The 56,456-nt window shown below is 71.0% G+C and carries 52 protein-coding genes and 1 tRNA gene (2 of these 53 cut by a window edge); 17 read left to right on the forward strand and 36 right to left on the reverse strand.

The annotated features are described in order from the left end of the window. Positions 1-92: the end of an acyl-CoA carboxylase subunit epsilon gene (locus tag ACZ5L9_RS01365; RefSeq protein ID WP_464532759.1), read on the forward strand. Its footprint begins 205 nt before the window's first position; the window shows 92 of its 297 coding nt (coding positions 206-297); its start codon lies off the left edge, out of view; it ends in the stop codon at positions 90-92. Between the two features lie 129 nt (positions 93-221). Here the strand turns inward: ACZ5L9_RS01365 and ACZ5L9_RS01370 are convergent, their stop codons facing one another. After that, a complete protein-coding gene (locus tag ACZ5L9_RS01370; RefSeq protein ID WP_464532762.1) occupies positions 222-1,397 on the reverse strand; it encodes an epoxide hydrolase family protein in 1,176 nt (391 codons plus the stop codon). 83 nt (positions 1,398-1,480) lie between these two features. On the opposite strand from ACZ5L9_RS01370, the gene ACZ5L9_RS01375 reads away from it, so the two are divergent. Genes ACZ5L9_RS01375 through ACZ5L9_RS01385 form a run of 3 tightly spaced genes read left to right on the forward strand, consistent with a single transcriptional unit; the run spans position 1,481 to position 5,265 of the window. Next, positions 1,481-2,458, forward strand: coding sequence for a helix-turn-helix transcriptional regulator (locus ACZ5L9_RS01375; RefSeq protein WP_464532765.1), 978 nt, complete (start codon positions 1,481-1,483; stop codon positions 2,456-2,458). Positions 2,459-2,487: 29 nt separating this feature from the next. Next, complete coding sequence (locus ACZ5L9_RS01380) at positions 2,488-4,158, forward strand: DUF885 domain-containing protein (RefSeq protein WP_464532767.1); 1,671 nt, start codon at positions 2,488-2,490, stop codon at positions 4,156-4,158. A gap of 9 nt (positions 4,159-4,167) precedes the next feature. Further along, positions 4,168-5,265: a DNA glycosylase AlkZ-like family protein gene (locus tag ACZ5L9_RS01385; RefSeq protein ID WP_464532769.1), complete on the forward strand. Its 1,098-nt coding sequence runs from the start codon at positions 4,168-4,170 to the stop codon at positions 5,263-5,265. A gap of 4 nt (positions 5,266-5,269) precedes the next feature. Here the strand turns inward: ACZ5L9_RS01385 and metG are convergent, their stop codons facing one another. Continuing rightward, positions 5,270-7,090 (reverse strand): methionine--tRNA ligase, encoded by a 1,821-nt coding sequence (gene metG, locus ACZ5L9_RS01390; RefSeq protein WP_464532772.1) that lies wholly within the window; start codon positions 7,088-7,090, stop codon positions 5,270-5,272. A 181-nt stretch (positions 7,091-7,271) separates the two neighbouring features. Here metG and ACZ5L9_RS01395 point away from each other — a divergent pair, with 181 nt between their 5' ends. Then, entirely contained in the window at positions 7,272-8,150 is an 879-nt protein-coding gene (locus ACZ5L9_RS01395; RefSeq protein WP_464532775.1) for a hypothetical protein, read from the forward strand. Between the two features lie 71 nt (positions 8,151-8,221). Here ACZ5L9_RS01395 and ACZ5L9_RS01400 read toward each other — a convergent pair whose 3' ends face one another. From ACZ5L9_RS01400 to ACZ5L9_RS01410, 3 genes are read right to left on the reverse strand one after another with little or no spacing between them, the layout of a single operon-like run. Further along, positions 8,222-8,770 (reverse strand): TIGR03086 family metal-binding protein, encoded by a 549-nt coding sequence (locus ACZ5L9_RS01400; protein ID WP_464532778.1) that lies wholly within the window; start codon positions 8,768-8,770, stop codon positions 8,222-8,224. After that, positions 8,770-9,375 carry a DsbA family oxidoreductase gene (locus ACZ5L9_RS01405; RefSeq protein WP_464532781.1) on the reverse strand — a complete coding sequence of 202 codons (606 nt, stop codon included), beginning with the start codon at positions 9,373-9,375 and terminating at the stop codon, positions 8,770-8,772. Before ACZ5L9_RS01405 ends, ACZ5L9_RS01400 begins: the two co-directional genes overlap by 1 nt. Before the next feature lie 44 nt (positions 9,376-9,419). Beyond that, a complete protein-coding gene (locus ACZ5L9_RS01410; RefSeq protein WP_464532784.1) occupies positions 9,420-11,135 on the reverse strand; it encodes a CHAP domain-containing protein in 1,716 nt (571 codons plus the stop codon). Between the two features lie 148 nt (positions 11,136-11,283). On the opposite strand from ACZ5L9_RS01410, the gene pepN reads away from it, so the two are divergent. Both pepN and ACZ5L9_RS01420 read left to right on the forward strand, forming a co-directional pair. Beyond that, complete coding sequence (gene pepN, locus ACZ5L9_RS01415) at positions 11,284-13,830, forward strand: aminopeptidase N (protein ID WP_464532788.1); 2,547 nt, start codon at positions 11,284-11,286, stop codon at positions 13,828-13,830. Between the two features lie 171 nt (positions 13,831-14,001). Beyond that, complete coding sequence (locus ACZ5L9_RS01420) at positions 14,002-15,132, forward strand: hypothetical protein (RefSeq protein WP_464532790.1); 1,131 nt, start codon at positions 14,002-14,004, stop codon at positions 15,130-15,132. 87 nt (positions 15,133-15,219) lie between these two features. Here ACZ5L9_RS01420 and ACZ5L9_RS01425 read toward each other — a convergent pair whose 3' ends face one another. After that, positions 15,220-15,504 carry a hypothetical protein gene (locus ACZ5L9_RS01425; RefSeq protein ID WP_464532793.1) on the reverse strand — a complete coding sequence of 95 codons (285 nt, stop codon included), beginning with the start codon at positions 15,502-15,504 and terminating at the stop codon, positions 15,220-15,222. 44 nt (positions 15,505-15,548) lie between these two features. On the opposite strand from ACZ5L9_RS01425, the gene ACZ5L9_RS01430 reads away from it, so the two are divergent. Continuing rightward, positions 15,549-16,427 carry a mechanosensitive ion channel family protein gene (locus tag ACZ5L9_RS01430; RefSeq protein WP_464532795.1) on the forward strand — a complete coding sequence of 293 codons (879 nt, stop codon included), beginning with the start codon at positions 15,549-15,551 and terminating at the stop codon, positions 16,425-16,427. A 99-nt stretch (positions 16,428-16,526) separates the two neighbouring features. Here ACZ5L9_RS01430 and ACZ5L9_RS01435 read toward each other — a convergent pair whose 3' ends face one another. Continuing rightward, positions 16,527-16,952 (reverse strand): OsmC family protein, encoded by a 426-nt coding sequence (locus tag ACZ5L9_RS01435; RefSeq protein ID WP_464532796.1) that lies wholly within the window; start codon positions 16,950-16,952, stop codon positions 16,527-16,529. Between the two features lie 58 nt (positions 16,953-17,010). Here ACZ5L9_RS01435 and ACZ5L9_RS01440 point away from each other — a divergent pair, with 58 nt between their 5' ends. From ACZ5L9_RS01440 to ACZ5L9_RS01450, 3 genes are all read left to right on the forward strand, one after another. Beyond that, positions 17,011-17,376: a globin gene (locus ACZ5L9_RS01440; RefSeq protein WP_464532799.1), complete on the forward strand. Its 366-nt coding sequence runs from the start codon at positions 17,011-17,013 to the stop codon at positions 17,374-17,376. Between the two features lie 152 nt (positions 17,377-17,528). Further along, positions 17,529-18,311 carry a hypothetical protein gene (locus ACZ5L9_RS01445; protein ID WP_464532802.1) on the forward strand — a complete coding sequence of 261 codons (783 nt, stop codon included), beginning with the start codon at positions 17,529-17,531 and terminating at the stop codon, positions 18,309-18,311. Next, positions 18,308-18,955 carry an RNA polymerase sigma factor gene (locus ACZ5L9_RS01450; RefSeq protein ID WP_464532804.1) on the forward strand — a complete coding sequence of 216 codons (648 nt, stop codon included), beginning with the start codon at positions 18,308-18,310 and terminating at the stop codon, positions 18,953-18,955. The genes ACZ5L9_RS01445 and ACZ5L9_RS01450 overlap by 4 nt, the downstream gene beginning before the upstream one ends. On the opposite strand, the gene ACZ5L9_RS01455 is transcribed toward ACZ5L9_RS01450, so the two are convergent. From ACZ5L9_RS01455 to ACZ5L9_RS01490, 8 genes are all read right to left on the reverse strand, one after another. Further along, entirely contained in the window at positions 18,888-20,792 is a 1,905-nt protein-coding gene (locus ACZ5L9_RS01455; protein ID WP_464532807.1) for an APC family permease, read from the reverse strand. The genes ACZ5L9_RS01450 and ACZ5L9_RS01455 overlap by 68 nt on opposite strands. 92 nt (positions 20,793-20,884) lie before the next feature. Beyond that, positions 20,885-21,565, reverse strand: a complete 681-nt coding sequence (locus ACZ5L9_RS01460; RefSeq protein ID WP_464532810.1) for a response regulator transcription factor — start codon at positions 21,563-21,565, stop codon at positions 20,885-20,887. Continuing rightward, positions 21,565-24,078: an ATP-binding protein gene (locus tag ACZ5L9_RS01465; protein ID WP_464532812.1), complete on the reverse strand. Its 2,514-nt coding sequence runs from the start codon at positions 24,076-24,078 to the stop codon at positions 21,565-21,567. Before ACZ5L9_RS01465 ends, ACZ5L9_RS01460 begins: the two co-directional genes overlap by 1 nt. Positions 24,079-24,083: 5 nt before the next feature. Then, complete coding sequence (kdpC, locus tag ACZ5L9_RS01470; protein ID WP_464532815.1) at positions 24,084-24,695, reverse strand: potassium-transporting ATPase subunit KdpC; 612 nt, start codon at positions 24,693-24,695, stop codon at positions 24,084-24,086. 2 nt (positions 24,696-24,697) lie between these two features. Continuing rightward, positions 24,698-26,740, reverse strand: coding sequence for a potassium-transporting ATPase subunit KdpB (kdpB, locus tag ACZ5L9_RS01475; RefSeq protein WP_464532819.1), 2,043 nt, complete (start codon positions 26,738-26,740; stop codon positions 24,698-24,700). Further along, positions 26,737-28,401, reverse strand: coding sequence for a potassium-transporting ATPase subunit KdpA (gene kdpA / locus ACZ5L9_RS01480; protein ID WP_464532821.1), 1,665 nt, complete (start codon positions 28,399-28,401; stop codon positions 26,737-26,739). The genes kdpB and kdpA overlap by 4 nt, the downstream gene beginning before the upstream one ends. Continuing rightward, positions 28,398-28,550 carry a hypothetical protein gene (locus ACZ5L9_RS01485; RefSeq protein WP_464532823.1) on the reverse strand — a complete coding sequence of 51 codons (153 nt, stop codon included), beginning with the start codon at positions 28,548-28,550 and terminating at the stop codon, positions 28,398-28,400. The genes kdpA and ACZ5L9_RS01485 overlap by 4 nt, the downstream gene beginning before the upstream one ends. Positions 28,551-28,642: 92 nt before the next feature. Further along, positions 28,643-29,551, reverse strand: a complete 909-nt coding sequence (locus ACZ5L9_RS01490) for an acyl-CoA thioesterase (protein WP_464532825.1) — start codon at positions 29,549-29,551, stop codon at positions 28,643-28,645. 143 nt (positions 29,552-29,694) lie between these two features. Here ACZ5L9_RS01490 and ACZ5L9_RS01495 point away from each other — a divergent pair, with 143 nt between their 5' ends. From ACZ5L9_RS01495 to ACZ5L9_RS01505, 3 genes are all read left to right on the forward strand, one after another. Next, positions 29,695-30,906: an acetyl-CoA C-acetyltransferase gene (locus ACZ5L9_RS01495; RefSeq protein ID WP_464532828.1), complete on the forward strand. Its 1,212-nt coding sequence runs from the start codon at positions 29,695-29,697 to the stop codon at positions 30,904-30,906. Between the two features lie 67 nt (positions 30,907-30,973). Beyond that, entirely contained in the window at positions 30,974-31,453 is a 480-nt protein-coding gene (locus ACZ5L9_RS01500) for a MarR family winged helix-turn-helix transcriptional regulator (protein WP_464532831.1), read from the forward strand. Between the two features lie 109 nt (positions 31,454-31,562). Beyond that, complete coding sequence (locus tag ACZ5L9_RS01505) at positions 31,563-32,834, forward strand: ScyD/ScyE family protein (RefSeq protein WP_464532834.1); 1,272 nt, start codon at positions 31,563-31,565, stop codon at positions 32,832-32,834. 151 nt (positions 32,835-32,985) lie between these two features. Here the strand turns inward: ACZ5L9_RS01505 and ettA are convergent, their stop codons facing one another. From ettA to ACZ5L9_RS01555, 10 genes are all read right to left on the reverse strand, one after another. Continuing rightward, a complete protein-coding gene (gene ettA, locus ACZ5L9_RS01510) occupies positions 32,986-34,668 on the reverse strand; it encodes an energy-dependent translational throttle protein EttA (RefSeq protein ID WP_464532837.1) in 1,683 nt (560 codons plus the stop codon). A 47-nt stretch (positions 34,669-34,715) separates the two neighbouring features. Next, the gene (locus ACZ5L9_RS01515) at positions 34,716-35,273 is read right to left on the reverse strand and encodes a single-stranded DNA-binding protein (protein WP_464532840.1); all 558 of its coding nucleotides are present in this window, start codon (positions 35,271-35,273) and stop codon (positions 34,716-34,718) included. A gap of 174 nt (positions 35,274-35,447) precedes the next feature. Next, positions 35,448-36,404 carry an ABC transporter substrate-binding protein gene (locus ACZ5L9_RS01520; protein ID WP_464532842.1) on the reverse strand — a complete coding sequence of 319 codons (957 nt, stop codon included), beginning with the start codon at positions 36,402-36,404 and terminating at the stop codon, positions 35,448-35,450. Positions 36,405-36,420: 16 nt separating this feature from the next. After that, the gene (locus tag ACZ5L9_RS01525) at positions 36,421-37,074 is read right to left on the reverse strand and encodes an ABC transporter permease (protein WP_464532845.1); all 654 of its coding nucleotides are present in this window, start codon (positions 37,072-37,074) and stop codon (positions 36,421-36,423) included. Further along, positions 37,071-37,715: an ABC transporter permease gene (locus ACZ5L9_RS01530; protein WP_464532848.1), complete on the reverse strand. Its 645-nt coding sequence runs from the start codon at positions 37,713-37,715 to the stop codon at positions 37,071-37,073. Before ACZ5L9_RS01530 ends, ACZ5L9_RS01525 begins: the two co-directional genes overlap by 4 nt. Next, entirely contained in the window at positions 37,712-38,521 is an 810-nt protein-coding gene (locus ACZ5L9_RS01535; RefSeq protein WP_464532851.1) for an ABC transporter ATP-binding protein, read from the reverse strand. Before ACZ5L9_RS01535 ends, ACZ5L9_RS01530 begins: the two co-directional genes overlap by 4 nt. Positions 38,522-38,528: 7 nt before the next feature. Beyond that, positions 38,529-39,500 carry a rhodanese-like domain-containing protein gene (locus ACZ5L9_RS01540; protein ID WP_464532853.1) on the reverse strand — a complete coding sequence of 324 codons (972 nt, stop codon included), beginning with the start codon at positions 39,498-39,500 and terminating at the stop codon, positions 38,529-38,531. Between the two features lie 68 nt (positions 39,501-39,568). Beyond that, positions 39,569-41,209 (reverse strand): YfjP family GTPase, encoded by a 1,641-nt coding sequence (locus ACZ5L9_RS01545; RefSeq protein WP_464532855.1) that lies wholly within the window; start codon positions 41,207-41,209, stop codon positions 39,569-39,571. A gap of 107 nt (positions 41,210-41,316) precedes the next feature. Further along, entirely contained in the window at positions 41,317-43,047 is a 1,731-nt protein-coding gene (locus ACZ5L9_RS01550) for an ABC transporter (protein ID WP_464532857.1), read from the reverse strand. Next, entirely contained in the window at positions 43,044-44,165 is a 1,122-nt protein-coding gene (locus ACZ5L9_RS01555) for a PrsW family intramembrane metalloprotease (RefSeq protein WP_464532860.1), read from the reverse strand. The genes ACZ5L9_RS01550 and ACZ5L9_RS01555 overlap by 4 nt, the downstream gene beginning before the upstream one ends. Positions 44,166-44,303: 138 nt before the next feature. On the opposite strand from ACZ5L9_RS01555, the gene ACZ5L9_RS01560 reads away from it, so the two are divergent. Further along, positions 44,304-45,746 (forward strand): aminopeptidase P family protein, encoded by a 1,443-nt coding sequence (locus ACZ5L9_RS01560; protein ID WP_464532863.1) that lies wholly within the window; start codon positions 44,304-44,306, stop codon positions 45,744-45,746. A gap of 60 nt (positions 45,747-45,806) precedes the next feature. Here ACZ5L9_RS01560 and ACZ5L9_RS01565 read toward each other — a convergent pair whose 3' ends face one another. Both ACZ5L9_RS01565 and ACZ5L9_RS01570 read right to left on the reverse strand, forming a co-directional pair. Then, positions 45,807-46,730 (reverse strand): zinc ribbon domain-containing protein, encoded by a 924-nt coding sequence (locus ACZ5L9_RS01565; RefSeq protein ID WP_464532865.1) that lies wholly within the window; start codon positions 46,728-46,730, stop codon positions 45,807-45,809. Positions 46,731-46,775: 45 nt separating this feature from the next. Next, positions 46,776-47,630, reverse strand: coding sequence for an EAL domain-containing protein (locus tag ACZ5L9_RS01570; protein WP_464532868.1), 855 nt, complete (start codon positions 47,628-47,630; stop codon positions 46,776-46,778). 75 nt (positions 47,631-47,705) lie between these two features. Here ACZ5L9_RS01570 and ACZ5L9_RS01575 point away from each other — a divergent pair. Both ACZ5L9_RS01575 and ACZ5L9_RS01580 read left to right on the forward strand, forming a co-directional pair. After that, positions 47,706-47,781 (forward strand) — tRNA-Arg (locus ACZ5L9_RS01575). Between the two features lie 112 nt (positions 47,782-47,893). Further along, positions 47,894-49,024: a CDP-glycerol glycerophosphotransferase family protein gene (locus ACZ5L9_RS01580; RefSeq protein WP_464532870.1), complete on the forward strand. Its 1,131-nt coding sequence runs from the start codon at positions 47,894-47,896 to the stop codon at positions 49,022-49,024. A gap of 77 nt (positions 49,025-49,101) precedes the next feature. On the opposite strand, the gene ACZ5L9_RS01585 is transcribed toward ACZ5L9_RS01580, so the two are convergent. The 9 genes from ACZ5L9_RS01585 to ACZ5L9_RS01625 all read right to left on the reverse strand — a co-directional run. After that, the gene (locus ACZ5L9_RS01585) at positions 49,102-49,653 is read right to left on the reverse strand and encodes a cysteine hydrolase family protein (RefSeq protein WP_464532872.1); all 552 of its coding nucleotides are present in this window, start codon (positions 49,651-49,653) and stop codon (positions 49,102-49,104) included. Next, on the reverse strand, positions 49,653-50,213 hold the full coding sequence (locus ACZ5L9_RS01590; protein ID WP_464532874.1) for an isochorismatase family protein: 561 nt from the start codon (positions 50,211-50,213) through the stop codon (positions 49,653-49,655). Before ACZ5L9_RS01590 ends, ACZ5L9_RS01585 begins: the two co-directional genes overlap by 1 nt. Before the next feature lie 11 nt (positions 50,214-50,224). Further along, the gene (locus ACZ5L9_RS01595; RefSeq protein WP_464532876.1) at positions 50,225-51,928 is read right to left on the reverse strand and encodes an MFS transporter; all 1,704 of its coding nucleotides are present in this window, start codon (positions 51,926-51,928) and stop codon (positions 50,225-50,227) included. Further along, on the reverse strand, positions 51,925-52,368 hold the full coding sequence (locus ACZ5L9_RS01600) for a MarR family winged helix-turn-helix transcriptional regulator (RefSeq protein WP_464532878.1): 444 nt from the start codon (positions 52,366-52,368) through the stop codon (positions 51,925-51,927). Before ACZ5L9_RS01600 ends, ACZ5L9_RS01595 begins: the two co-directional genes overlap by 4 nt. An 84-nt stretch (positions 52,369-52,452) precedes the next feature. Next, a complete protein-coding gene (locus ACZ5L9_RS01605) occupies positions 52,453-53,262 on the reverse strand; it encodes an FAD:protein FMN transferase (RefSeq protein ID WP_464532880.1) in 810 nt (269 codons plus the stop codon). After that, on the reverse strand, positions 53,262-53,801 hold the full coding sequence (locus tag ACZ5L9_RS01610) for an FMN-binding protein (protein WP_464532883.1): 540 nt from the start codon (positions 53,799-53,801) through the stop codon (positions 53,262-53,264). Before ACZ5L9_RS01610 ends, ACZ5L9_RS01605 begins: the two co-directional genes overlap by 1 nt. After that, positions 53,795-55,204 (reverse strand): ferredoxin reductase family protein, encoded by a 1,410-nt coding sequence (locus tag ACZ5L9_RS01615; RefSeq protein ID WP_464532885.1) that lies wholly within the window; start codon positions 55,202-55,204, stop codon positions 53,795-53,797. Before ACZ5L9_RS01615 ends, ACZ5L9_RS01610 begins: the two co-directional genes overlap by 7 nt. An 85-nt stretch (positions 55,205-55,289) precedes the next feature. Beyond that, complete coding sequence (locus tag ACZ5L9_RS01620) at positions 55,290-56,309, reverse strand: adenosine deaminase (RefSeq protein WP_464532890.1); 1,020 nt, start codon at positions 56,307-56,309, stop codon at positions 55,290-55,292. Then, on the reverse strand, positions 56,306-56,456 hold the 3' portion of the coding sequence (locus ACZ5L9_RS01625) for a transcriptional regulator (RefSeq protein WP_464532893.1). 122 nt of this gene lie beyond the right edge of the window; 151 of the gene's 273 nt are visible here — the last part of the coding sequence; its start codon lies off the right edge, out of view; its stop codon occupies positions 56,306-56,308. Before ACZ5L9_RS01625 ends, ACZ5L9_RS01620 begins: the two co-directional genes overlap by 4 nt.

A 56,456-nucleotide genomic window follows, 5' to 3' on the forward strand; every position in this document is an offset into this window, starting at 1 on the left:
CCCAGTGGGCGCATCCGGGTCGCGGCATGCGCGGCACGTTCGTGGCCGGTTCGGCTCATGGCGGCTGGCGCGCGAGCGCACTCCCCCGCTGACTCGGCCCTCCGACACGCTCGACGCGGCCCTCCGACACGCTCGACTCGGCCCTCCGGCATCGCCGGAGGGCCGCGTCGTTGGTGCGCGAGGGCCGAGTCGGCCGTGCGCGAGGGCCGAGTCGGCCGTGGTCAGCCGAAGAAGCGCCGCAGGTCGCCGACGATCTCGTCCGGGACCTCCAGCGCGGCGTAGTGTCCGCCCCGCTCGAACTCCGACCAGTGCACGATGTTCGCGTTGTCCCGCTCGGCGAAGGCCCGGATGGTCTGGAAGTCGTCGGCGAAGACCGCCACGCCCAGGCGACCGGTGCTGACCACCGGCTCGGCGCCGGCACGCTGCTCCTCGTAGTGGTAGCGCACCGCGCTGGCCATCGTGTTGGTCAGCCAGTAGAGCGTGACCTGCTCGAGCACCTGCTCGGCGGTCACCAGCGAGGTGCCGTTGCCGAAGCTCTCGAAGAGCTCGCTGTACGCCAGCCACCCGACCGGCGAGTCCGAGACCGCGGCGGCGATCGTCTGCGGGCGGCTGCCGTTCATCGCGTTGTAGCCGCCGACCGACTGGAACCACTGCATGTGCGCCAGAGCGGCGTACTCCTTCGCGCCGAACCCGTCCATCTCCCCGGGCGCACCGGTCGGGAAGGAGAAGAGCTGCAGCACGTGCGCGCCGAGGAAGCCCTCGGGATCGAGCACGGCGAGCTCGCGACCGATCATGGCGCCGCCGTCGCTGCCGTGGATGCCGTACGAGTCGTAGCCGAGGCGACGCATCAGGGCGTCGTACGTCCGCGCCACCCGCGCCATCGTCCAGGCACCGTCGGCGACCGGGGTGGAGAAGCCGAAGCCCGGCATCGACGGGATCACCACGTCGAACGCGTCCTCGGCCCGTCCGCCGTGCGCCACCGGGTCGGTGAGCGGGCCGATCAGCGGCAGGAGCTCCAGGAACGAGCCGGGGTAGGCGTGGGCCAACAGCAGCGGCGTCGCGCCCGGCTCGCTGGAGCGGACGTGCACGAAGTGCACCCGCTGACCGTCGACGTCGGTGGTGAACTGCGGGAACGCGTTGGCCCGGGTCTCGACCGCGCGCCAGTCGAAGGACTGCCAGCGCTCGACCATGTCGCGCAGGTAGGCGGTCGGGGTGCCGTACGCCCACGCGTCGCCGGGGGCGGCCGGGGCGAAGCGGGTGCGGGCCAGGCGGTCGCGCAGGTCGTCGAGGTCGGCCTGCGGGATGTCGATGGTGAAGGGAGCGATCGCGCTGCCCTGGCTGGTCTGGGTCTGGCTGGTCTGGGTCTGGCTGGTCTGGGTCGGGGTCTGGGTGCTCATCGGGTCCTCCGGTGCGGTGGTTTCGCTGTCAGAACCACCGTAGGAACAGATCAGGAAAGTTACGTTCCGCTATTCTCGGCCACATGCGAGAGACTTCGGCTCGGCTGCTGCAGCTGCTCGGGCTGCTCCAGGCACAGCCCGACTGGAGCGGGGCCGACCTCGCCACCCGCCTGCGGGTCACCGATCGGACCGTGCGCAACGACATCGCGCGGCTGCGTGAGCTCGGCTACCCGGTCGACGCCGTCCGCGGCCCCGGTGGGCGCTACCGGCTCGGCGTCGGCGCCAAGATGCCCCCGCTCCTGCTCGACGACGAAGAGGCGGTCGCCGTCGCCGTCGGACTTCAGGCCGCGACCGGCGTCAGCGGATTCGAGGAGAGCGGCGCTCGCGCGCTGGCCAAGCTGCAGCTGGTCCTGCCCGACCGGCTGCGGCGCCGGCTCGAGTCCCTGCGGGCCGCCACCAGCAGCGGCCCGAACACCGACGGCCGCTTCCCCGACCGGCCGGTCGACCCGCGGCTCCTCGCCGAGCTGGCCGACGCGATCCGCGACCATCAGGGCCTGCGCGCCTACTACCGCGACGAGCCGGTCGAGCTCGAGCCCTATCGGCTGGTGGCCTGGCAGCGGCGGTGGTACCTCGTGGCCCATCAGCCCGACACGGGGACCTGGGGCCCCTACCGGGTCGACTGGCTGCAGCTGCGCACCCCCGGCGGGCGGCGGTTCGCGCCGCGTGAGCCGCCCGAGGACATGACCGAGCTCGTGGTGCGCGAGGTCGCTCGTACGGGCTGGGCGGTGCATGCCCGGCTCGTGATCCAGGCCCCGGCCGAGGAGGTGCTCGCCCGGATCAACCCGGCCGTCGGCACCGTCGAGCCGGTGGACGTGACACGCAGCGTGCTCGTCACCGGCGGCGACAGCCTGGAGACGGTGGCCATCTGGATCAGCATGCTCGGCCTCGACTTCCAGGTCGAGTCGCCCGCCGAGCTCCGTGAGCACCTGGGGGTGCTGGCCGAGCGTTACGGACGAGCCGCCGGCGGCGCTCCGTCGCCGGGGTCTCGATACGCTCGCTAGCGCTCGCTACTCGACCAACGGAGGCCTGCATGACCCGCGACGTGGACGCCCGGACCGACCAGTACGTCGAGGACTACGCGCGGCTCGACCCGATCACCGCGACGATGGCCGGCATCCCCGGGTACGAGGGCCGGCTGCCGGACCTGTCGCCGGACGGCTTCGAGGCGCTCGAGGAGCTCAACCGGACCGCGGTGCGGGAGGTCGGCGCGCTGACCGCCTCCGATGCACGCGAGGGCGTGGCCCGCGACGCCTTCCTCGAGCGGGTCGGCCTGATGGTCGCGCGCGCCGAGGCCGGCATCGACCGCAGCGAGGTCTCGGTCATCTCCAGCGCCGCGCACGGCCTCCGCGAGGTCTTCGACGTCATGCCCACCGGAACCATCGACGACTGGACGGCCATCGGCGACCGGCTCGCCGCCGTGCCGGCGGCACTCGCGGGCTATCGCGCCACCCTCGCCGCCGAGGCCGGGGCCGGGCGCGTCTCCGCCCGTCGCCAGTACGCCGAGGTCGCCGCCCAGATCCGCGGCTGGACGGGCCAGGAGGGCCGAGCCGGCGACTACTTCGCCAACCTCGTCACCGCCGCACCGGACGACCTCCGCGGCTCCCTCGCCGACGCGGCCGCCCAGGCGTCGGCGGCCTATGCCGAGCTCGGCCGGTTCGTCGAGTCCGACCTGCTTCCCCGCGGACGCGAGCGTGACGGCGTCGGCCGTGAGCACTACGCACTGGCCTCGCGCTACTTCCTGGGCGCGGAGATCGACCTCGAGGAGACCTACGCCTGGGGCTGGCAGGAGCTGGCCCGGATCGAGGCGGACATGGCCACCACCGCCACGCGGATCGTGCCGGGCGGCTCGGTCGACGATGCCGTGGCCGCGCTCGACGCCGACCCGGCCCGCGACCTGGGCAGCCGCGAGGCGTTCCGGGCCTGGATGCAGCAGCGCGCCGACCAGATCGTCGCGAGCTTCGACGGCGTCCACTTCGACATCGCCGAGCAGATCAGGCGGATCGACTGCAAGGTGGCGCCGATCAACGACGGCGGCGCCTGGTACATCCCGCCGACCGAGGACTTCTCCCGTCCCGGCACGATGTGGTTCTCCTTCACCGACGACCACCGCGTCTACTCCACCTGGCGGGAGACCACGACCGTCTTCCACGAGGGTGTGCCGGGCCACCACCTCCAGTGCGCGCAGGCGGTGCACCGCGCCGACCTGCTCAACCGCTGGCAGCGACTGCTCTGCTGGGTCAGCGGTCACGGCGAGGGGTGGGCGCTCTACGCCGAGCGGCTGATGGACGAGCTGGGCTACTTCGCCGACCCCGGCGACCGGCTCGGCTTCCTCGACATGCAGGGCTTCCGCGCGGCACGCGTGATCGTCGACATCGGCGTCCACCTCGGCCTGGAGGTGCCGGCCGACAACCCGTTCGGCTGGCGGGCCGGCGCGGTGTGGGACGCCGACCTCGTCCACGAGTTCATGCGCGCCCACTCCCGGATGGACGAGGGCTCGCTGCGCTTCGAGGTGAACCGCTACCTCGGCTGGCCGGGCCAGGCGCCGTCGTACAAGGTCGGCGAGCGGATCTGGCTCGAGGCGCGTGCCGAGGCGCAGACCCGGCTCGGCCCGGCCTTCGACCTCAAGGCCTTCCACACCGCCGCGCTCGACCTCGGGTCGCTGGGCCTGGACCCGCTCAGGGCCGCGCTCGGCAGGCTCTGACGGGTTCCGATGCACGCCTCGCCGATCAAGCTGAGTCGCCAGGACGCGCGGCGGATCGCGGTCCGGGCGCAGCTGCTCGACGGCGAACGCCCGGTCTCACTGGTCGGCGTGGTCGACCAGCTCACCGCCATCCAGATCGACCCGACGACCGCCATCGTGCGCAGCGCCGACCTGGTCGCCTGGTCGCGGCTGGGGGCCGCGTACGAACCCTCCGACCTGGTCTTCGCCCTGGAGACCGAGCGCTCGCTCGTCGAGCACGTGACGTTCATCCGGACCATGGACGACATCGGGATCCATCTGGCCGTGGCGGACGAGTGGGTCAACCCGGGCACCACGGACTGGGTCACGGCGAACCCGCGGTTCCGCGAGCGCCTGCTCGCACAGCTGCGGGACGAGGGGCCGGTCGCGGCGACCGCACTCCCCAACGACCCCGAGGTGTCGTACGCCTCGACAGGCTGGAACGACGACAAGAACGCCGGTCGCATGCTCGAGGTCCTCTGCCTGCGCGGGGAGGTCGCGGTGGCCGGTCGACAGGGCCGGACCCGGCTCTGGGACCTGGCCGAACGCGTGTATCCCCTCGACCTGTACCGGCCCGAGCCGGCCGAGGCGCGACGGATCCGGGACGAGCGCCGGCTCGCGTCCCTCGGCATCGCGCGCGTCAAGCCGCTGCGCTCTCCGGCCGAGCCGTCGCCGATCGGCGAGATCGGGCTGGCCGCGGTGGTCGAGGGCGTACCTGGCGAGTGGCGGGTCGACCCGGACGCGCACGCCGCGCTCGAGGCGCCGTTCCAGGGCCGAGCGGCGCTGCTCTCGCCCTTCGACCGCCTGGTCTACGACCGTGACCGGGCCCTCGACCTGTTCGCCTTCGAGTACGTGCTGGAGATGTACAAGCCAGCCGCTCAGCGTCGTTGGGGCTACTTCGCGCTGCCCATCCTCGTCGGTGATCGGCTGGTCGGGAAGCTCGACGCCAAGGCGGATCGCAAGGCCGGCGTGCTCCGCGTCAACGCCGTCCACGAGGACTTCCCGTGGACGGCGTCGATCGGCGACGCTGTCGAGGCGGAGATCGACGGGCTGGCCGCGTGGCTCGGTCTCGAGCTCGGCCGGTCCTGAGCGGTCAGCCGAGGCGGGCGAGCTCCTCGTCGATCACCGCGGTGTCGAGCTTGGTGAAGATCGGCGTGGGCTTGGCGACCGGGGTGCCGACCTTGATCGGGTGACGCTCCCAGGTGGGGGCGCCGGCGTAGTCGCCGGTGATGATCGGGTAGGAGCGCTCGGCCACGTCGAGGTCGGTGACCTCCTCGATGCGGGGCAGCGGCGCGATCTCGCCGGAACCGCCGAGCGCCTGGTCGACGGCGTTGGCCGAGAACGGCAGGAACGGCGCCAGGATCAGGTTGAGGTCGGCGACGCACTGGGCGGCCACATGGAGGATCGTCGCCGCGCGCTCGCGCGCCGCGGTGTCGTCGGCGACCTTGACCAGCTTCCAGGGCTCGAGGTCCGCGAGGTACTTGTTGACCTCGCCGACGGTCCGCATCGCCTCGCTAATCGCGGCCTTCTGGCGGTGCGTGGCGATGAGGTCGCCGACCGTGTCGAAAGCGGTCTCGACGGCGGCCAGGACGGCCTGGTCCTCGGGCTGGAGGTCACCAGCGACCGGGATCTCGCCGAAGTTGGCGGCGATGAGGTTGGCGGTGCGGTTCACCAGGTTGCCCCAGCCCGCGACCAGCTCGTCGTTCGTACGGCGGACGAACTCGGCCCAGGTGAAGTCCGAGTCGTTGGTCTCCGGCCCGGCGACCGCGACGTAGTAGCGGAACGCGTCGGCCTGGTAGCGGGTGAGCAGGTCGCGGACGTAGATCACGATCTTCTTGGAGGAGGAGAACTTCTTGCCCTCCATCGTGAGGTACTCCGAGGAGACCACCTCGGTGGGCAGGTTCATCACGCCGTACGTGCGCGGCGTGCCGCCCTTGGCGCCCTTGCCCGCATACGCGAGCAGCTCGGCCGGCCAGATCTGGCTGTGGAAGGTGATGTTGTCCTTGCCCATGAAGTAGTAGCTCAGGGCTTCGGGATCGTTCCACCAGTCGCGCCAGGCCTCGGCGTTGCCGGAGCGGCGGGCCCACTCGATGGAGGCGGACAGGTAGCCGATCACCGCGTCGAACCAGACGTAGAGCTTCTTGGTGGGGTTCTCCCGCCAGCCGTCGAGCGGGACGGCGATACCCCAGTCGATGTCGCGCGTCATCGCGCGCGGGCGGATCTCCTTGAGGATGTTCTGCGAGAAGCGGATGACGTTGGGGCGCCACAGACCGGTCGCCTCGCGCTCGTCGAGCCACTCCTTCAGCGCGTCGGCCAGCGCCGGCAGGTCGAGGAAGAAGTGCTGGGTCTCGATGAACTGCGGCGTCTCGCCGTTGATCTTGGAGACCGGGTTGATCAGGTCCTGCGGGTCGAGCTGGTTGCCGCAGTTGTCGCACTGGTCGCCGCGTGCGCCGTCGGCTCCGCAGATCGGGCAGGTGCCCTCGATGTAGCGGTCCGGCAGGGTGCGGCCGGTCGACGGGGAGATGGCGCCGTGCGAGGTCTGCTCGACGAAGTAGCCGTTCTCGTACACGCCGAGGAACAGCTCCTGGACGACGGCGTGGTGGTTGGCCGTGGTCGTGCGCGTGTAGAGGTCGTAGGAGAGACCCAGCGAGACCAGGTCCTCGGCGATGAGCCGGTGGTTGTGGTCGACCAGCTCCTGCGCGGTCATCCCGGCCTCGTCGGCGGCGATCAGGATCGGCGTGCCGTGCTCGTCGGACCCGGAGACCATGAGGACGTCGTGGCCCGCCATCCGCATGTAGCGGCTGAAGACGTCGGACGGAACGCCGAAGCCGGCGACGTGACCGATGTGGCGCGGACCATTGGCGTAGGGCCAGGCGACGGCGCTCAGCACCTTGCGGGAGGGGGACGTGCTCATGGGACGTAAGCCTAATGACGACGCGGAGTTCTCCTCCATTCGCCCGCGAACGGCGACCGACCCGGGTAGGCCACCCGCGTGTGACCGATCGGCCATTTATCTGTGATGGCGGCCACAGCATCGACGATCTGGCCTAGCGTCCGGAGGACCACACATGTGCAGTTCTGGGGAGGAAACACACATGAACGTCAAGACGCGACGGCTCCTCGCCGTCACCGTGACCAGCGCCCTCGTCGCCACGCCCACGCTCGCCTTCGGCGGCTCGGCGCAGGCCAGTACGCCCGCCTCAGCCGGGCTGCTCAGCGGCGTGACCAGCACCCTGGGCGGGCTGCTCGGCGGCTCCAGCAGCGCGACCTCGAGCGCTGCCACCAACCCGCTCGACGTGCTCACCGACGTGATCACCACGGTGCTCGGCACGGTCGGCGGCACGACCGGTGGGGGCAGTACGACCGACCCGACCCAGCTGATCACCGGCCTCGTCAACGGCCTGACCGAGCCGCTCCTCAGCGGCGACCCGACCGAGCTGGTCACCGGGCTGGTCGACCAGCTCTCCAGCCTGCTCGGTGCCGACCAGTCCGACGTGACCGATGTGCTCGGCTCGCTCTCGGCGGGCGACCTCCAGTCGATCGCCCAGGGCTTGCTCGATGCCCTGCCGATCGGTCAGCTGTTCTCAGCCACGGGTGGTCTGATCCCGGCGCCGATCCAGGCGCTGCTCAACCAGACCAGCACGCCCCACCCCACGGACACCGCGGGCCTGATCGCCGCCCTGACCTCCTTCTACAAGAAGCAGGGCGAGACCAACCCGGACGATGCCGCGACCAAGGCGCTGCCGAAGAGCGCGCTCGAGGCGCTGCTCCTGGCGCTGAAGAAGCCGGCCACGACCACCACCACGACGACCACGACCACGGCGTCGTCGACCGCCTGCACCCACGCCTCCGCTCAGGTGAAGAAGCTGCAGAAGCAGGTCAGGATGGCCAAGAGGAAGCACCAGAAGGCCAAGGCGAAGCACCTCGCCAAGCGCCTCGCCAAGGCCCGCCGGGCCAAGGCGCACGCCTGCTGATCGCGGGTGCCGTAGCTACGCGACGAGGGGCGCTCACCGATCGGTGAGCGCCCCTCGTGCTGTCGTCGGGATCAGACGTCGCGACCGGCGTACGCCGCCAGGTGTGCGTAGGCGTCCGAGCCCTCCGGCGCGGACTTCGCGTCGGCCCAGGCCCGGCCCTTGCGGGTCGGCCCGAGGATGTCGTCCATCGCCACCAGCGCACGCTGGGCCACCGACTGGTCGAGTCCGTCGGTGGCACGTCCGAGCGCGTGGGCGAGGTCCCACGTGTGGGTGGCGATCTCGGCTGCCTGCCAGTCCGGGTTCGCCCCCATCACGGCATCGGCGTCCTGCTGCTTCGCGACCTCGCGCCACAGGTTGATCAGGGTGTTGCCGCGGGTGCGCAGCTCCTCGCCGAGCTGGGTGTCGTAGTCCTCGCGACCGTTCCATCCCGGAGGCGCGCCCTGGAGCATCGTGACGAAGATCCGGGGCGCCGCGATGAGATGGTTGGCGAGCTTGCGCACGTCCCACTCGGTGCACGGCGTCGGCTTCTCGAGGTCACCGGGCGTCACCTCGTCAAGGAGATCGGCGGCCTGGGTGAGGGCCCGCTGCAGCGCCAGGATCCCGACCTGGTCGACCGCCATCAGCTGAAGTCGAGGTCGTGCGTGCGAGCGCGCTTCAGCTCGTAGACGTAGGGGTACGCGGTGATCAGCTGGAAGCCGTCCCAGAGCTTGCCGGCCTCCTCGCCCTTCGGCGCCTTGGCGATGACCGGACCGAAGAACGCCTGGCCGTTCATCGCGATGGTCGGGGTGCCCACGTCGTTGCCGACCTGGTCCATGCCGAGGTGGTGGGAGGCCTTGATCGCCTCGTCGTAGGAGGAGTCGTCCATCGCGTCGGCGAGCTCGGCGGAGAGTCCGACCGAGACGAGGGCGTCCTCGATCACCTCGCGGGTGTAGTCCTTCTTCTCCACGTGACGCCGCGTGCCGAGCGCGGTGTAGAGCTCGGCGAGCTTCTCCTGGCCGTGCTGCTCGCTGACGGCCATCGCCACGCGCACCGGCTGCCAGGCGGTCTTGAGCATCTCGCGGTAGTCGTCGGGGATGTCCTTGTCCTGGTTGAGGTAGGCCAGGCTCATGATCCGCCAGGTCACCTTGATGTCGCGGACCTTCTCCGCCTCCAGGATCCACCGGGAGGTGATCCAGGCGAAGGGACACAGCGGGTCGAACCAGAACTCTGCCTCAGTGGTGGTCATGTCAGGAGTCAACCACCGAGGGGTGACGGTTATGCCGCCGACCCTCAGCGGGCGATGCGCAGGTGGTCCTTGAGCACGACCGCCTGGTAGGCGGCCGGTCCGGCGTACACGATCTTGAGGGGCCGGCGGCCGGCGGGCAGGCCGGTCAGGCGCAGCACGACCTGCTTGCCGCGGACCCGCCCGACGACGTGCTTCTTGCCGATCACGACGGTGACCTTGCCGACCGCGAGCTGCCGGCCGAGCGAGCGGACCTTGACCTTGACGACCGCGGAGTGGTGCCCGGACGCGGTGGCGACCTTGAGCACGACCGGCGTCAGGATCGAGGGGGCGAGCGCGTAGTCCTGCGAGAGCGGGTAGTAGCCGGTCGCTGCGAGCCCGATCCGGGCGGTCACGTGGTGGCCGACGTCGGAGGAGGTCAGGGTGTAGGTCGAGGCCGAGGCGCCGGGGATCGCCAGGCCGTCGCGCAGCCAGGCGTACGTCGTGGTCGTCGCCGCCGGCGTGGTGGCGGCCGGCTTCGCCGTCAGCACGCTGCCGACGTACGGGGTGCCGGAGACGGCGCCCGCGCTGGCGACCGCGAGCTCGGGGGCCTGCACCGGGCCGACGGCCTGGCTGGCGACGGTGAGGTCGTTGAACGCGGTGCGGGTGCCGTGCACCTGCACGCTCAGCCGGCGGGCGACCTGGTCGGCGCCGAGGGTGAGGCTCCAGTCGGTCGCGCCGGGGATCGCCTGGTCGTCGGCGAACCACTGCACGTCGGTGCTCGACAGCGCACGGGTCGTCACCGGCGGCGTGGCGGTCACGACCTCGTCGATCCGGGGGTCGCCGGTGATCTGGGGCGGCGTGGTCACGCCGATGGTGCCGGCGGCCACCGCTGTGGTGGTCGCCGAGGTCGCCGCCGTCGAGCCGGTGCTGCTCGTCGCCGTGACCTTGACCGAGATCGTCTTGCCGAGCTGGTTCTGGGTGAGCCCGAAGGTGGTGCCGGTGCCGTTGGTCAGCAGCGGCGCCCCGTTGGCGTACCACTGGTAGGAGTAGGTCAGGCCGCCCTGCGTCCAGGTGCCCGGCGTCGCGGCGATGCTCTGTCCGACGGCGACGGTACCGGTGATCGTCGGCCGCGCGGTGTTGACCGGGACCGTCACCGGCGCGACCGTCGGCGACGGGCTCGGCGTGGGCGTCGGGGTCGGGGTGACGACCGGGGTGCCGGAGTCGCGCAGGTGGATGAAGCCGGAGGGCCAGTTGGCCGCGGTCGTGATCCGGCGCCAGTCGAAGTCACCGGACCAGTTGGACTCCGAGACCACGATGTCGGTGGCCGAGTAGACCTTCTCCACGTACGCGACGTGACCGCCCGAGCCCGCGCCGGGGACGTTCTTGTTCCACCAGGCGACGGCGCCGACGGTGGGCGTCTTGGTGGTCAGGGAGCCGAACGAGGCACCCCAGAAGCTCGCGTTGCCCTGGCCCGGCACGAGCTGGCTCGGGCGGGTCGACGACATGCCGGCGCTGATCATCCGGTATGCGACGTAGTTGGTGCAGTTCCGGCCGGAGTACATGTTCCAGAACATCGTGTTCCAGACCGTGTGGTAGCCGGAGGCGCTCATCCCGGCCGCGTTGCACGCGTCGAACCCGCTGCAGAGCACGCCCACGGTGGCGGCCTCCGCGGGCGCGTACGCCGTCGGCGCCAGCGTCGCGAGGACGGCGGCGAAGGTCGAGACCATGGCCAGCAGAAGTCGCTGGAGTGGCCGATGTGACGGCTGTGACGGGTGAGGCACGTGAGCACTCTAGAGAAGAAAAAGTCAACGCGACACGCCGGGGCCATAACTACAAACGTGTAATTCTTCGGGCCGGTTCGAGGCGGTCTGAGCGTGCTCCTCCTGGGGTTGATCGGCGAGTGCTCGCATCGGATGAGAGGATCGCGGCATGCCTGGAACCAATCTCACGCGGGACGAGGCGCGCGCCCGCGCGGCCCTCCTCGACGTCACGTCGTACGACATCCAGCTGGACCTCACGACCGGCGAGGAGACGTTCGGCTCGACGACCACCATCACCTTCACGTCCGGCGAGCCCGGGGCGGAGACCTTCGCCGACCTGGTCGGCGCAACCGTCCACGAGATCACGCTCAACGGTGTCGCCCTGGACCCGGCGACCGCCTACGCCGACAGCCGGATCGCGCTGCCGTCCCTCGCCGCCGAGAACGTCCTCGTGGTCCGCGCCGACTGCGCCTACTCGCACACCGGCGAGGGCCTGCACCGCTTCGTCGACCCGGTCGACCAGCGCGTCTACACCTACACCCAGTTCGAGGTGCCGGACGCCCGCCGTGTCTTCGCCACCTTCGAGCAGCCCGACCTCAAGTCGGTCTTCACCTTCCACGTGACGGCCCCCGCGGACTGGAAGGTCGTCTCCAACAGCCCCTCCCCCGCGCCGTCCCCGGTCCGCGACGGCGTCGCGCTGTGGGACTTCGAGCCCACCAAGCGGATGTCGACCTACATCACCGCGCTGATCGCCGGTGAGTACCACGAGGTCCAGGACGTCTACGAGGGCCGGTTCGGCACGATCCCGCTCGGCCACTTCTGCCGCCAGTCGCTGGTTCCCTACCTCGACCGCGAGAGCATCGTCGAGACCACCAAGGCCGGCTTCGCCTTCTTCGAGGAGAAGTTCGACTACCCCTACCCGTTCGGCAAGTACGACCAGCTCTACGTGCCGGAGTACAACATGGGCGCGATGGAGAACGCCGGCGCCGTGACGCTGCGCGACGAGTACCTGCCCCGCAGCCGCCAGCCGCGCTCGTTCTACGAGTTCCGCACCTCGGTGATCCTGCACGAGATGGCGCACATGTGGTTCGGCGACCTCGTGACCATGAAGTGGTGGGACGACCTCTGGCTCAACGAGTCGTTCGCCGAGTGGGCCTGCTACTGGGCCGAGGCCGAGGTCACCGAGTTCTCCGACGCGTGGACCGGCTTCGCCAACGCGCGCAAGATCACCGGCTACACCCAGGACCAGCTGCCGACCACGCACCCGATCGCGGCCGACAACTACGACCTGCAGGCCGTCGAGGTGAACTTCGACATGATCACCTACGCCAAGGGCGCCTCGGTGCTCAAGCAGCTGGTGGCGTGGGTCGGTCTCGACCCGTTCCTCGAGGGTCTGCGCGCCTACTTCAAGGAGTTCGCGTTCGGGAACCCCGAGTTCAAGGACCTGCTCGCCGCACTCGAGAAGTCCTCCGGTCGCGAGCTGCAGAGCTGGGCTGCGGAGTGGCTGCAGACCGCCGGCGTCAACACCCTCGCGCCGGAGTTCGAGCTCGCCTCGGACGGCACGTACGCCTCCCTCGCCATCCGCCAGACCGCCCAGGCGGACTGGCCAACCCTGCGCCGCCACCGCGTCGGCATCGGCTTCTACAACTTCACCGACGGTGGGGCGCTCACCCGTACGGACTATCTCGAGGTCGACGTCGAGGGCGAGCTCACCGCGATCGCCGAGGCCGCCGGCAAGGCCCAGCCCGATCTGCTGCTGGTCAACGACGAGGACCTCGCGTACGCCAAGATCCGGCTCGACGAGCGCTCGCTCGCCACCGCTCTGGCCTCGCTCGGCAAGATCGAGGACTCGCTCCCCCGCGCGCTGGTGTGGAGCGCCGCGTGGGACATGACCCGCGACGCGGAGATGTCGATCAGCGCCTACGTCGAGCTGGTGCTGGCCAACATCGGCGCCGAGACCGACGCGTGGGGCGTCACCCGGATCCCGGCCAACGCCGCGCTCGCAGTGGCGACCTACTCGGCGCCGGCCAAGCGCGAGGCGCTCGCGATCCGCTGGGAGCGCGGCCTGCGCGAGCTCCTCGGCAAGGCCGCCCCGGGTAGCGACCACCAGCTGACCTTCGCCCGCTCGTTCGCGGCAGCCGCCCACACCGGGACGGCCGTCGCCGACCTCAAGGCGCTGCTGGACGGCTCGCTCGCCCTCGAGGGTCTCGAGATCGACCAGGACCTGCGCTGGTCGCTGATCACCGGGCTGGCCCGGGTGGGCGCGCTCGGCGAGGCCGAGATCGCGGCCGAGGAGGAGCGCGACGGCACCATCGCGGGCCACGAGAAGGCCGCCGCCGCGCGCGCCTCCCGCCCCGACGCCGCCGCCAAGGCCGCCGCCTGGGCCGCCGCGGTCGTGGAGACGGGCACCCCGAACGAGACCGCCCGCGAGATCATCACCTCGTTCAACCAGCCGCGCCAGGAGGAGCTGCTGGCTCCCTACGTCGACCGCTACTTCGCGGCCGCCGACACCGCCTGGGAGCACCTCGGCTCGCACAAGGGCTCGGTCGCGCTCGCCGGCCTCTTCCCCCGGTACGCCGCCTCGCCGGCCCTCCTGGAGAAGGCCGACGCCTGGCTGGCGAGCTCCTCGGCCGAGCCGGCCGCGAAGCGCTACGTCCGTGAGGGCCGCGACTCCGCCGCCCGCGCGCTCGCCGCGCAGGCCAAGGACGCCGAGTAGCAGCCTCCGCTCCGCTCAGCGAGGGCGCGACACCCGACGGGGTGTCGCGCCCTCCTGCGTTGCTGATGCCGCCTTCATGCGACTCATCGTCTACGGTCCGCAGGCAGCATGTGACGTCATCGTCCCGGCTGCAGCGCATCTCGGCGCCAACTGAACCGGAGCACAGCCCACATGAAGATCGGACTGCGCCTGACGGCGCGTCTTGCCGCGCCATTGCTGGCGGCAGCCTCCCTCACCCTCGTAGCGATGCCCGCCGCCCAGGCTGCCGCACCCTCCAACGACGACTTCGCCAGCGCACAGACCCTGCTCACGGGCGTCACCACCGCGGGTACCAATGTGGACGCGACGGCCGAGGTCGGCGAGCCCGACCCACAGGACGACGGCGGCAACGGCAACGGCACCGAGGCCACCGTCTGGTACGAGTGGACCGCGCCCACCAGCGGCTCGTTCATCGCAACCACCGCCAGCAGCGACATCGACACGTATCTCGCCGTCTTCACTGGATCCAGTGTCGACTCGCTGACGCCCGTGCACGAGGATGACGACGACCCCATCAGCGATTGGACGTTCACTGCCACAGCAGGCACGACCTACTACCTCCAGGTCGACGGCTATCACGACGACCAGACCGAGACCGGAGCAGTCGCGGTGGCGGTGATGCCGAGCACCGTCCTGAGTGGACACGTCACGCTTCCCGCTCGTGCCGAGGTGAGCGAGGCCAGCCTCTACAACCCGATCACGGGGCGGGAGTACGACGCGAAGGTGGACCTCAGCACCGGCACGTACGAGTTTCCCAGCGTGCTGCCGGGTCACTACCTCGCCGGGTTCTTCTACGCCGCCGGCGCTGACGGCGGCATGCTCTTCTACGGCGACACGACCGACATCAACGCGGCTGCGATCCTGACCATCGCGTCGGGCTGTACGTACCACAACCTCAACGCGGACGTCACGACCGAGAAGGTCTCCGGTCCCACAGGATCCTGCACGCCTGCCTGCGTCTCCGCGAAGCGCACCGCCAGCAGCGACGCCAGCGCGCTGGGCGCCGAGCGGGCGACCGTCGCCGCCGATGCGAAGCAGGTGGCCAGTCTGCAGAGCAAGGCCAACAACGCGCTGAAGGCCCTGAACAAGGCCAAGCACAAGCACAACACGAAGGCGATCAAGAGGGCCACCAAGCTCAAGAAGCAGGTCGGCAGTCAGCTCGCCGCCGCCAAGAGGCGGCTGACGGCCGACAACGCGACGGCGTCCGCCGCCGCATCGGCGTCGAACGGCGCCACGGCTGCCTCGACAGCGGCCTGCGCCTGAGACCAGCAGCCACCACGCGGTCCGCTGCTGCGAGACGACGAAGGCCCCCGCCGGATGGCGGGGGCCTTCGTCGTGAAAGGTCTGAGATCAGTGACCGGTGCGCTCGACCGGGGGCTGGTTGCTCGGCTTGTGCGCCTTCGGGAGCAGGCCCTCGCCGCGGAGGACGCCCGGGAGCAGCACCAGGAACGCGATCACCAGGGCCGCGGCCACCGGGATGAAGAGGATCAGCGTCAGGAAGTGCAGCGGGTTGACGTCGGACGGGTTGCTCCAACCGCTCGGGACGTCAGCAGCGGCGGGGCCGGCGACGGCCGCCGTGACGGCGGCGACAGCGGCACCGAGGGTCAGGGCTCGGCGGGCGAAGGTGTTGGTCACGGGCTCAGCGTACCGGTTGACTCGGGCTGTTAAGAATGGGCCTCATGTTTGGCATCGACTGGAACCACGACGCCGATGTGCTCATCGGGAAGCCGATCGCGATCGTCGCCCTGATCATCCTCGCGCTCGTGATCCGCTGGGTCCTCGGCAAGGTGATCGACCGGATCGTCCTCCACGCCGAGGAGGGCGTCCTGCCGGACCGCTTCACCAGCAAGGAGGCCAACGGCAACCACACCCGCCGGGTGCAGCGCGCCAAGACGATGGGCTCACTGCTCAAGAGCATCGTGGGTGGCGTCCTGGTCGCCGTCTTCGGCACCATGATCCTGGCCCAGCTCGGCGTGAACATCGCCCCGATCATCGCCAGCGCCGGCATCGTCGGCATCGCGCTGGGCTTCGGCGCCCAGAGCCTGGTCAAGGACTTCCTGTCCGGGATCTTCATGATCTTCGAGGATCAGTACGGCGTCGGAGACGTCGTCAACCTGGGCGAGGCGACCGGAACGATCGAGGCGGTCTCGCTGCGGGTGACGCGACTGCGCGACCAGCAGGGCACCGTCTGGTATGTGCCGAACGGCGAGATCCTGCGCGTCGGCAACATGAGCCAGAACTGGGCCCGCGCGGTAGTCGACGTCAATGTCGGCTACGGCGAGGACCTGACCCGGGTGACCCAGATCCTCAAGGACGTCGCGCACGACATCTGGGAGGACGAGGACTACAGCGGCATCGTCATCGAGCAGCCCGAGGTGACCGGCGTCGAGACCATGACGCCGGAGGCGATCAGCCTGCGCGTGCTGATCAAGACCGCCCCGATGCAGCAGTGGGCGATCGCGCGCGAGCTACGCCTGCGGATCAAGGCGCGCTTCGACCACGAGGGCATCCGGATGCCGTTCTGGGAGGGCAACCCGTACGCAGGCACGAAGCCCTGAGAATGAAGCCCTGAGAATGAAGCCCTGAGGGCGCAGTCGCTCGCTCGGACGTCATGCGCTCCGCGCCGCACTGCGGCGCGGAGCGCATGACGTTGCGGATCAGGCGAGCGCCGCGTCCAGGGTGATGGTGGTGCCGGTGAGCGCCTGGGAGACCGGGCAGCCCTCCTTGGCGGCCTGGGCGAGCTCGACGAACGTGTCGTTGTCGATGCCCGGCACCTCACCGCGGACGGTGAGCTTGATGCCGGTGATGCCGGTGCCGGGCGTGAGCTCGACGTCGGCGGAGACGGTGAGGCGGGTGGCGGGGGTGTCGTTCTTCGCCAGGCCGTTGGAGAAGGCCATCGAGAAGCAGGAGGAGTGCGCGGCGGCGATGAGCTCCTCCGGGGAGGTCTTGCCGTTGGCGGCCTCGGCGCGCGAGGGCCAGGAGACGTCGTAGGTGCCCAGACCGGAGGAGTCGAGGGTGACCTTGCCGGCGCCCTCGAAGAGGGTGCCTTCCCAGACAGTGGTGGCGGTGCGAGTAGTAGGCATGTGTCCATCCAACCGGGCTGACTCGGCACTCACAACCGCGACCCCGCACAATGGACGGGTGACGTTCTACGACGAGATCGGCGGTGCCGGCACGATCCGCACGATCGTGTCCACCTTCTACGCCGGGGTCGCCGAGGACGAGCTGCTCCGCCCGATGTACCCGGAGGAGGACCTCGGCCCGGCCGAGGAGCGGTTCTTCCTCTTCCTGTGCCAGTACTGGGGCGGCCCCACCACCTACGGCGAGCTGCGCGGTCACCCGCGCCTGCGGATGCGGCACGCGCCGTTCGCGGTCACCCACCAGGCCAAGGACCACTGGCTGCGCCACTTCCGCGTCGGCCTCGACGCCGCCGAGCTGACCCCCGAGCAGGACGCCGAGTTCTGGGAGTACGTCCTCCGGGCGGCCGACTTCATGGTCAACGCGTAGAGAAATCGCACGACCGCTGTAACGCGGTGCCGGGCCGGCGACAGGTCAGGTGTGACAGGGCCGCGTACGGGGAACTCCCCCAGAGGTATTTCCGGGGGTATTTCCCAAGGACTCCCCGAGCGGCCGAGCACCTCACCAGGCAGGACCCGTCCATGACCAGCCCGTACGGCATCGATCAGCTCCGCGTCGAGGTTCCGACGCTGGAGCCCGATCCCGTGCTGCTCGACCAGCTGGTCACCCTCAGCTCCGCGAGCGCACCGGCAACGACGTCATCTCGGGCGACGTCGATGAAGGCGCTGCTCGCGGCAGCCGGAGTAGCAGTGGTGGCAACCACGACCTGGGCCGCCGGAGCCGTCCCCGGGAAGATCTTCCCCGCGCGCCCGGCGCCCCACCCCCACGTCGTCGTGACACCCACCCCCGCGACCGGCACGGGGTCCTCGCCGGCCCCCTCGCCGACCGCCTCGCCGTCGGCCACACGGGCGCCCGGTGCCTCCGACCCCACATCGGAGGCACCGGGGGTCCATCCGTCGCACCGGGCCCCGTCGCATGCGGGCCCGTCCGGCGCGGCCGTGACACCGCCGTTCCCCCTGCTCTTCGGCGGCGCCACGTCGCAGGGTGGCGCCGATCATCGCGGATCGGCGGGCGAGCGGCACGGCGAGAAGGAGTCCCGCGGCCAGCACGGTCACCCGCAGCAGGGCGATCCCACGACGAGCTCGGTCTCCGGCAGCGACGATCACCGGCCGGGTGCCACCGAGGGCAACGGCAACGGCAACGGGCCGAGCGTGTGGGGCACCGGCAAGCACGTCGGCCGGTCGTATGACAGGCGGTACAGCAGGCCGTACAGCAGGTCGTACGGCGGCCGCTTCGGCTGGACCGGCGACGAGTCCCGGCATCACCGGACGCTGGGCGACGGCGAGGAGTCGGGCCCGCCGTGAACGGGGCGAGCCGCCGGCATGATCGGGACGACCCGATCGTGGCCGCGGCCAAGCAGGGCGACTCCGACGCCTGGCGTGAGCTGTATCGAGCACATGCCGGGCGTCTCGTGGTGTGGTTGCGGCACCGCTCCCCCGTCGACGCCTCGCTGTCCGCGGAGGACCTGAGCCACGAGGCCTGGGTGACCGCCGCGGACAAGATCCACGACTTCCACGGCGGCAGCGCCGACTTCGGCGGCTGGCTCTTCGGCATCGCCCGGCACCACGCCGCCAACGCCCGTCGCCGCAGCGGCCGGCGCGCCACCTCCCCGGCCGAGCACGCCGACCTGGAGCCGCACGTCGAGGCCGTCCCCGGCCCGGAGGCCATCGTGCCCGAGCAGGACTGGGTCCGGCGGGCGCTGGCTCAGCTCTCCGCGCGCGAGCGCGACGTGATGGTCTGCCTCGAGGTGATCGGAATGGACGTCGCCGGCGCCTGTGCCGCGCTGGGCATGAGCGCTGTCTCCGTACGGGTGACGCGGCATCGCGCCATCAAGCGGCTGCGCGGCATCCTGGACGTCGCACCGCCGGAGCGGACAGCGGTCAGCCGACGTGAACGTGCGGACGCCGTGAGCGGTCGGGTTCGGCCCGGCGCAGCACCTCGCGGGTGATCGGGGCGACCTCACCGACACCGAAGAAGAAGAAGCTGAGCATGTTCTTCACCGGACCGCCCTCGGTCCACTCGAAGTAGATGTGCGGGATGACGTTGGTGCGGTCGCGGACGTAGAGCGTCAGCGCGGCGAGTGCGTTCGGCACCGACGGAGCCGCCATCCGCAGGACACGGTGCTGGCCGTTCGCGATGCAGCCGCGGACCTGGATGTGGCCCTGGAAGTCGGAGGGGTCGGTGATGGTGACCTCGACGAAGATGGCGTCGCCGTCGGGCAGCTCGTTGTCCATCACGGTCTGACGCATCTTGTCGTCGTACACGCTGCCGTTGACGCGGTCCGGGTCGATCGCGACGAGACGGATCCGGCGGCGAGCGGTGTCACGGACGAACTTCTGCGCCTTCTCGTCCAGCTCGAGGCTGTCGACCCGCAGCTCGAAGCCGCGCTGGATCCGGGAGAGTGCCGAGACCAGCACGATGACGCCGATGAAGGCGGCAGAGATCTTCACGCCATCGGGACGCTCGAGCATGTTGACGCCGGTCGTGTAGATGAAGACCGCCGCGATCAGGCCGAAGCCGAAGGTCTTGCGCTTCTTCCGCTTGCGCCAGGCCGAGAGCGTCACCGCGACGGCGGCCGACGTCATCAGCACGAGGACACCGGTGGCGTACGCGCCGCCCTGGGCGTCGACGCTCGCGTCGAACTTGATCGTGATGATGAAGGCGACGATCGTGATGATGATGGCGAGCGGACGGGTCGCACCGGCCCACTCCGGCGACATGCCGTACTTCGGCAGGTAACGCGGGATGAGGTTGAGCATGCCGGCCATCGCCGAGGCGCCGGCGAACCACAGGATGGTGATCGTAGAGATGTCGTAGACCGTGCCGAAGCCGCTGCCGAGGTACTCGTGGGCGATGTAGGCCAGTGCACGGCCGTTGGCCGGGCCGCCGGGCTCGAGGTCGGCCTGCTTGACCAGGACGGCGGTGGCGAACGAGCTGAAGATGAGTAGGACGCTCATGATGAGGGCGGCGGTGGTGAGCAGCTTGTGGGCGCCGCGGATCCGGCCGAGCGGGTTCTTCTCGGTGTCGGTCGGGTCGCCCTTGATCTGCGGCATCACCGCCACGCCGGTCTCGAAGCCGGACATGCCGAGCGCGAGCTTCGGGAACAGCAGCAGGGCCACGCCGACCATGGCGAAGACGTTGCCGTGCTCGTTGAAGAGGCGGGTGTGCCAGTCGCTGATCAGGTCCGGATGACTGACCACCTGGCCGATCGCGTCGACCACGACGACGACGTTGAGGGCGAGGTAGACGCCGACCAGCACGACGGCGATCCCGATCGCCTCGCTGAAGCCCCGGAAGAAGACGGCGCCGAGGCCGGCGAGCAGGAAGAGGGTGACCCACAGCGGGTGGTCGGCGATGATGCCGGGCACCGCCGGGTTGAGCGAGACGTGCGCGGCGGCGTCGGCGGCACTCAGGGTCATCGTGATGACCCAGCTGGTCGCGGCGAAGCCGAGCAGCGCGAGGACGAGCAGCTTGCCCTTCCAGGACGCAAGCAGCCTCTCCAGCATCGCCACCGAGCCCTCGCCGTGCGGCGACTCGATCGCGACACGGCGGTAGACGGGCAGCGCACCGAAGAGGGTCAGGCCGACCAGGACGATGGTCGCGATCGGCGAGAGCGCACCGGCCGCGAGGGCCGCGATACCCGGCGCATAGCCGAGCGTGGAGAAGTAGTCGAGGCCGGTGAGGCACATGACACGCCACCAGGCCTGGGTCTCCTCCTGGGCCTCCGGAGTGGCCACCGTCTCCACGGCGGACGGCGGAAGGGAGGGGTCACTCGCGGTCGGCACCGGCACAGCCTAATCACATCGGCACCGAACTCGCTTTCGCGGCAACGGAGGGTGATCCAGGCCACTTCGGAGGCGCTCGCACGCGGCTGCGTTCAGGGCTCGAGGGTGTAGCCCAGACCGCTGGTGGTGATCAGGTAGCGCGGGTGAGCCGGGTCGTCCTCGAGCTTGCGGCGCAGCTGTGCGGCGTAGACGCGGAGATAGTGCGTCTCCTTGGCGTACGCCGGACCCCAGACGTCGCGCAGGAGCTGCTCGCGCGAGACGAGGCGGCCGACGTTGCGGGCGAGCAGCTCGAGGAACGACCACTCGGTGGGTGTCAGGCGTACGTCCGTGCCGCGCCGGGTGACCCGCTTGCGCGCGAAGTCGATCTCCAGATCTCCGATCGTCAGGGTGGCGGCCTGGTTCGGGGCCGACTCCTGACCGCGTCGTACGGCGGCACGCAGGCGAGCCATCAGCTCGTCCATCGCGAACGGCTTGGTGACGTAGTCGTCGGCGCCCAGGTCGAGCGCCTCGATCTTGTCGTCGCCGTGCTGCCGCGCGCTGAGCACCACGACCGGCACCGACGTCCAACCGCGCAGCCCGGCGAGCACCTCGGTGCCGTCCATGTCGGGCAGGCCGAGGTCGAGCACCACGACGTCGGGGTGGAAGCCGGCGAACTCCGCGAGGCCCGAACGCCCGTCGTGCGCGATCTCGACCTCCCACCCTGCTGCCCGCAGGTTGACCGCGAGCGCTCGGGCGAGCGCCGGCTCGTCGTCGATCACCAGCACCTTGCTCATCAGGCCGCCTCCGTCCGGGCGCGGGCGCGAGGCACCGCGATCACCATCGTCAGTCCCCCGCCCGGGGTGTCCTCCGCCGAGAGACGCCCGCCGACCGCCTCGGCGAGGCCTCGGGCGACGGCGAGTCCCAGGCCCAGACCGCCGGGCGAGGAGTCGTCGAGGCGCTGGAACGGCTCGAACATGCGCTCGCGTTGCTCCGGTGGCACGCCCGGGCCGCGGTCCACGACCAGGATCTCGACCTCGTCGCGGCGGATGTTGGCAAGTACCCGCACCGGGGCGATCCCGGCGGAGTGCCGCACGGCGTTGGAGGCGAGGTTGGCGACCACCCGCTCGAGCAGACCGGCGTCGGTGACGACCAGCGGGACGTCCTCGGGCACGTCGTTGCGCACCTCGTCCGGACCGAATCCGGCCAGGGCGAGCGGGACGCACTCCTCGAGGCTGACCGGGCGCAGGACGGGGTGGACCAGGCCCGCCTGGACCCGCGACAGGTCGAGGAGGTTGTCGATCAGGCTCTCCAGCTGCTCGGCGGAGGTGGCCGCCGAGGTGGCCAGCACCTCACGATCGGACTCGTCGATCCCGGTGATGCGCAGCCCGTCGATCGCGGTGCGCATCGTCGCCAGTGGCGTACGCAGGTCGTGGGAGACGGCCCGTAGCAGCGCGGTGGAGGTGGCCTCGGCGCGCTCGAGCGCGGCCGTGCGGTCGGCGTGCTCGCGCAGCCGGCGGTACTCGAGCACCAGGGAGGCCTGCACCGCGAACGCCTCCAGCACCCGTTGGTCGGCAGCGCGCAACGGGTCGCCGACCAGGGCCATGACGTGATCGTCGTCGACGCCGACCCTGGTGGTGCCGTCGTCGGGTCGGGCGGCCATCCCGATGCCGGCGCCGGCCAGTCGCTCCCAGCCCTCCTCGGTGCGCCGCAGCAACGCCACGGAGCGCTGCCCGAAGGACTCCCGAACCCGCTCGACGATCGCGTCGGCGGTGTCCTGCCCGGTGAGGACCGAACGTGACAGGGCGCCGAGCGTCGCGGCTTCGGTGCGCGCCCGGACGGCTTCCTCGCTGCGGCGCGAGGCACCGTCGACGACGGTGGCGACCGCGACCGCGACCACGACGAAGACGAGCAGGGTGATCACGTCGCTCGAGTCGGCGATGGTGAGCCGGTGCACCGGGGGCGCGAACCACCAGTTGAGGTTGATGAAGCCGAAGAGGGCGGCGACCACCGCCGGCCACCGGCCGCCGACCAGGGCGACCAGGACGGTGGCGGCGAGCAGCAGCAGGCTCGCGAGAGGCAGCTGGTCGATGGCGTCGGCCCGGGTCGCGGTCGTGGTGAGCCACCAGGCGAGCAGCGCGGGGACGGCGAGGGCCATCAGCCAGCCGAGCAGCTGGCGGCGAGGGCTGAGGGTGGAGAGGGCCAGCCGGCGCCGGACCGACGGCGAGGTCCGCTCGTGGGTGACGAGGTGGACGTCGATCGAGCCGGCGAGCGCGGCGATCCGATCACCGGTGGTGCCGGCCACCAGCCGGCGCAGCCGGCCGTGCCGGGAGACGCCGACGATGATCATGGTGGCGTTGCTGCCGGTGGCGAAGTCGACGATCGCGGTGGCCGCGTCCTCCCCCACCACCGAGTGGAACGTGCCGTCGAGGGAGCGGGTGAGCTCCTGGAGCCGGGCCTGGCTGGATGCGACCGGGGCCTCCAGACCATCGGCGGTGAGCACGTGGACGGCGTGCAGCTCCGAGCCGGCGGAGCGCTGCGCCAGCCGCGCTCCGCGGCGGAGCAGGGTCTCGCTCTCGTCGCCGCCGGTAACGGCGACGACGATGCGCTCCTTGGTCGGCCACGGGCTGCTGATCCCCTGCTGACGTCGGTACTCGTCCAGGGTGTCGTCGACCCGGTCGGCCAGCCACAGCAGGGCGAGCTCGCGCAGCGCGGTGAGGTTGCCGATCCGGAAGAACGAGGTCAGCGAGGCGTCGACCCGGTCGGGCCGGTAGATGTTCCCGTGCGCCATCCGGCGGCGCAGCGCGTCGGGGGCGAGGTCCACGAGGTTGATCTGGTCGGCCGTGCGCACCACCTGGTCCGGCACGGTCTCCCGCTGTCGTACCCCGGTGATCCGCTCCACCTCGTCGTTCAGCGACTCGAGGTGCTGGATGTTGACGGTGGTGATGACGTCGATGCCGGCGGCGCGCAGCGCCTCGATGTCCTCGGCCCGCTTCAGGTGCCGACTGCCCGGCACGTTGGTGTGGGCGAGCTCGTCGACGCAGGCGACGTCCGGGCGCCGGGTCAGCACCGCCTCGAGGTCGAGCTCGGTGAAGGAGGCACCCCGGTAGTCGACCCGACGCCGGGGCACCACCTCGAGGCCCTCGAGCACGGCTGCCGTCTGCGGCCGCTCGTGGGTCTCGACGTACCCGACGACGACATCGGTGCCGCGCTCCCTGCGCCGGTGGGCCTCGTCGAGCATCGCGTAGGTCTTGCCCACGCCGGGGGCGGCACCGAGATAGACGGTGAGCCGCCCCCGCTTGGTGTTCATGGGGATCAGTGTGCCGCCTGCTCGACGGCGATGTTGAGCGACAGCACGTTGACGTACGAGGCGCCCAGCACACCCAGCGCCCGCCCCTTGGTGTTCTCCTCGACCAGCCGGGTCACCTCGGCCTCGGAGAGGTGGTTGGCCCGCGCGACCCGCGGCACCTGGAGGGCGGCGTACGCCGGCGAGATCGCCGGGTCGACGCCGGATCCGCTGGCGGTGACCGCGTCGGCCGGGATCGCCGAGATCGGGACGTCCTCACGTGCGGCGATCGTCCGTTGCCGCTGCTTGATCGCCTTGATCAGCCTCGGGTCGTTCGGGCCGAGGTTGCTGCCGTAGGTGCTGGTCGGGTCGTAGCCGTCGCCGGCGGCCGACGGCCGGTTGAAGAACAGCCGTCGGTCGTCGCTCGCCTGGCCGAGGAGGTCCGAGCCGACCGCGTGGGTGGGGTCGTCGGTGTGGGCACCGGTGGCGGTGATCAGGGAGCCGTCGGCCTGCCACGGCAGCGCGACCTTCCCGATGCCCGTGACGACGAGCGGGTAGAGCACCCCGAGCAGCAGGGTGAGGCCGAGCAGCACCCGCAGGCCGGCGAGGCTGTTGCGGAAGAGGGCGTGGAGATCCTTCATGGTCACAGTCCTGGAATCAGCGAGATGACGAGGTCGAGCAGCTTGATGCCGGCGAACGGGGCGATCAGCCCGCCCAGTCCGTAGATCAGCAGGTTGCGGCGCAGCAGCGCGGACGCGGACGACGGCGTGTAATGGACGCCGCGCAGCGCCAGCGGGATCAGGGCGATGATGATCAGGGCGTTGAAGACCACCGCCGAGACGATCGCCGACTGCGGGCTGGAGAGCCGCATCACGTTGAGCGAGTGCAGCTGCGGGAAGGCGGTGACGAACATCGCCGGGAGGATGGCGAAGTACTTCGCGACGTCGTTGGCGATCGAGAAGGTGGTCAGCGCGCCGCGCGTGATGAGCAGCTGCTTGCCGATCTCCACGACCTCGATCAGCTTGGTCGGGTCGGAGTCGAGGTCGACCATGTTGCCGGCCTCCTTGGCCGCGGTCGTGCCGGTGTTCATCGCCACGCCCACATCCGCCTGGGCCAGGGCCGGCGCGTCGTTCGTGCCGTCGCCGCACATCGCGACCATCCGCCCGCCGCGCTGCTCCTTGCGGATCAGTGCCAGCTTGTCCTCGGGCGTCGCCTCGGCCAGGACGTCGTCGACGCCGGCCTCGGCGGCGATCGCCTTCGCGGTGATCGCGTTGTCGCCGGTGATCATGACCGTACGGATGCCCATGGCCCGCAGCTCGTCGAACCGCTCGCGCATGCCCTCCTTCACCACGTCCTTGAGGTGGATGACGCCCAGCACCCGGGCCGGCGCCGCCCCGCGCTGCTCGGCGACGACCAGCGGCGTGCCGCCCGTGCCCGAGACGGTGGCGACGTACACGTCCACGTCGGCGGGCACGGTGCCGCCGGTCTCGGCGACCCACGCTGCGACGGCGCTGCCGGCGCCCTTGCGCAGGCGCAGGCCCGGCGCGTCGATGCCGCTCATCCGGGTCATCGCGGAGAACTCGACCATCTCGGCATCCGATGGTCGAGGTGCGAGCTCGCGGCCCTCGAGGCCACGAGACACCAGAGCGACGATCGAGCGGCCCTCGGGGGTCTCGTCGGCGAGGCTGGAGAGCACCGCGGCGTCCTCGAGCTCTGCCAGCGCGACGCCGGGAACGGGCAGCAGCTCGCTGGCCTGCCGGTTGCCGTACGTGATCGTGCCGGTCTTGTCGAGGAGGAGCACGTCGACGTCGCCGGCGGCCTCGACCGCGCGGCCCGACATCGCGAGCACGTTGCGCCGCACCAGCCGGTCCATGCCCGCGATGCCGATGGCGGAGAGCAGCGCGCCGATCGTGGTCGGGATCAGGCAGACCAGGAGCGCGGTGAGCACCAGCCACGACTGGTGCGCGCCGCTGTAGTCGGCGAGGTAGTAGAGCGTCCCCGTGACCACCACGAAGATCGCGGTGAGGGTGGAGAGCAACACGTTGAGCGCGATCTCGTTGGGGGTGCGCTGGCGCTGCGAGCCCTCGACCAGGGCGATCATCCGGTCGACGAAGGACTGTCCGGGGTCGGAGGTGATCCGCACCGTGATCTCGTCCGAGAGCACGGTGGTGCCACCCGTGACGGCACTGCGGTCGCCGCCGGACTCGCGGATCACCGGAGCCGACTCGCCGGTCACGGCCGACTCGTCGACGCTCGCGACGCCCTCGAGGACGTCACCGTCGCCCGGGATGCGCTCGCCGGCGGCGACGACCACGACGTCACCGCGGCGCAGCTCGGTGGAGGCGACCGTCTCGATCCCTCCGTCCGAGCGACGGCGACGGGCGGTGGTCTCCTCCTGCAGGGCACGCAGGCTGGCGGCCTGGGCCTTGCCGCGGCCCTCCGCGACCGACTCGGCGAGGTTGCCGAACAGGACCGTCAGCCAGAGCCAGACCGTGACGATCCAGCCCATCGTGCTGGGGTCGGTGATCGAGAGGATCGTGGTGGCGAGGGCGCCGACCTCGACGATCAGCATCACCGGGGTGGCGAGGAGGGCACGCGGGTCGAGCTTCCGGAAGGCGCCGGGGATCGCCGCGACGAGCTGCTCGGTGCTGAGCACGGAGCTAGTGGGGACGGTGCTGTTGGTCACGAGAGGGACTCCACGATCGGGCCGAGGACGAGTGCCGGGACGAAGGTCAGGCCGACCACGACCAGGGCGACTCCGGAGAGGAGGCCGACGAAGAGCGGCCGGTGGGTCGGCAGGGTGCCGGCGCTGGCCGGCTGGTGCCGCGCGGCGGCGAAGCGCCCCGCGAGGGCGAGCACGAGGATGATCGGGACGAAGCGGCCGTAGAGCATCAACGCCCCGAGCAGCGTGTTCCAGAAGTCCGTGCCGGACGTGATGCCGGCGAACGCGGAGCCGTTGTTGTTCGCGGCCGAGGTGACGGCGTACAACGCCTCGGACAGGCCGTGCGGACCGTCGGCCGACAGGCCGGCCAGTCCCTGGCTCGCGGTGACGCCGAGCGCCGCGCCGACCAGCACCAGGGTGGGCACGGTGAGGATGTAGAGCGAGGCGAGCACGACCTCGCGCTGGCCGATCTTCTTGCCGAGGTACTCCGGCGTGCGGCCGACCATCAGGCCGCACAGGAAGACCGTGATGACGGCCAGGATGAGCATGCCGTACAGGCCGGAGCCGACGCCGCCGGGCGCGATCTCGCCGAGCATCATGTTGAAGAGCGCGAGGCCGCCGCCCGGGGCGGTGAAGCTCTCGTGCATCGAGTCCACCGCACCCGTTGAGGTGAGCGTGGTGGCAGCGCCGTACATCGCGCTGGCCGCCTCGCCGAAGCGGGTCTCCTTGCCCTCCATCGCCGCGCCGGCGAGCTTCGTCGCGGCACCGCTGGTGGACATCTCCGCCCAGGTCATCAGCGAGACCGAGGCGAGGGCGAGCGCCGCCATCGTCGCCACGATCGCGCCGCCCTGACGCTTGTCCTTGACGATGAGGCCGAAGGCCCAGGCCATCGCGAACGGGAGGACCAGGATCAAGAAGACCTGGACGATGTTGGTGAACGCGTTCGGGTTCTCGAACGGGTGCGCGCTGTTGGCGTTGTAGAAGCCACCGCCGTTGGTGCCGAGGAGCTTGATCGCCTCCTGGCTGGCCACGGGGCCGCCGGTGATGGTCTGGTGGCCACCGGTCAGGGTGGTCACGCTCTGGAAGCCGTGCCAGTTCTGGATGACGCCGCCCGCGAGCAGCACGACGGCGCTGACGACGGCGATCGGGAGCAGCACGCGGACGGTCGTACGGACGAGGTCGGTCCAGAAGTTGCCGATACGCATGCCGGCGCGCGAGCGGGCGAGCCCCCGGGCGAACGCTGCGGCGACCGAGAGGCCGACGGCGGCCGAGAGGAAGTTCTGCACCGTCAGGCCGGCGGCCTGCAGGGTGTGCCCGGCGGCGGCCTCACCGGAGTACCACTGCCAGTTGGTGTTGGTCACGAACGAGACGGCGGTGTTCCACGCGCCCGAGGCGAAGAAGCCCGGGAAGCCGAGATCGAACGGGAGGTGGGACTGCAGCCGCGCGATGGCGTAGAGCAGCAGCACGCTGACCAGGCTGAGCCCCATCACCGACATCGCGTAGGCGCGCCAGTGCTGGTCGGCGTCGGGGTCGACCCGCAGCACCCGATAGGCGGCGCGCTCGACACGCAGGTGACGCGGAGAGGTGTAGACGTGGGCGAGGTAGCGCCCGAGGAAGGGCACGACCACGGCGAGTGCGGCGATCAGGACGGCGAGCTCGAGGATCGCGGCGGTGGTGGCGCTCATCGCGAGGCCACCTCGTCGCGGTCGAGGCCGGCGTCGCGGTCTTCGGTGGGATCGGGTTCGGAGGCGAGGCGCCGGTCGAGCGCCCCGATCAGGAGGGCGAAGCCTGCGAAGCTGAGCAGGGTCAGCGCCAGGTAGACGAAATCGGACACGCCACCTGTCTAGGCGCGCACCGAGGCTCATCGGCCCGTCTTGACGCTTCCTTGACGCCGCCGCCCGACGGCCTGACGCAACCTTGACCGGGTCAGCGGTAGGCGAGCTCCTCGAGGGTCGCCCGGAGATCGTCGGGCGGGGAGACCGAGCGGCCCGTGGCGAGGTCGAAGAAGACGAGGACGACACGGCTGCGGGCCAGCACGACCTGCTGCTCGGCACCGTTCTCGTCCGGCATCTCGTCGACGATCTCGCCGTCGAAGACGAGCGACTTGGACCCGACCCGCGAGACCCACAGGTACATGTCGTACGGCTCGGGACGCATCCCCATCGGCGCCCGGTAGGTGATGTCGGACTGGGCGACCACGACGTGCCCGGCGACCCCGGCGCTGCCCGGACCTCGCACCTTGGCCAGCATCGCGATGCGGGCCTCCTGGAAGTATTCGAAGTACTTCACGTTGTTGACGTGGCCGTAGACGTCCATGTCGGAGAAGCGCACCTTGACCGGGTAGTGGCCCAGCTCGCTGTGCCGGGCCTCGCCGACCTCCATCCGGTGCGGGTGCAGCACGTCCTCGGGGTGCAGGTAGACCTCGAGACCGGCACGCTCCTCCGCGGTGAGGCGGCGCGGGCAGCCCTCGGCGAAGAGGTACGGCGTCAACACGGACGAGGCGCGCAGGTAGACCGTGCGCGTGACGCCGCCATCGTCGGTGGGCGTCTCCCGGAAGATCTCGTACGCGAGGGTGAAGGACGCGGCCCGGATCTCGGTGACCCAGAGCTCGACGAGGACCTGGTCCCGGTCGAAGAGCAGCGGCTCGAGATACGTCACCTGGTGGCTGGCGACCAGGACGCCCTCGGCCAGCGGGTCGGTCATCGGGCTGCGAGCGTGGACCCGGAGCATGTCGACGCGCGCCTCCTGGAGGTAGTCCACATAGGTGACGTTGTTGACGTGGCCGAGCATGTCGAGGTCGGCCCAGCGCATCGGGCACTCGTAGCGGTGTCGCACGAGGCGATCCTCGCAAACATCACACCCGGCCCGGTCGCGGTGCCCGGACCGCGGGCACGCTCCGGTCCCTTTCATCGCACCCGGCAGCCGGGCACTATTGTCCTCACGACTCGTTTCATACTGACCAGTAACTGGAGTGCACCATGCCTGAGGCCGTCATCGTTTCCGTCGCCCGCACGCCGATCGGCCGGGCGTTCAAGGGTTCGCTCAAGGACCTGCGTCCTGACGACCTCGCCGCGTTCGCCGTCCAGGCGGCGCTCGACAAGATCCCGGCGCTCGACCCGACCACGATCGAGGACCTCTACCTCGGCAACGGGCAGCCTGCCGGCGAGGCCGGCTTCAACATGGCCAAGGTCGTCAACACCCTCCTGGGGCTCGACACGGTGCCCGGCGCCACCGTCAACCGCTACTGCTCCTCCTCGGTGCAGACCACCCGGATGGCGTTCCACGCGATCAAGGCCGGCGAGGGCGACATCTTCGTCTCGGCCGGCGTCGAGGCCGTCTCCCGCTTCGCCAACGGCATGGCCGACGTCGACGGCGCCGAGAACCCGCTGATGGCCGACGCGGTCAAGCGCACCGCCGGTCTCGCCGCCTCCAACGACACGTGGACCGACCCGCGCGAGTCGGGTCTCGTGCCGGACGTCTACATCGCGATGGGCCAGACCGCCGAGAACGTCGCCACGCTGCGCGGTCTCGACCGCGCCGAGCTCGACGAGTTCGCGGTCCGCTCGCAGAACCTCGCCGAGAAGGCGATCAGCAACGGCTTCTGGGCTCGTGAGATCACCCCGATCACGCTGCCGGACGGCACCGTCGTCTCGGCCGACGACGGCCCGCGCGCCGGCGTCACCCTCGAGGGCATCGCCGGCCTCAAGCCGGTCTTCCGCGAGAACGGCGTCAACACCGCGGGCAACTCGTGCCCGCTCAACGACGGCGCCGCGGCGGTCGTGATCATGTCCGACACCAAGGCCGCCGAGCTCGGACTCAAGCCCCTGGCCCGGATCGTCTCCACCGGCGTCTCCGGCCTCTCCCCCGAGATCATGGGCCTCGGCCCGGTCGAGGCGACCCGCAACGCGCTCAAGCACGCCAAGATGTCCATCGGCGACATCGACCTCGTCGAGATCAACGAGGCGTTCGCCGCGCAGGTCGTCCCGTCCTACCAGGACCTCGGCATCGACATCGACCGGCTGAACGTCAACGGCGGCGCCATCGCGGTCGGTCACCCGTTCGGCATGACCGGCGCCCGCCTGCAGAACACGATGCTCAACTCCTTCGACTTCCACGACAAGTCGACCGGCCTCATCACGATGTGTGTCGGCGGCGGCCAGGGCATGGCCCTGATCCTCGAGCGCATGTGACGCTGACACGCCGCTGTGTGAACCGCTGAGGCGGCATCGGGCCAGCGCCCCCTTTAAACTCGGTCGCGTGACCGAGGAGACGCGCTGGCTCGATGCCGATCAGCAGCGGTCCTGGCGCGGCCTCGTCATCGGGATGACGCTGCTGCTGGACCGGCTCGACGCCGACCTGCGCCAGGAGTTCGACCTCTCGCTGGCCGAGTACGAGATGCTCGTCCGCCTCTCCGAGTCCGACGGGGTGCTGCGGATGGCACAGCTCGCCACCTCGATGGGGCACTCCCGCTCGCGGGTCACCCACACCATCGCCCGGATGGAGAAGGCCGGCCTGGTCGCGCGCCGTACGTCACGGACCGACGGCCGGGGGGTGGATGCGATCCTCACCGAGAAGGGCATGGAGCTGCTGCGCTCGGCGGCGCCGGTGCACGTCACCGGCGTCCGCGAGTACCTCGTGGATCAGTGCGCGGCCGACGACTTCGCCGCGCTCGGCCGGGTGATGAACACCGTCGCCGATCACCTGATCGTCGACAGCCCGGAGTGCGACATCCGCTGACGCCTTACACCCCCTCAGGTATTTGTCAGATACCCATCCGGGGGGATGCCCCGAACGGGCACGCTGTTGCAGCGTCGGAGGTGAGTCATCCACCTCTAGGAGGCAGTGCATGTCCACCCACCCCAGACTCGCAGCGGTGGCCGTCGCCCTCGGCGTCACAGCCACCCTCGCCAGCGCCCCCGCGGCGTCGGCCCACCAGCAAGACCACGACTCGCACGGCAAGCATGGCGAGCACCGCCACCACGGTCACCACGGGAAGCATCACGGGCACCACCACGCGAGCATCCCGTCCCAGCATGTGCTGGCCGACGGGCTGGTCTCGCCGCTGCGTGCAGCCGTCGCCGACGACGGCACCGTGTACGTCTCGCAGAACTTCACCGGCACGATCGACAGGATCAGCCGGAGCGGGACCACGACGCCCGTCTACACCGATCCGCACGGCTACGAGGTCGGCGGGCTGTCGCTCTCCGGCAGGTCGCTGTTCTTCACCGTCACGCAGAGCGCGGACGAGGGCGAGAACCTCGACAGCTGGCTGAAGGTGCTCACTCCCGGCGGAACGGTCCGCACCATCGCCGACGTGCACGACTTCGAGGCGGCCACCAACCCCGACCAGCACACGACGTACGGCTTCGCGGACGTCCCCGCCTCCAGCCCCTGCCTCAAGGACTGGCCCGCGGAGAACGGGCCGGCGGCGTACCCGGGCGCTGTCGACTCGCACCCCTACGCCACCTATGCGCTCGGCAACGGCTGGACCTACGTCGCAGACGCCGGCGCGAACGCGGTGTTCCTGGTCTCGCCGCGCGGTCGGATCAGCACCGTCGCGACGTTGCCGGCGATCCCGTTCACGCTCACGGCGCAGGCCGCAGCGGGCGTCGGGGTCCCCGACGGCTCCTGCCTCATCGGCGAGAGGTACTACTTCGAGCCGGTGCCGACCGACGTGGAGGTCGGCGGCGACGGGACGATCTACGTGACCAGCCTCCCCGGTGGCCCCGAGGGTCCGCAGCTGGGTGCGCGCGGGGGCGTCTTCGCGATCAACGCGCACACCGCCCACCGGATCAGCGTCCGGATGCACCACGGACATCACGGCGGCCACCAGGCCCGCGCACGGCAGGTCGCGACCGGGCTGCTGGGCCCGACCGGGCTCGCCGTGTCACCGCGTGGAACGCTCTACGTGGCGCAGATGTTCGGCGACACCCTCTCCAAGGTGACCCTGGGCAGGCACGGCGCCCAGGTCCACGAGGTGCTCGCCACCCCGACACCGGGTGAGGTGGAGTGGACGCCTCGCGGGCTGTACTTCACCGGCGACGTGCTCTCCGGCACGCCGCTCGATCCGCACGGGAACACGACGACTCCCGACGGCAAGCTGATCCGCTTCGGCTGACCGGCAGGTCTCTGCTCCTACCCATCAACGGCACACCGCCACGCACCTGAGGTGCGTGGCGGTGTGCGTGGCGGTGTGCACGGCAGGGCGGAGGAGCGAAGGCGGCCGTCGGCGACAACAACACAGTCAGGCGCCCGCCACGCGCCTCGGATCAGTCGCGGGTCAGGCGGCGGTGGGTGACACGATGCGGCCGAGCGGCCTCGATGCCGAGGCGCTCGATCTTGTTCTCCTCGTACGAGGCGAAGTTGCCCTCGAACCAGAACCACTTGCCGCCGTCCTCGTCGTCGCCCTCCCAGGCGAGGATGTGGGTGGCGATGCGGTCGAGGAACCACCGGTCGTGGGAGGTGACCACGGCGCAGCCCGGGAACTCGAGCAGAGCATCCTCGAGCGAGGACAGGGTCTCGACGTCGAGGTCGTTGGTCGGCTCGTCGAGGAGCAGCATGTTGCCGCCCTGCTTGAGCGTGAGCGCGAGGTTGAGTCGGTTGCGCTCACCGCCGGAGAGCACACCGGCCATCTTCTGCTGGTCCGGACCCTTGAAGCCGAAGGAGGCGACGTAGGCGCGGCTGTTCATCTCGAAGTTGGCGACCTTGATGAAGTCGAGACCGTCGGAGACGACCTCCCAGACGTTCTTCTTCGGGTCGATGTTGGCGCGGCTCTGGTCGGCGTAGGAGATCTTGACCGTCTGGCCGATCTTCAGCTCACCGGAGTCCGGCGTCTCGTTGCCGGTGATCATCCGGAACAGCGTGGTCTTGCCGACACCGTTGGGGCCGACGACGCCGACGATGCCGGCACGCGGCAGCGTGAAGGAGATGTCGTTCCACAGGATGCGGCCCTCGAACCCCTTGGTGAGGTCGTGAGCCTCCATCACGATGTCGCCGAGCCGCGGGCCCGGCGGGATGTTGATGTCGGCGGTGTCGATCTTGCGGGCCTTGTCGGCCTCGGCCGCGAGCTCCTCATAGCGGGCCAGACGCGACTTGGACTTGGTCTGGCGCGCCTTGGCGTTGGAGCGGACCCACTCCAGCTCCTTCTCGAGCATCTTCGCGCGCTTGACGTCCTTGGCGCCCTCGATCTTGAGGCGCTCCTTCTTGGTCTCCAGGTAGGTGGAGTAGTTGCCCTCGTAGCCGTGGATCGAGCCGCGGTCGACCTCGGCGATCCACTGGGCGACGTTGTCGAGGAAGTACCGGTCGTGGGTGACGGCCAGGACGGCGCCCTTGTACGTCTTGAGGTGACCCTCGAGCCACTGAACGGACTCGGCGTCGAGGTGGTTGGTCGGCTCGTCGAGCAGGAGCAGGTCGGGCTCCTGGAGGAGCAGCTTGCACAGCGCGACGCGACGACGCTCACCACCCGAGAGGTTGTCGACGAGCAGGTCGCCCGGCGGGCACCGCAGCGCGTCCATCGCCTGCTCGAGCTTGGAGTCGACGTCCCAGGCGCTGATGTTGTCGAGGTAGGTCTGGAGCTCGCCGGTCTCGGCCATCAGGGCGTCGTAGTCGGCGTCGGGCTCGCCCATCTCGGCGTACGCCTCCTCGAGGCGCTTCATCTTCGACTTGATGTCGTGGACGGCCTCCTCGACGTTCTCCAGGACCGTCTTGCCCTCGGTCAGGGGCGGCTCCTGCTGGAGCATGCCGACGGTGGCGTCCTGGTCGCGGACGATGTCGCCGTTGTTCGGCTGGTCGAGGCCAGCCATCAGCTTGAGCAGCGAGGACTTGCCCATGCCGTTGGGGCCGACGACACCGATCTTCGCCCCGTGCAGGAACGACAGCGTCACGTTGTCGAGGACGACCTTGTCGCCGTGAGCCTTGCGGACATTGCGCAGGGAGAGGATGTATTCAGCCACGAGGCACAAGCCTAGTGGCTGAACACACCTCAGCTCGATCCGGCGCCTCAGGCGGCTCCTGCCCAGTCCGGGGCATCCTGGAGCGGCGCGCTCCAGTCGGTGCGGTCGGCGGACGGGACGGGGACGGCGTCGGCCCCGGCGGCGTTGTCGGCGATCAGGCCCTCGAGCTCTCCCGGGAGCCGCTGCGCGGTCGTCCCGGCACCCGTCTCAGCGGGCTCCCGGCCCTCCTGCTCGCCCGCTCCGGCCGGGGCGCTCTTGTAGAACGAGCTGACACCGCGGCGCAGGTCGTGGCCGACGACCGTCGCCTCGATGTCGTGCGCCACCACTTCGGAGTGCTGGGCGTTGACCCAGGTGCGGGCGGTGAGCCGGCCCTGGACGATCACCGGGTCGCCCTTGCGCAGCGACTTGCCGACGTTCTCCCCTAGCGCCCGCCAGGCGCTGACCGCGTACCACTGTGTCTCGGCGTCGTGCCACTGCCCGGACGCCTTCTCGAGGCGCCGGGGCGTGACCCCGATGCGGAAGTTGGCGACGCTGTGCTCGCCGACCTGGCGGACGGTCGGGGTGGCGGCGACGTAGCCGTGGACGGTGATGTGGGACTCGTTCATCTTCGTGCTCCTTGTCAGGTTCAGGCAGCAGGTGCTGCAGGAACGAGCATGGGAGCGGAGACCGACAGGACCCGGGCCTCCGCAGCAGGGCTGTGGAGATCCGGGTCCCGAAGCTCGTCTGTGGACGAGAAGTGGCTGGTTTCGGAGGTCTCGACAGGCTCGACCTCCGTCCGATCAGGCCAGGCCGTTGGCCTTCAGCCAGTCGGCGGCGACGTCGGCGGCCTTCGGCTTGTCCGGACCGTTGAACGTCGCGTTGAGGTCCAGCAGCGACTGCGTGGTCAGCTTGGCCGAGACCGCGTTGAGCACCGTGTCGACGTCCGCATTGTCGTGGTCCGTGCGGATCAACGGGATGACGTTCTGCGCCGCGATCATGTGCTCGGGGTCCTCGAGCGTCACCAGCTTGTTGTCGGTGATCGACGGGGTGGTCGAGTAGATGTCGGCCACGTCGACCTTGCCGGAGGTGAGCGCCTTGACCGTGGCCGGGCCACCGCCGTCGCTGATCGGGGTGAACTTCACGCCGGTGATGCCGTAGAACTTCTCCATGCCCGGGATGCCGTACGCCCGGGTCTTGAACTCCGGGTTGGCCGCGAGCGAGAGGCCGTCGATGCCCTTGAGGTCGGCGATCGAGTGGACGTTGTTCTTCGCGGCGAAGTCGGCCGTGACGTTGAGCGAGTCCTTGTCCTCCGCAGCCGACGGCGTCAGCACGGTCAGGTCCGGCTCCTTCGAGGCGAGCGTCGACTTGAGCGCGGCGACCACGTCGTCGGGCGCCGTCGCGGTCGCGTTCGGGTCGAAGTAGGTCAGCAGGTTGCCGCTGTACTCCGGGAAGAGCGAGATCGAGCCGTCCTTCAGAGCACCGATGTAGGCCTCACGCTGGCCGATGTCGAGGTGGGTGGAGGCGTCGAAGCCCTTCGCCTTGAGCGCTCCGGCGTAGATCTCGGCGAGGATCTCGCTCTCGCCGAAGGAGGCGGAGCCGACCACGATCGGCGCGGACGAACCGCCCGAGGACGACGCCGAGGCGTCCGCGGTGGCATCGGATCCCGTTGCGGTGTTGGTCGGGTCGCTGCCGCACGCGGCCAGCGACAGCAGCGTGGCGGCGGCCAGGGCCGGGAGGGCGAGTCGGTTGAGCTTCATGTGTCGATCCTTTGCTTCATCGTTGAAGGGTGAGGGCACGTTGCGTGACGGCGAAGAGGCCGTCGAGGATCAGAGCGAGCGCGACGATGACGAGAGAACCCGCAACCATCTGCGGATAGTCCCGAACGGCCAGGCCGTCGATGAGATAGCGCCCCAGTCCCCCGAGTCCGATGTAGGCCGCGACGGTGGCGGTGGCGACCACCTGCAGCACGGCGGCCCGCAGGCCACCGATGATGAGCGGCAGGGCGAGCGGGACCTCGACCCGCGCGAGGACCTGCCACTCGGTCATCCCGATCGCCCGCGCGGCGTCGATGGTGGCGCGGTCCACCGCCTCCAGGCCGGCGTACGCCCCGGCCAGCAGCGGCGGGATCGCCAGCACCACCAGCGCGACCACGGGCGGGGTCAGACCGATGCCGCGCCAGATCACCACGAGCGTCAGTAACCCGAGGGTGGGCAGCGCACGCAGCGCACCGGTGACGGCGATCGCGAGCCCGCGCAACCGGCCGGTGTGACCGATCCACAGCCCGAGCGGCAGCGCGATCGCCGAGGCGATCGCCACGGTCAGCGCGGTGTAGCCCAGGTGCTGGGCGATCCGGTGCGGGAAGCCGTCGTCGCCGTGCCAGTGCGCACCGGTCGTGAGCCAGTCGAGGCCGTCGGAGAGCGCACTCATCGGGCACCCCGCACGGCGAGCCACGGCATCGCGAGCCGCCCGATCAGCACCCACAGCAGGTCCAGCAGCAGCGCCAGGACGACGACGCAGACGATCCCGATGACGATCTCGGTGGCGAAGTAGCGCTGGAAGCCCTCGGTGAACAGCGACCCGAGGTTGCTCACCCCGATCAGCGGCGAGATCGTGGCGAGGCTGACCGTGCTGACCGACACCACCCGGACGCCGGCGAGCAGCACCGGCCCTGCCAGCGGGATCTCGACCTGGAGCATCCGCTGCCAGCCGGAGTACCCGCTCGCTCGGGCGGCGTCGACGACCGTCTCCGACACGCTGCCGAAGGCGTCAGCGGCGGATCTGACCATCACTGCGACCGCGTAGATGGTCAGCACGATCACCACGTTGACCGGGTCGAGGAACTTGGTGCCGAGCACGCCCGGGATGAGCACCAGCAGCGGCAGCGACGGGATCGTGTAGACCACGCTCGCGAGGCTGACGAGCCCGGCGCCGCCGACGCGCCAGTGCCGGGCGGCGTACCCGATCGGGAGCGCGATCGCGAAGCCGAGCACGACCGGGATCACCGAGAGCCACAGGTGGCGCCAGGCCAGCCCGCGGATCTCGCTCCAGTTGTCGAGGAACCACCTCACCCGAGGACACCCGCTGCGCGGCCGTCGGCGTCCACCACGATCCTGCGTCCGTCGACCTCCTCGATCCGCAGGGTGCGCCGACCCCGGTCCAGTCCGACGAAGCTGCTGACGAAGTCGTCCGCCGGCGCGGCCAGGATCTCGGCCGGCGAGCCGACCTGGGCGATCTCGCCGCCCTTCTTGAGGATGACGACCTGGTCGCCGAGGAGGAACGCCTCCTCGATGTCGTGGGTGACGAAGACGATGGTCTTGCCCAGGTCGTGCTGGAGCCGGACGAGCTCGTGCTGGAGCTCGGCTCGGACGATCGGGTCGACGGCGCCGAACGGCTCGTCCATCAGCAGGATGTTGGGGTCGGCGACCAGCCCGCGGGCGACGCCGACGCGCTGCTGCTGACCACCGGAGAGCTGGGTCGGGTAGCGCCGCGCCAGCCCCGGGTCGAGGCCGACGCGCTCGAGCGCCTCCAGGGCACGCGTACGCGCCTCGCGCCGCCCCACTCCCCCGAGCCGCAGGGGCGTGGCGACGTTGTCGATCACGGTGCGGTGCGGGAGCAGGCCGGAGTGCTGCATGACGTAGCCGATGGATCGACGCAGCTCGACCGGGTTGCGGCTCGCGACGTCACCGCCGTCGATCAGCACCTGGCCGCCGGATGGGTCGACCATCCGGTTGACCATCCGGAGCAGGGTCGTCTTGCCGCAGCCAGAGGATCCGACGAAGACCGTGGTCGTGCGTGAGGGCAGCACGAGGCTGAAGTCACGCACCGCCTCGGCGCCACCGGGGAACGTCTTCGCGACGGATCGATACTCGATCATGCAGTCATCATGACGCGCGCGAGGCTGCAGCGGCAGCGTCTCGACTGGCGGGCACCACCTGCTCGACCGCCGTGGCACCTGCCACGACGGGGAGTCCGGTGGCCGCCCAGGCCTCGATCCCACCCTCGACGTCCGTCGCCGGGATGCCCAACGAGACCAAGGACGCGGCGGCCAGCGACGAGGTGTAGCCCTCCGCGCACAGCACCAGCCAGCGCTGTCCCTCGACCGCCTGCGGCAGCCGTGCGTCCGAGGCCGGGTGCAGCCGCCACTCGAGGTGGTTGCGCTCGACGATCAGCGAGCCCGGCACCTCGCCGGTCTTCTCGCGCTGCCAGACCGGCCGGATGTCCACGATCAGCGCACCCTCGGCCTCTACCGCGTGCGCGGCATCGGCGGGGCTCAGGCGGGTGATCGTCGAGCGAGCGTCGTCCAGCATCTCGTCCACAGTGCGGTAGTTGGGCATGGCGGTCTCCGGGTCGTCGGTCCAGGTCGAGGCCAGCCGGGTGAGCTGTCCCTCCTCCAGACCATAGAACGTCATCAGGTTCAGCGGCGGCGAGTAGGCGTGGACGCTGACGGCGACCGGCCCGGCGGTGTTGCGCACGTCGTGGACGTAGCGCTCGCCGAACGTGACGGTCTCACCCACGCCGCGCTCGAGGTGGCGCAGGTGGCCGGCGACGGGCGAGCCCGCCCAGACCGACTCGGTCAGGCTTCCCTCGATGACCGTGAAGGCTCCGGAGGAGCCGCCGTGGTCGTGCAGCTCGGTGCCCTGCGACTCGGTCCAGCTGATCAGCCAGACATCGGCCGTGTCGTCGCAGTGCAGACGCACATGCCAGCGCTCGTCGGGGTCGGCGAGGACCTCGTGACGGCCCTCGCGGACCTCGTCGGCGTACCGGCGGGTGAGCTCGGCGAGCTCGAGGCGCGACAACGACCGGGGCTGGCTGGTGGGACGTGCGGCAGTGAGCGCAACGACTTCGGCGGGCATGCCGCCGACTATATCTCTAGTTAGTTAGTAGATAAACACCGGTACGGCGTGTCGCCGCACCGGGCGGGTCACTTGAGCGCCTTGGCCAGGCCCTCGCGGTGGCGGGAGTAGGCGGCCAGCTCGGCCTGGACCGGCTCCACGACGAGCGTGCGCGAGACGTCGGCGACGGCGCCACGCAGGCGCTGATCGGCGCTCGCGGCCCGGGTGCGGGCCGTACCGGAGACGAGGACGCGACCCACGATCGCGAGCACGATGCCGAGCACGACGGCACCGATCAGAATGGCCAGCGGCAGTGCCACCCCGGCGACCTTGCTGACGTCGTCGAGACCGCCGGAGACCAGCGCCGCGATCGTCCAGACGCCACCGCCGATCGCGGCCAGGATCAGCAGCCACTGCAGCACCCGGAACAGGTGCGCCCAGACCGGGAGCCGAGAGGCACCGAGGTCGACGGAGCCGAGGGCGGCGTCGATGCGGTCGTTGAGGTCGCCGATCTTGGAGACCGACGCGCTGCGGATCGACTCCTGCCACGGCTCGCCGAGGCCGGATCCGGTCTCGTCGGCCAGCGCACGGACCTCGCTGTCGACCCGGGCGCGCTGGACGGCGGTCGCCTCCGGGATCGAGGTGCGCCCCGCGCCGGTGAGGATCTTGCCCTCGGCGCCCAGGTCGAGGTGGAGGCGCTTGAGCGGGTCGGGCTTGAGCGCGGAGACCCAGGAGACCAGCGGCCAGCCGGTGGCGCGGCCCGCGCGCAGCCGGGTGGAGCGCTCGACGGCGTCGACCACGGTCGGCACGCCGGCCGCCTCGGCGATGGCGTCGTCGAGGCCCTCGATGCGCGCGGTGTCGAGCGTCTTGGGCTGAGCGTCGCCGGAGGCGTCGCGCATCCTGCCCGCGAGGGTCTTCACGTCGGCCTCGATGCGGGCCTTGGTGGCCTTCTTGTCCGCGACCCGCTTGGCGATCTCGCCGCGCAGCTCGGGGATGCCCCACCCGAGCCGGGCGGAGACGGGGATGACCGGGACCTTCTGGAGCCCGTCGTTGTCGAGCAGACGGCGGACGTCGGCGATCATCGACTCACGGCGCTCCTCGGGCACCTTGTCGATGTGGTTGAGCACCACGACCATGACCTCGTCGTGGGTCTTGAGCGGCTCGAGGTAGCGGTCGTGGATCGCGGCGTCTGCGTACTTCTGCGGGTCGAGGACCCACACCAGCATGTCGGCCAGGGCGACCAGGCGGTCGACCTCGAGGTGGTGGGTCAGCTCGGTCGAGTCGTGGTCGGGCAGGTCGAGCAGGACGACGCCGTCCAGCTCGTTGCTCTCCCGGCGGGTGTCGAGCATCGAGTCGCGGGTGGTCTGGTGCCGATCCGGGATGCCGAGCCACTCCAGCAGCTCGCTGGCGCCGTTGGAGCCCCAGACACAGGCGGTCGCCCACGAGGTGGTGGGCCGGCGCACGCCGACGGCGGAGAGCTCCAGCCCGGTCAGCGCGTTGAAGGTCGAGGACTTGCCCGATCCGGTCGCGCCGGCGATGCCGACCACGGTGTGCTCCGAGGAGAGCTTCATCCGGCCGCCGGCGCGCTCGGCGATGGTGCGCGCCTCGTCGACGAGGCCGTCGTCGAGCCGGCCCCGAGCGGCGTCGGCCGCCTCGGCGAGCCCGTTCAGGCGATCGGCGATGTCGGCCCCCAGCGTCTGCGGGTGCTGGACTCCCTCGAGCGACGACATGCTTCCCCTTCGGCGGTGGGTCGGAACTCGGCCAACAGTAGTGGCCGAGGGGTTCAATCGGTCAGTCGGACGACGACCCGAGAAGACTGGACGCCCGGTCGCTCGCCTCAGTCGGCGTTGCGCTGTGAGGCGTACCGCACGTCGTCCACGCCGCGGGCGGCCTGTCGCAGCCGGTCGGGGGCCCCCGGGTCCACGGTGAGGACGTCGAGGACGCCGGTGTAGCGCCCCTCCTCCTCGGCCAGCAGGCCGTCGACCCGCAGCTCCAGCGACTTGCGGGCCCGGTTGGCGAGATCGCGGACGGCCTGGTCGCCGAAGACGGCCTCGAGCAGCTTCTGCCCGACCACCGCGGTGCCGCCGGCGATGCCGACCTCGGCGCCGGTGAGCCCGGCGGTGTTGGCGAAGGTGACCACCATCAGCGCGACGCCGAGCCCGTTGACGCCGTACGCGAGGTAGCGGGCCGTCGACTTCTTGTCCTCGCCCTCCGTGCGCACCATCTCCAGGACGTCGCGCTGCCAGTCGCGCACCGCCCGCTCGGCCTTGCTGCGCAGCGCGCGGCTGGCGCGGCCGAGGTCTCCGGGCGCGTCGGCGACCAGCCCGCGGCCGGCCTCGGTCTGCAGCCACGCCGCCTCGGCCCGCTCGGCGGCGGCCTCGGCGTGCTCGAGGATGAGCAGCTCGAGACCGGACTCGACCGCGACGCTGACTCGCTCGGCCTGCTGCGGCTTGCCCTTGATCGCGCCGACCATCCGGTCGCGCAGCTTGCCGACCCGGCTCTCCAGCGACTTCAGCAGCTCGCCGGTGCCGACGAACTCCTGCCAGCGGGCGAGCACCTCGCCGCGCAGCAGGGTGCCGTCGGCGGTGGCGGCCATGATGTCCGTACGGGCACGGGCGTACGCGGACTCCGCGTCGCTGCGCAGCCGCACCAGCGCGTCGGCCTGCTGGGCGGCGGCGTCGGCGACCGGGTGGACGTTGAACGTCAGCGCCCGCACCGCCCCGTCGAGGGTCTGGGTGACGACCGCCTGGCGGGCCGAGGCGTCGTCGGCGAGCATGTCGAGCCAGCCGCGGACCTCCGCGACGTGTGCCGCGGGCAGCAGGCCGTCGTCGCTGACCTGGCCCTCGTGCACGATGAAGAGCGGCGAGTCCTTGAGACCGCGTGCCGCAAGCATGCGGGCCAGGTGGGTGGCGACCGTCTGGACGGCGTCCGTGGGCGTCCGGTCGAGGACGACCGCGACGGCGGTGGAGCGCTCGGCGGCGGCCTTGAGGAACTCCCACGGCACCTGGTCGGCGTAGCGCGCGGCCGAGGTGACGAAGATCCACAGGTCGGCCGCGGCGAGCAGCTGGGCGGCGAGGAGGCGGTTCTGCTCCTCGACCGAGTCCACGTCGGGCGCGTCCAGGATCGCCAGGCCGGCCGGGATGTTGTCCGAGGCGACGAGCTGGAGCGCCTTGGGGTCGTCGGTGGCGTGCTCGACGCGCTTCAGATCGGGCAGCAGCCGGTCCTGGCCGAACCAGCCGGCGTCGGCCGGGTTGTGCACCAGGACCGGGGAGCGGGTGGTGGGGCGCAGCAGGCCGGGGGCGGTCACGCGACGGCCCACCAGCGAGTTGACCAGGGTCGACTTGCCGGCGCCGGTGGAACCGCCGACGACCGCGAGCAGCGGCGCGTCGATGGTCATCATCCGCGGGATGACATAGTCCTCGAGCTGGTCCACGAGCGCGGCGTGGGAGCGGCGCTGCTCCTCGGCGCCCGCGACGTCGAGGGGAAGTGCGATGTCCTGCAGCGCCTGGTGGAGCCGGACGAGCGCCGTCACCATCTGGCCGCTGTCGAACGCACCGTCGACTGTCATCTCGTGGGCACCACCTGTCCGGGGAAGGCGATCCGTGGCCGGACCGCACCGATTCGCGCAACGTACTCCTGCCCGCGAGCCGCGAAGTTGGGTGGCGGAGTGCCACGCAAGAACCGCGAGTGCAGAAAGCCGAGCTCGATCGCTGCTTGCTGATAATCCCGCATCGCCTGCTCGCCGGTGGGACCGCCCCACCGTCGGGCGTACGCGCGGGCGCTGCGCCGGGCGCTGAGGTCGACCACCCAGCCGATGTCCGTGGCCGGCAGGAGGCCGCGGCTGGCGGCGTCGCCGAGGGCCAGCGCGAGCATCTGCCGCTCGGAGCGGCGCGCCCAGATCGCGATCGCGATCAGGCCGCCGACCGCGGGGAGCATGATCATCACGTAGACGAAGACGACGCCGCCGAAGCCGTAGAGCGTGGCCGCGTTCCAGGTGCCGTGGGCCAGGACCGCGAGGGCGTATCCGCCCAGCGGCGCCAGCCAGCGCACCGCCCGGGAGCGCGAGCCGACCGCGATGCCGACCCCGACCCCGGTGAAGGCGGTGAAGAGGGGGTGGGCGAACGGGCTGAAGAGGCACCGTACGACGAACGTCGCCGCCAGCCCCCGCACGCCGCCCGGGCCCACGCCAGCGGTCCCGTTGTAGGCGGCCGCGAGGTAGAGGATGTTCTCGACGAACGCGAACCCGATCCCGAGCATGCCGGCGTACACGATGCCGTCGAGGATGCCGTCGAGCTCGTCGCGGCGCCACCACAGCAGCATCACCAGGAAGAAGCCCTTGCAGGCCTCCTCGACGACCGGGGCCAGGACGGCGATCGACGTCTCGTCATGCAGACCGGGGACCAGGCCGCCGACGCCCTCGAGGACCAGCGCCACGAGGCAGGCGAAGAACGCTCCCCAGCCCAGCGCCAGTGCGAGCAGGCCGCGCGGCTCGGGCTCGTAGCGATCAAGCCACAGGAAGCAGAGCACGAGCGGGATGACCGGCACGCTGGCCAGCACCACCGCGAGCACGACGTGGGCCGGCGCGCCGGAGACGGCGACGAGGATGAGCACCGGGATCGCGGCCAGCGCGACGAGCACGCTGACCACGATCATGAACGCGCGGTTGCGCGGCGGTGTCACCCCCATGCGGCGAAGCCTATCGGTGCAGGTCGGGCGTGGTGTACCAGCACGTAGCATTCGACATGTGAGTGAGCGAAGCGAGCGAACCATCCGACGCAGCGTGCCTGGTGACTCGGGCGCGCACGCAGCGAAGCGAGTACGTGCATGAGCAGCGAGACCGTGACACCCGAGGAGCCCGGCCTGTCGGAGACGGCCGGCACCCGCCCGCACGATGACAAGGTGCCCGACGCATGGCGCGCCTTCATGAGCAGCGGCTGGGGTGAGCGCGCGCTCGACGTGCCCCCACATCCGGTGGCGCCGTACGCCGCCGCGCGACGCGCGTCGCTGGCCGCGGCGTTCCCCGGTGAGCGGCTGGTGATCCCGGCCGGCGGCTACAAGGTGCGCGCCAACGACACCGACTACCGCTTCCGCGCGGAGACCGCGCACGTCCACCTCACCGGCAACCAGACCTCGGACGCCGTCCTCGTGATCGAGCCCGACGGGACCTCGGCGCTCTACGCGCGCCCGAGCGCCGGCAGCGACACCGAGGAGTTCTTCCGCAACGCCCACTACGGCGAGCTGTGGGTGGGACGCCGTCCGTCGCTGGGCGAGCTCACCGAGTCCCTCGGGGTCGAGGTGCGCCACGTCGACGGCCTCGAGGCGGCCCTCGGTGGCGGCACCCGTACGCGGGTGCTGCGCGGCGTGTCGTCCTACGTGGACGGCCTGGTCTCCCCCACCGAGGAGGGCGCCGACGACGAGCTGGCCCGGGTGACCAGCGAGCTGCGGCTGGCCAAGGACCCGTGGGAGATCGCCCAGCTCCAGGAGGCCTGCGACATCACCGCCGCGGGCTTCGAGGACTGCGTCGCGGACTGGGCCGACGCGCTGAAGTACGGCGAGCGCTGGATCGAGGGCACCTTCTTCCGCCGCGCCCGCGCCCAGGGCAACGACCTCGGCTACGACTCGATCGTGGGCGGCGGCCGACACGCGACGACGCTGCACTGGATCGACAACACCGGCCCGATCACCCCCGGTGAGATGGTGCTGCTCGACATGGGCGTGGAGGGCCACAACCTCTACACCGCCGACATCACCCGCACGCTGCCCGTCTCGGGGACCTACTCGACGCTGCAGCGCGACCTCTACTCCCTCGTGCTGCAGGCCCAGGAGGCCGGCATCGCGGCGGTGAAGCCGGGCGCGGGCTTCCGCGACCCGCACCACGCGGCGATGTCGGTGCTGGCGCACGGGCTCGACGATCTCGGCCTCCTCCCGGTCTCGGTCGACGAGGCGCTCTCCGAGGAGAACCGCACCTACGCCCGGTGGACCCTCCACGGCACCTCCCACATGCTCGGCCTGGACGTGCACGACTGCGCAGGGGCCGGCGCCGCTGCCTACGGCAAGGAGTCGACGCTCGAGGAGGGCTACGTGCTGACCGTCGAGCCCGGCCTCTACTTCCAGGACAACGACCTGCTCGTCCCCGAGGAGCTTCGCGGCATCGGCATCCGGATCGAGGACGACATCGTCGTCACCGCCGACGGCGCGCTCAACCTGAGCGCCGCGCTGCCCCGTACGCCCGACGACGTCGAGGCGTGGATGGGCCGCCACCTCTGAGCCGCGGGACGTCATACGCTGCAAGCCCATCGACGGTGGCCGGCGTATGACGTCCTGGGCTCAGAGCTCGGTCCAGGTGATCGTCGGCAGCTCGAACTGGGCCGCGACGAGGTTCCAGGCAGCGGCGGTCTCCTGCTTCGCGCCGTGCGAGGCCGTGCTGAGCCGGACCGCCTCCTCCTCCAGACCCGCACCGCCGCGACAGGCCTCGCGGAACCGCGGCCCGTGGTGGCCCTTGCCGTGGTGCGGCACCCGCACCCGGACGACGTGGCGCGACTCGCCCCACTGCACGTAGGCACGGTCGGCGTCGGCCGCCGCCCGGGCCGCGGCGCTGAGGTCGGCGACGGCGGCGCCGCCCCCGGGCAGGAGCCCGACCTCGAGCCCGGCCGCCTGGTCGACGAGCCGGTCACGGGACTCGGCGGCGTCGGCGAAGGTCTGGACCGCCTGCGCGATGTGGTCGCAGCGCTGGAGCTGCCCGGCCGCCGCGGCGATCTTCTGCTTGTCGGAGGCGGACTGGCTGATCAGCGCGTAGAGCGCCTTGGCCTGCGCGACCGCCTGGGGGTCGGTGGACACCTTCGGCACCGGTGACGGCTTGTGCGTCGGCGAGCCGGCCCCGCCGTCCGATCCGCCGATGGTCGGCGTGGCGACCGGACCGGCATCCTGCTCGGCGAGCGTGCCGAGGCCGTACGAGACCGCGCCCACGGCGATCGCGGCCGCTGCGATCCAGCCCCAGAACCGCGCGCGGGGCCTGGACCGGCGACGCGGATGCGGATGGGGGTGCGGGTGACTCGGGTGCGGCGTCGGCATCACCAGCGGGATCTGCGCGGGCTCCGGGCGGATCGCGGTCCGCTCGGCGGGCGTCTCGGGGAACGACTGCACGGCGGCCTCCACCGTCGCCGAGCGGGCGATCGGTGCGCCGCATGCGGTGCAGTACAGGTCGTCGGGCCCGAGACGGTGGCCGCAGGTGGTGCAGAAGAGCTGGTCCACGAGCCGCACTGTATGCGACCGATCCGGGAGCGGCCCCGGCAGCGGCTACTCGCCGAGGTCCAGCGCGAGACCGTGCCGCGCGAGGCCGGCGAGCATCGTCGGCCCCGGCACCGGCATGCCCAGCAGGTACCCCTGGGCCTCCTCGAAGCCGAGCTCGCGCACCAGGCGCAGCTGCTCGGCCGTCTCGATGCCCTCCGCGACGCTGACCGCGCCGAGCGCCTTGAGCAGCTGGACGAGGTGGCTCAGCACCACGACGCGACGATCGTCGTGATCGACGAAGAGCTGGCGGTCGATCTTGACGACCTCCCACGGACGGCTGCTGATGAAGCCGAGCCGCGAGGCACCGGATCCGCAGTCGTCGATCGCCAGCGAGATGCCGCCCTCGCCGAGGGTGGCGGCGCCCGCCTCGTAGCGCGACAGCCACTGGTCCGCGCCGCGCTCGGTGATCTCGGCGACGACCTCGATGCCCTCGGGCCACTCGAGCTCGGCGAGCCACTCAAGGAGCGGCTGCTCGTCGTGGAGCTGGCTGAGCTCCAGGTTGAGGTGGATCTTGAGCGGATCCCCGGTCAGCGCGCGGACCGTCGTCATCGTGTTCCGGGCGTCCTCGATGATCCGGCGGGTGAGCAGGTCCAGCAGGCCGAACCGCTCCGCTGCCTCGATAAGGGAGATCGGCGAGATCGCGCCGATCTCCGGGTGCTGGGCGCGCAACAGCGCCTCCCACCCGACGATCCGGTCACGCTGCAGATCGATGATCGGCTGGTACGCGGTGGCGACCCCACCGTGCTCGAGCACCCACGTGACGACCGCCCAGCTCAGCGGCTTGCTGGCGACGTACGGCGGGGCGACGTCGCTGTCGCGCGGCGCCGACAGGGCCACGTCGGCCGCGTTGGAAGCCGTCACGTCGGGGTTCACCTCGCCTCTTTCGGCCCCAGGATGTGATACCTGAGACACATGGGACAGAATGATGCACGTCTGGCCCTCGTAGCTCAATGGATAGAGCAACGGCCTTCTAATCCGTTGGTTGCTGGTTCGAGTCCAGCCGAGGGCGCCACCGCTGGTGCTCGGTCCGCGCTGAGCGTCTCGCCCCGGCCTGCTTGTAGCGCTCGGTGCGGGCGACGCCGCGAGCGTGGGAGCGGGCCCCTCAGCGTCTATTCTTGCTCCTCGTGCCTGGATCTCGTCCCACCGTTCTGAGCTACTTCTCCGACGACCCGACCCGGGTCTACCAGCTGCTGCAGTGGCTGCCGGTGCTGGAGCTGCTCGACGAGAGCCATCCGGTGGGCATCGTGCTGCGCGAGCCGGACACCGCGGCGATCGTGCGCCAGCACACCAAGCTGCCGGTCTACGTGGCCGTCGAGTTCCACACCCTGAGCGAGCTCTTCGCCGAGCTCGACGCCAAGGTGGTGCTCTACTGCAACAACGGCATGCGGAACTTCAACGCGCTGCTGAACGCGCGGATGATGCACGTGCACATCAACCACGGCGAGTCGGACAAGATGTCGATGGTGTCGAACAACGCGAAGGCGTACGACCGCGTCTTCGTCGCCGGCGAGGCGGCCGTGCAGCGCCATCGCGGGGCGCTGCTGGAGCTCGACGAGTCCAGGCTGGTCCGGATCGGGCGGCCGCAGCTCGACCTGCGGCCGGAGCCGATCCTGGCCGCGTCGCAGCGCCCGACGGTGCTCTACGCCCCGACCTGGGAGGGCGACGCGGACTACAACTGCTACACCTCGGTCGACGTCTTCGGCCCGCAGATCGTGCGCTCGCTGCTCGCCGTGCCGGGCACGCGGGTCGTCTACAAGCCGCACCCGAAGGTGACCACCAGCGAGGACCCGACGGTCGCGGCGGGCCACCTCGCGATCCTCGCGATCCTCGAGGAGGCCGCCGCCGACGACCCCGAGGCCGGGCACGAGGCGATCCTCGGCGGCGACATCCTCGCCGTCTTCGCGCGCTGCGACGCGATGGTCACCGACGTCTCCTCGGTCGGGCTCGACTGGCTCTACCTGCGCACCGAGGCGCCGATCCTCATCACCGACCGCTGGGAGGACCGCGAGCGGCTCACCGCCGAGGCCCCGATCAGCCGGGTCGCCGACGTGGTCGACTCCACGAGCCTCGACGGCCTGACCGCGCTGGTCGCGAGCCGGCTCGCGGACGACGAGCACCGCGAGGCCCGTACGGCCATGCGCGGGCTCTACTTCGACGACCTCACCGTCGGGGAGAGCACGGAGCGGTTCTTCGGAGCGGTCGGAGAGCTGGTGGAGCTGCGCGACCGGCTGCTCGCCGAGCAGGGCCGCGCCTAGCCCGAAATCGCACGGAGGACCGTCGAGTTTGCAGGTGTGCCTGCAAACTCGACGGTCCTCCGTGCGATTTCGGCGGGTCAGAGGGCGGCGAGGACCTCGTCCGTCGTCGCCGTCTCGGTGAACTTCGGTAGCACCCGGGTCACCACGAACTCGTGGGTCGCCGGGTCGCGGTCGGCCATCGCGTCGGTCACCGACACCACGTTGAGACCGCGGGCGTACGCCTCCCGGCAGGTCTCCTCCGCGCCCGAGCCGGTCGCGATGCCGGTCACGAAGACCTGGGTCACGCCGCGGGCGGCGAGCTCCGTCTCGAGCGTCGTCTCGTGGAAGGCGCCGCGGGTGTGCTTGGTGATCACGAGGTCGCCGGCGTCCTGGGCGAGCTCGAGGACGAAGCCGAGCGTGTCGGGATCGAGCCGCCGCGCGCCACCGGTGGGCTTGAGGTCCGAGCGACCTCCGGGCGCGGCGTCGACGTTGATCAGGACCACCGGGTGCCCGGCCTCGCGGAAGGCCGCGGCGAGCCGGGCCGAGCGCTCGACGACCTCGGTCGTTCCGGGCACGCCCATCGCGACGATCCCGGCCTGCAGGTCGACGACCAGCAGGGCCGGCGTGGCGTCGACGACGGAGAGCGGCATCAGGCGTGCGTCCTCTCGCCGAGGGCCGCGAGGACCTCGGCGGTCGTGCTGACCTCGGCGAGCCGCGGGAAGACCAGCGTGACCGCGGCGTCGTGCGCCTCCGGCGTCAGGTCGGCCATCGCGTCCGGGACGACGACGACGTCGTAGCCCAGGGCGTGCGCCTCGCGGGCGGTCGACTCGACGCCGATCGAGGTCGCGACGCCGGTGACGAGGACCTGCGTGACGCCGCGCTCCTGGAGCCGGGCGTGCAGATCGGTGCTGGCGAAGGCGCCCCACGTGGTCTTGCTGACGGTGATGTCGGAGTCGGCCTGGTGCAACGCGTCGATCAGCACCGTCGCCTCGACCGGGATCGTGCTCCCGCCGCCGGCCGGGTTCTGCTCCGTGCGGCCAGGGGCACCGGCGACGACGTTGACCAGGACCACGGTGTGGCCCGCCTCGCGGAAGGCCGCGGTGAGGGCGGTGTTGTTCTCGATCACCGAGTCGGCGGCATGCGGCGCGATGCCCGCCTGCAGGTCGATGACGACGAGCGCCGGGGTGGCGTCGATGGTGGAGAGCGGCATGAGATTCCTTCTCAGTCGGGGAGGGTGACGGTGCGACCGCCGCGCAGGAGCGAGGCGAGCGCCGAGACCAGGCCGAGGACGGCGCCGGTCACGAAGACGATCACCAGGCCGGTGTGGAACGGCCCGGCGATGAGCTGGGGGAAGAACGCGTGGCCGGTGAGGGCGGCCTGCTGCGCGCTGCTGAGGTGATCCAGCGCGCCGGTCGGCGCGAGCAGGTGCTGGATCGGGTTGTAACCGAGCATCGCGGCGAAGAGCGAGGAGACCGGCGGCAGCGATCCGACCTGCTGCGCGACGTCGGGCGAGACGCCGTTGGCGATCAGTCCACCGGTCAGCGTGTGCGGCAGCTTGGCGGCCAGGCCGGCGATCATCAGCGACATGAAGACGCCGATCGACAGCGCCGTGCCGCTGTTCTGGAACGTTGCGCGCATGCCCGATGCCACCCCTCGGTAGCTCGCCGGGACCGAGCTCATGATGGAGCTGGTGTTGGGCGCGGCGAACATGCCGTTGGAGATGCCGTTGAGGAAGATCAGGGTCGCGAACAGCCAGTACGGGAAGTCGATCGGCAGGGCCGCCAGGCCGAGGAAGGTCAACGAGAACAGCACCATCCCGCCCGTCGCGATGCCCCGCGAGCCGAGCCGGTCCGAGAGCATCCCCGAGACCGGGCCCGCGATGAGGAAGCCGATCGAGAGCGGCACCATGAAGATGCCGGCCCACAGCGGGGTGCGATCGAAGTCGTAGCCGTGCAGGGGCAGCCAGACCCCCTGCAGCCAGATGATGAGGATGAACTGCAGGCCGCCCCGCGCGATCGAGGCGGACAGGCCGGCGATGTTGCCGGCGCTGAACGCCCGGATCCGGAAGAGGCCGAGGTTGAACATCGGCTCGGCGACGGTGTTCTCGATGACGACGAACGCGGCGAGCAGGACGAGACCGCCGATCAGCATCGCCAGCACCGCCGGGTTGGTCCACCCCATCGTGTGGCCGCCGTACGGGTGCAGCGCCTGGGTGATGCCGATCAGCACCGCCGAGAGGCCGACGGCGAAGGTGAGGTTGCCGGCCCAGTCCATCCGGGGGCGCGTCCCCGTGCGCACCGGTGCGGTCTCCCGGAGCTTCGTGTACGCCCAGATGGTGCCGTAGATGCCGACCGGGACGTTGACCCAGAAGACGGCGCGCCAGTCCCAGACGGCGAGCAGGCCACCGAGGGTGAGGCCGATGAACTGCCCGGCCAGGCCGGCGACCTGGTTCACGCCGAGCGCGAAGCCGCGTCGCTCGGCCGGGAAGGCGTCGGTGAGGATCGCCGCCGAGTTCGCCATCAGCATCGAGCCGCCCAGCGCCTGCACGACCCGCCAGCCGATCAGCCAGACGGCCGCGCGCTGGGCGTCGAAGGGGTCGAAGGAGAGCAGGACGGAGGCGATCGTGAAGACCAGGAAGCCGGCGTTGTAGATCTTCACCCGGCCGAACAGGTCGCCGAGCCGGCCCACCGTCACGACCAGCACCGCCTGCACCAGGCGGTAGCCCATGATCATCCAGAGCAGGTAGCCGAAGTTGCTCGGCTGGAGCGGGTCGAGGTGGATGCCGCTGAAGATCGCCGGCATCGCGATCAGGATGATCGAGCCGTCGAGCGCGCTCATGAAGACAGCGGCCGTGGTGTTGGCCAGCGCGATCCAGTGGTAGTTCTTCGACCGCTCCGGCGTGGTCGTCTCCTGGACCGCGGTCACAGTTGGGCGGCCAGTCGCTGGAGCGCCGGCACCGCGGCACGCAGGGTGACGAGGTCGGCCTCGTCGAGCGCGGCCAGCGCGGCGGCCAGCTGCTCGGCCCGGACGGCCCGCTTGGCGGCCAGCGCCGCACGGCCGGCCCCGGTGAGGCTCAGCACCACGCGTCGCCCGTCTGCGGGGTCGGCGGACCTCTCGATCAGGCCGCGTCGCTCCAGCCCGGAGAGGGTGACGCTCATCGACTGCGGGCTGATCTGCTCGATCTTCGCCAGGTCGGCGTTGGTCGCCGGCCCTCCGCGATCGAGCCGGACCAGGGCGGAGAGCTCGGGCAGCGTCGGGTTGCCGTCGACGCCCTCCACCGGTCGCTGCTGCAGCCGGCGGCGCAGCACGCTGACGCTCAGCGTCAGCCCGGACGCGATCTCGGCGAGCTCCTGGTCATCAGTCACAGTTGATCAGTCTAGACTGATCAACTGTGCGAGGCCAACGGTCGCGCCTGTGACTACCTGACCGCGCCGCCGACGAGTTCCGGACTATCGGCCGACCACCTCGCGGCGCCCGTCGGACCAGACCACGACGCCCGTCGAGCCGCGTGCGGCGAGCCACGCGGCGGCGTCGGTGTCGAGTGCGAAGGCGGCGGTGGCGTCCAGGTCGGCGCGGACCAGGTCGTCGGCCACCACCGTCACGGAGGCGACGGCGGTCGGCACCCGGCCCGTACGGGCATCGGTGATGTGCGCGCCCCGGTGGGCCAGCCCCGAGGTCGCGACCGCACCTCGCCGGACGGGGATCGTGGCGATGACGCCGGTCGGGTCGAGCGGGTCCTCGATCCCGATCCGCCACGGCTCCGACTCTGGTCCGGCCACGCAGACCATGTCCCCGCCGGCCGAGAGGCAGAAATCGGTGCCGGCGAGCAGCCGCAGCGGCCGCGCGGCCCGCTCCACCGCCCAGCCCTTCACCACGCCGCTGGGGTCCAGGTGGAAGGCGCCATCGGCGTCCGGGCGGCGTACGTCGAACGCGCCGCCGGACTCCTGGCGCCACCGCTCCCCCAACGCCAACACCTCGAGCAGCTCGGGCGGGCAGGCCGTCAGCGCGATCTCGCCGCGATCGAGGCGGGAGACGTGCGAGCGTGGTCGATACGTGGAGAAGACGCGGTCGACGTCGTGCAGGGTCGCCATCGCCTCGGCCCACGCGTCCTGCGCCTCCGCGTCGTCGGTGTGCCGGCCACGCAGGGCGAGGCTGATCGGCATCCCCATCACGTGGTCGACGTACCGCCTGATCGGCGGCCCCGTCACCGCAGCCGTCGTCACCGCCGCCGTCGCCGCAGACGTCACCGCCGCCGTCATCAGAGGCCCGCCTTGTCGAGCGCGCTCTGCAGCGAGCGCAGGTACCCGTCGCTGGTCACGGTCGCACCGCTGACCATGTCGATGCTCGCGTTCTGCGCGCTGATCGTCTCCTGGACCAGCTGCGGCAGCGCGTATGAGTTGATCTCGGCGTCGCGCCCGTTGCCGTTGGGATAGATCGGCACGGCGACGTCGGTGATCGTGCCGTTGGAGATCGTCAGCTCGACCTGGACCGGCCCCCACTGGGTCTGCTCCTCGTCACCGGTCACGGTGGTCGTCCCCGTCGTGGTCGTGCTCCCCGCCCCTGCCCCCGTCGACGGCGTCGCCGTCGCCGTCGATGATCCGTCCGACGCGCTCTCGGAGCCCGTGCCCGACGAGCCCGTGCCCGACGAGCCCGTGCCCGACGTCACCGCCGGGGCGATCGCCGCCGGCGTCGCGGTGCTCTCCGGGCCCTCGGTCGAGGTGCGGTAGCCGAAGAGCAGCACCACCACCGTCGCCGTCGACAGCGCCCCGAAGACGATCCGACGCACACCCTTCACCATCCGAATGCCTCCTCGTGCCACTGCTCCTTCGGCAGACCGGCCTGCTCGGCCGCCGCCCTCACCGCCGCCGTCCAGGCCGGCGGGCCACAGACATACACGTCTCGTTCGGCCAGGTCGGGCACCCACCCGCGCAGCACCTGGGCGTCGCTGTAGCCGTCGTAGCCCGCACCCACCCACGACTCCGCCTCCCGTCGCGCTCCGGGCATCGCCACCACCGCCAGGCCCCGCCGCTCGTGCAACCGGGCGAGCTCGCCGGCGAAGAGCTGATGGGTGCGATAGCGGTGCAGCAGCACCGCCTCCCCCGGCGCGTACGCCAGTCCCTCGGCCAGGGCCCTGATCGGAGCCGCCCCCACGCCGGCGCCGATCAGCACGACCTTGCGTCGCATCCGGGCTCGCGACGTGAGCCGCCCGTACGGACCCTCCACCAGCACCCGCTGTCCCGGTCGCAGCGCAGCGATCGAGGCACTCCCGTCGCCGTCGTCCTGCACCGTGATCCTCAGGGTCTGCCCGTCCGGGGCGGCCGAGAGCGAGAACGGGTTGGCCCGCGTCCAGCCCTCGCGGTCCAGGAAACGCCAGGTGAAGTACTGCCCCGGTTGGGCGCGCAGCCGATCGAGCCGACGACCGATGAGGTGCACCGAGACGACCCCGGGCGCCTCCGGGAAGAGTGCCGCGACCCGGACGCCGTGGCGCCAGCTGCGCAGCAGCGGGAGCAGCACCCGGTAGACGAGCACCGTCGCCGCCACGACCGCCCACACCGTCCACCACAGCACCGTCGCGCGGGGCCGGGCCAGGAACTCCTGACCGGTCCAGAGCTGGTGCGGCAGCGCGAGCCCGGCGCCGAGGTAGCCGTACAGGTGGAGCAGGTGCCACGACTCGTAGCGCAGCCGGCGTCGTGCCGCCCGGAGCGAGGTGGCCACCACCAGGACCAGCAGCAGCGTGCCGGCCACGGCGAGCAGCATCCCCGGGTAGTTCCAGGTCAGATCCCAGATCGTCGCCGGCGTGGAGCCCAGCCGGCCGGCCGCGTAGCCCCAGGTGATCAGCACGACGTGGACCACGATCAGGTCGAAGGAGGTGAGGCCGACGATCCGGTGGATCCGGACCAGCCGGTCCTGCCCGTACGCCCGCTCGATCAGCGGGACCCGGGCCATCAGCAGCACCTGGACCAGCAGCAGCGCCGAGCCGATCAGGCCGCTGAGCCGACCGGTCGAGAGCAGCACGTCGGTGAGCGAGCCGCCCAGGTCCCGCACGCCACCGCCCGCGGCCCACCAGTAGCCGACCAGCAGCAGCGCCAGCCAGAGTGCGGCGACCAGGGCGGTCCGGGTGAGTGCGTCGCGACGGGCGAGACGCCCGTACGTCGGGACACCGCCCGGGCGGATCGAGGTCGAGGGGATCACCGCTGCCATGTCGACAGCCTGCGCCCCGAACCTGATTCCTCCGTGGGGACGAAGATGAGGAAGCGGTGAGAACCCGCCCGCGGGCCCGAGGGGGCTAGGCCCGATCCGCGGTCCCGGCGTACGCGTCGATCTCGTCGAGGATCCGGGCCTTCACGTCGTCCGGCGCGAACGACGCCCGTACGCCCGCGCGGGCCAGCTCAGCGACGCCCGCCTCGTCGAGACCGAGCAGATCGGCGGCGATCTCGTACTCCCGGTTGAGCGTGGTGCCGAACATCGGCGGGTCGTCGGAGCTGATCGTCACCGTCACCCCGGCGTCGACGAACGCCGCGAGCGGGTGCTCCTCCAGCCGGGCGACCGCCCGGGTGGCGACGTTGGAGGACGGGCAGACCTCGAGCGGGACGCCTGTCTCGGCCAGATGGGCGAGCAGAGCGGGATCGGCGGCGGCCGAGGTGCCGTGGCCGATCCGCTCGGCGTGCAGGACGGTGAGCGCGTCCCGGATGGTCTGCGGCCCGGTCGTCTCCCCCGCGTGCGGGACGCAGTGCAGCCCGGCGTCGCGGGCGCGGGTGAAGTGCGGGGCGAACTGCGGCCGCGGCACCCCGATCTCCGGACCGCCGAGGCCGAAGCCGACCAGCGCGTCAGTGCGGTGCTCGACGGCGTAGCCGAGGGTGGCGTCGGCCGCGGGCAGGCCGAGCTCGCCGGGGATGTCGTAGATCCAGCGCAGGACCAGCCCGAAGTCGCGCTCGGCCGCCACCCGGGCGTCCTCGATCGCCTCGGTGTAGCCCTCGATGGCGATCCCGCGGATCACCGAGGTGTGCGGGGTGCAGGTCAGCTCCGCGTAGCGCAGGTGCTGGGTCTCCGCGATCTCGCGCGCGACCTCGTAGGTGAGGTAGCGGATGTCCTCAGGCGTACGGACGAGGTCGACCACCGCGAGGTAGACCTCGATGAAGTGGGCGAAGTCGCGGAACGTGAAGAACTCCCGCAGCGCCTCGACGTCGGCCGGCACGCCCGCAGCGGGATGGCGCGCGGCCAGCTCGGCGACGATCCGCGGCGAGGCCGACCCGACGTGGTGGACGTGCAGCTCGGCCTTGGGCAGGCCGGCGATGAATGCCTTCACTGGATCACCTGGAAGTAGAGGACGTAGACGAGGACCGGGATGACCGGCGCGAGCAGCAGCCACGGCGTGAGCACCGGGAGCCGGTTGATCAGCCGGACCAGGACGATGCCGAACAGGCCCAGCAGCAAGGACATCACGAACAGCCCC

It is taken from the genome of Nocardioides sp. JCM 18998, assembly GCF_055391535.1.

Bases quoted from the DNA above. Each gene is read 5' to 3' on its own strand.
- ACZ5L9_RS01590 (WP_464532874.1), bottom strand. From the start codon at position 50,213: ATGCCGCTCTCCACCATCGACGCCACCCCGGCGCTCGTCGTCATCGAC.
- ACZ5L9_RS01585 (WP_464532872.1), bottom strand. From the start codon at position 49,653: ATGCCGCTCTCCGTCGTCGACGCCACGCCGGCCCTGCTGGTCGTCGAC.
- ACZ5L9_RS01405 (WP_464532781.1), bottom strand. From the start codon at position 9,375: ATGACCACCACTGAGGCAGAGTTCTGGTTCGACCCGCTGTGTCCCTTC.
- pepN (WP_464532788.1), top strand. From the start codon at position 11,284: ATGCCTGGAACCAATCTCACGCGGGACGAGGCGCGCGCCCGCGCGGCC.
- metG (WP_464532772.1), bottom strand. From the start codon at position 7,090: ATGAGCACGTCCCCCTCCCGCAAGGTGCTGAGCGCCGTCGCCTGGCCC.
- ACZ5L9_RS01610 (WP_464532883.1), bottom strand. From the start codon at position 53,801: ATGGTGAAGGGTGTGCGTCGGATCGTCTTCGGGGCGCTGTCGACGGCG.
- ACZ5L9_RS01540 (WP_464532853.1), bottom strand. From the start codon at position 39,500: ATGCCCGCCGAAGTCGTTGCGCTCACTGCCGCACGTCCCACCAGCCAG.
- ACZ5L9_RS01460 (WP_464532810.1), bottom strand. From the start codon at position 21,565: ATGAGCAAGGTGCTGGTGATCGACGACGAGCCGGCGCTCGCCCGAGCG.
- ACZ5L9_RS01560 (WP_464532863.1), top strand. From the start codon at position 44,304: ATGAGCAGCGAGACCGTGACACCCGAGGAGCCCGGCCTGTCGGAGACG.
- ACZ5L9_RS01615 (WP_464532885.1), bottom strand. From the start codon at position 55,204: ATGGCAGCGGTGATCCCCTCGACCTCGATCCGCCCGGGCGGTGTCCCG.
- ACZ5L9_RS01395 (WP_464532775.1), top strand. From the start codon at position 7,272: ATGAACGTCAAGACGCGACGGCTCCTCGCCGTCACCGTGACCAGCGCC.
- ACZ5L9_RS01545 (WP_464532855.1), bottom strand. From the start codon at position 41,209: ATGTCGTCGCTCGAGGGAGTCCAGCACCCGCAGACGCTGGGGGCCGAC.
- ACZ5L9_RS01420 (WP_464532790.1), top strand. From the start codon at position 14,002: ATGAAGATCGGACTGCGCCTGACGGCGCGTCTTGCCGCGCCATTGCTG.
- ACZ5L9_RS01465 (WP_464532812.1), bottom strand. From the start codon at position 24,078: ATGAACACCAAGCGGGGGCGGCTCACCGTCTATCTCGGTGCCGCCCCC.
- ACZ5L9_RS01515 (WP_464532840.1), bottom strand. From the start codon at position 35,273: ATGAACGAGTCCCACATCACCGTCCACGGCTACGTCGCCGCCACCCCG.
- ACZ5L9_RS01605 (WP_464532880.1), bottom strand. From the start codon at position 53,262: ATGACGGCGGCGGTGACGTCTGCGGCGACGGCGGCGGTGACGACGGCT.
- kdpA (WP_464532821.1), bottom strand. From the start codon at position 28,401: ATGAGCGCCACCACCGCCGCGATCCTCGAGCTCGCCGTCCTGATCGCC.
- ACZ5L9_RS01375 (WP_464532765.1), top strand. From the start codon at position 1,481: ATGCGAGAGACTTCGGCTCGGCTGCTGCAGCTGCTCGGGCTGCTCCAG.
- ACZ5L9_RS01370 (WP_464532762.1), bottom strand. From the start codon at position 1,397: ATGAGCACCCAGACCCCGACCCAGACCAGCCAGACCCAGACCAGCCAG.
- ACZ5L9_RS01505 (WP_464532834.1), top strand. From the start codon at position 31,563: ATGTCCACCCACCCCAGACTCGCAGCGGTGGCCGTCGCCCTCGGCGTC.
- ACZ5L9_RS01525 (WP_464532845.1), bottom strand. From the start codon at position 37,074: ATGAGTGCGCTCTCCGACGGCCTCGACTGGCTCACGACCGGTGCGCAC.
- ACZ5L9_RS01535 (WP_464532851.1), bottom strand. From the start codon at position 38,521: ATGATCGAGTATCGATCCGTCGCGAAGACGTTCCCCGGTGGCGCCGAG.
- ACZ5L9_RS01385 (WP_464532769.1), top strand. From the start codon at position 4,168: ATGCACGCCTCGCCGATCAAGCTGAGTCGCCAGGACGCGCGGCGGATC.
- ACZ5L9_RS01435 (WP_464532796.1), bottom strand. From the start codon at position 16,952: ATGCCTACTACTCGCACCGCCACCACTGTCTGGGAAGGCACCCTCTTC.
- ACZ5L9_RS01430 (WP_464532795.1), top strand. From the start codon at position 15,549: ATGTTTGGCATCGACTGGAACCACGACGCCGATGTGCTCATCGGGAAG.
- ACZ5L9_RS01495 (WP_464532828.1), top strand. From the start codon at position 29,695: ATGCCTGAGGCCGTCATCGTTTCCGTCGCCCGCACGCCGATCGGCCGG.
- ACZ5L9_RS01445 (WP_464532802.1), top strand. From the start codon at position 17,529: ATGACCAGCCCGTACGGCATCGATCAGCTCCGCGTCGAGGTTCCGACG.
- ACZ5L9_RS01555 (WP_464532860.1), bottom strand. From the start codon at position 44,165: ATGGGGGTGACACCGCCGCGCAACCGCGCGTTCATGATCGTGGTCAGC.
- ACZ5L9_RS01550 (WP_464532857.1), bottom strand. From the start codon at position 43,047: ATGACAGTCGACGGTGCGTTCGACAGCGGCCAGATGGTGACGGCGCTC.
- ACZ5L9_RS01520 (WP_464532842.1), bottom strand. From the start codon at position 36,404: ATGAAGCTCAACCGACTCGCCCTCCCGGCCCTGGCCGCCGCCACGCTG.
- ACZ5L9_RS01400 (WP_464532778.1), bottom strand. From the start codon at position 8,770: ATGGCGGTCGACCAGGTCGGGATCCTGGCGCTGCAGCGGGCCCTCACC.
- kdpC (WP_464532815.1), bottom strand. From the start codon at position 24,695: ATGAAGGATCTCCACGCCCTCTTCCGCAACAGCCTCGCCGGCCTGCGG.
- ACZ5L9_RS01380 (WP_464532767.1), top strand. From the start codon at position 2,488: ATGACCCGCGACGTGGACGCCCGGACCGACCAGTACGTCGAGGACTAC.